At 66.4% G+C, this 57,671-nt stretch carries 53 protein-coding genes (2 of these 53 running past the window's edge); 11 read left to right on the top strand and 42 right to left on the bottom strand.

Annotated elements, in window-relative coordinates; genetic code table 11:
• The 4 genes in view from G6N68_RS04945 to G6N68_RS04930 are tightly spaced (at most 11 nt apart) and all read right to left on the bottom strand, a layout consistent with a single transcriptional unit that may run on beyond the window.
• Window positions 1–203 carry the 5' portion of a 3-keto-5-aminohexanoate cleavage protein gene (locus G6N68_RS04945; RefSeq protein WP_163708632.1) on the bottom strand. It extends 664 nt beyond the left edge of the window, so 203 of the gene's 867 nt are visible here — the first part of the coding sequence; it begins with the start codon at window positions 201–203; the stop codon falls past the left edge of the window.
• Between the two features lie 11 nt (window positions 204–214).
• Window positions 215–751, bottom strand: a complete 537-nt coding sequence (locus G6N68_RS04940) for a hypothetical protein (RefSeq protein WP_163708630.1) — start codon at window positions 749–751, stop codon at window positions 215–217.
• A 1-nt stretch (window position 752) separates the two neighbouring features.
• Complete coding sequence (locus tag G6N68_RS04935) at window positions 753–2,480, bottom strand: GMC oxidoreductase (protein WP_163708628.1); 1,728 nt, start codon at window positions 2,478–2,480, stop codon at window positions 753–755.
• A complete protein-coding gene (locus tag G6N68_RS04930) occupies window positions 2,477–3,970 on the bottom strand; it encodes a flavin-containing monooxygenase (RefSeq protein WP_163708625.1) in 1,494 nt (497 codons plus the stop codon). Before G6N68_RS04930 ends, G6N68_RS04935 begins: the two co-directional genes overlap by 4 nt.
• A gap of 195 nt (window positions 3,971–4,165) precedes the next feature.
• Here G6N68_RS04930 and G6N68_RS04925 point away from each other — a divergent pair, with 195 nt between their 5' ends.
• Window positions 4,166–4,972: an enoyl-CoA hydratase/isomerase family protein gene (locus tag G6N68_RS04925; protein WP_163708622.1), complete on the top strand. Its 807-nt coding sequence runs from the start codon at window positions 4,166–4,168 to the stop codon at window positions 4,970–4,972.
• A gap of 35 nt (window positions 4,973–5,007) precedes the next feature.
• Here G6N68_RS04925 and G6N68_RS04920 read toward each other — a convergent pair whose 3' ends face one another.
• The 6 genes from G6N68_RS04920 to G6N68_RS04895 all read right to left on the bottom strand — a co-directional run bounded on the left by G6N68_RS04920 (window position 5,008) and on the right by G6N68_RS04895 (window position 11,555).
• Window positions 5,008–6,081, bottom strand: coding sequence for an AraC family transcriptional regulator (locus tag G6N68_RS04920; protein ID WP_163708619.1), 1,074 nt, complete (start codon window positions 6,079–6,081; stop codon window positions 5,008–5,010).
• A gap of 71 nt (window positions 6,082–6,152) precedes the next feature.
• Window positions 6,153–7,442, bottom strand: coding sequence for a fatty acid desaturase family protein (locus G6N68_RS04915; RefSeq protein WP_163708616.1), 1,290 nt, complete (start codon window positions 7,440–7,442; stop codon window positions 6,153–6,155).
• Window positions 7,443–7,520: 78 nt separating this feature from the next.
• Window positions 7,521–8,681: a ferredoxin reductase gene (locus G6N68_RS04910; RefSeq protein ID WP_163708612.1), complete on the bottom strand. Its 1,161-nt coding sequence runs from the start codon at window positions 8,679–8,681 to the stop codon at window positions 7,521–7,523.
• A 101-nt stretch (window positions 8,682–8,782) separates the two neighbouring features.
• Window positions 8,783–9,283: a DUF6912 family protein gene (locus G6N68_RS04905; protein WP_163708609.1), complete on the bottom strand. Its 501-nt coding sequence runs from the start codon at window positions 9,281–9,283 to the stop codon at window positions 8,783–8,785.
• Window positions 9,280–10,128, bottom strand: coding sequence for a polyphosphate kinase 2 (gene ppk2 / locus G6N68_RS04900; protein WP_163708606.1), 849 nt, complete (start codon window positions 10,126–10,128; stop codon window positions 9,280–9,282). Before ppk2 ends, G6N68_RS04905 begins: the two co-directional genes overlap by 4 nt.
• A gap of 11 nt (window positions 10,129–10,139) precedes the next feature.
• Entirely contained in the window at window positions 10,140–11,555 is a 1,416-nt protein-coding gene (locus G6N68_RS04895; RefSeq protein WP_163708603.1) for a WS/DGAT/MGAT family O-acyltransferase, read from the bottom strand.
• A 219-nt stretch (window positions 11,556–11,774) separates the two neighbouring features.
• Between G6N68_RS04895 and G6N68_RS04890 the strand changes: the two genes are divergently transcribed.
• Window positions 11,775–12,341 carry an Rv3235 family protein gene (locus G6N68_RS04890; protein WP_163708600.1) on the top strand — a complete coding sequence of 189 codons (567 nt, stop codon included), beginning with the start codon at window positions 11,775–11,777 and terminating at the stop codon, window positions 12,339–12,341.
• A 50-nt stretch (window positions 12,342–12,391) separates the two neighbouring features.
• Here G6N68_RS04890 and G6N68_RS04885 read toward each other — a convergent pair whose 3' ends face one another.
• The 6 genes from G6N68_RS04885 to G6N68_RS04860 form a co-directional block, all read right to left on the bottom strand.
• The gene (locus G6N68_RS04885; protein WP_163708596.1) at window positions 12,392–14,494 is read right to left on the bottom strand and encodes a protein kinase domain-containing protein; all 2,103 of its coding nucleotides are present in this window, start codon (window positions 14,492–14,494) and stop codon (window positions 12,392–12,394) included.
• Window positions 14,409–14,930, bottom strand: a complete 522-nt coding sequence (locus G6N68_RS04880; protein ID WP_163708593.1) for a protein kinase family protein — start codon at window positions 14,928–14,930, stop codon at window positions 14,409–14,411. Before G6N68_RS04880 ends, G6N68_RS04885 begins: the two co-directional genes overlap by 86 nt.
• A 102-nt stretch (window positions 14,931–15,032) precedes the next feature.
• A complete protein-coding gene (locus G6N68_RS04875; protein ID WP_205351245.1) occupies window positions 15,033–15,530 on the bottom strand; it encodes an FHA domain-containing protein in 498 nt (165 codons plus the stop codon).
• The gene (locus G6N68_RS04870) at window positions 15,518–16,156 is read right to left on the bottom strand and encodes a 4Fe-4S single cluster domain-containing protein (protein ID WP_240355672.1); all 639 of its coding nucleotides are present in this window, start codon (window positions 16,154–16,156) and stop codon (window positions 15,518–15,520) included. Before G6N68_RS04870 ends, G6N68_RS04875 begins: the two co-directional genes overlap by 13 nt.
• Window positions 16,157–16,161: 5 nt before the next feature.
• Window positions 16,162–17,985 carry an AAA family ATPase gene (locus G6N68_RS04865; protein WP_205351244.1) on the bottom strand — a complete coding sequence of 608 codons (1,824 nt, stop codon included), beginning with the start codon at window positions 17,983–17,985 and terminating at the stop codon, window positions 16,162–16,164.
• A complete protein-coding gene (locus tag G6N68_RS04860) occupies window positions 17,982–19,145 on the bottom strand; it encodes a hypothetical protein (RefSeq protein WP_163708584.1) in 1,164 nt (387 codons plus the stop codon). Before G6N68_RS04860 ends, G6N68_RS04865 begins: the two co-directional genes overlap by 4 nt.
• A gap of 211 nt (window positions 19,146–19,356) precedes the next feature.
• Here G6N68_RS04860 and G6N68_RS04855 point away from each other — a divergent pair, with 211 nt between their 5' ends.
• A complete protein-coding gene (locus G6N68_RS04855; protein WP_163708582.1) occupies window positions 19,357–19,830 on the top strand; it encodes an SRPBCC family protein in 474 nt (157 codons plus the stop codon).
• Window positions 19,831–19,902: 72 nt separating this feature from the next.
• Here the strand turns inward: G6N68_RS04855 and mddA are convergent, their stop codons facing one another.
• From mddA to G6N68_RS04825, 6 genes are all read right to left on the bottom strand, one after another.
• Window positions 19,903–20,652, bottom strand: a complete 750-nt coding sequence (gene mddA, locus G6N68_RS04850; RefSeq protein WP_163708579.1) for a methanethiol S-methyltransferase — start codon at window positions 20,650–20,652, stop codon at window positions 19,903–19,905.
• A gap of 78 nt (window positions 20,653–20,730) precedes the next feature.
• A complete protein-coding gene (locus G6N68_RS04845; RefSeq protein WP_163708576.1) occupies window positions 20,731–22,293 on the bottom strand; it encodes an HD domain-containing phosphohydrolase in 1,563 nt (520 codons plus the stop codon).
• Window positions 22,294–22,327: 34 nt separating this feature from the next.
• Complete coding sequence (locus G6N68_RS04840) at window positions 22,328–23,074, bottom strand: hypothetical protein (protein ID WP_163708572.1); 747 nt, start codon at window positions 23,072–23,074, stop codon at window positions 22,328–22,330.
• 98 nt (window positions 23,075–23,172) lie between these two features.
• On the bottom strand, window positions 23,173–25,998 hold the full coding sequence (secA, locus tag G6N68_RS04835) for a preprotein translocase subunit SecA (RefSeq protein WP_163708569.1): 2,826 nt from the start codon (window positions 25,996–25,998) through the stop codon (window positions 23,173–23,175).
• Between the two features lie 539 nt (window positions 25,999–26,537).
• Window positions 26,538–27,236 (bottom strand): ribosome hibernation-promoting factor, HPF/YfiA family, encoded by a 699-nt coding sequence (gene hpf / locus G6N68_RS04830; protein WP_163708566.1) that lies wholly within the window; start codon window positions 27,234–27,236, stop codon window positions 26,538–26,540.
• A gap of 245 nt (window positions 27,237–27,481) precedes the next feature.
• Window positions 27,482–28,117: a ComF family protein gene (locus G6N68_RS04825; RefSeq protein WP_163708564.1), complete on the bottom strand. Its 636-nt coding sequence runs from the start codon at window positions 28,115–28,117 to the stop codon at window positions 27,482–27,484.
• A 172-nt stretch (window positions 28,118–28,289) separates the two neighbouring features.
• Between G6N68_RS04825 and G6N68_RS04820 the strand changes: the two genes are divergently transcribed.
• Window positions 28,290–29,162 carry a L,D-transpeptidase gene (locus G6N68_RS04820; protein ID WP_163708561.1) on the top strand — a complete coding sequence of 291 codons (873 nt, stop codon included), beginning with the start codon at window positions 28,290–28,292 and terminating at the stop codon, window positions 29,160–29,162.
• A gap of 41 nt (window positions 29,163–29,203) precedes the next feature.
• On the opposite strand, the gene G6N68_RS04815 is transcribed toward G6N68_RS04820, so the two are convergent.
• From G6N68_RS04815 to G6N68_RS04760, 12 genes are all read right to left on the bottom strand, one after another.
• A complete protein-coding gene (locus G6N68_RS04815) occupies window positions 29,204–29,713 on the bottom strand; it encodes a hypothetical protein (RefSeq protein ID WP_163706406.1) in 510 nt (169 codons plus the stop codon).
• A 566-nt stretch (window positions 29,714–30,279) separates the two neighbouring features.
• Window positions 30,280–31,104: a hypothetical protein gene (locus G6N68_RS04810; protein ID WP_163708558.1), complete on the bottom strand. Its 825-nt coding sequence runs from the start codon at window positions 31,102–31,104 to the stop codon at window positions 30,280–30,282.
• A 97-nt stretch (window positions 31,105–31,201) separates the two neighbouring features.
• Window positions 31,202–32,968 (bottom strand): MtrAB system accessory lipoprotein LpqB, encoded by a 1,767-nt coding sequence (gene lpqB / locus G6N68_RS04805; protein ID WP_371871537.1) that lies wholly within the window; start codon window positions 32,966–32,968, stop codon window positions 31,202–31,204.
• A complete protein-coding gene (gene mtrB / locus G6N68_RS04800) occupies window positions 32,968–34,680 on the bottom strand; it encodes an MtrAB system histidine kinase MtrB (RefSeq protein WP_163708552.1) in 1,713 nt (570 codons plus the stop codon). Before mtrB ends, lpqB begins: the two co-directional genes overlap by 1 nt.
• A 37-nt stretch (window positions 34,681–34,717) precedes the next feature.
• Window positions 34,718–35,404 carry a two-component system response regulator MtrA gene (mtrA, locus tag G6N68_RS04795; RefSeq protein WP_055576516.1) on the bottom strand — a complete coding sequence of 229 codons (687 nt, stop codon included), beginning with the start codon at window positions 35,402–35,404 and terminating at the stop codon, window positions 34,718–34,720.
• An 82-nt stretch (window positions 35,405–35,486) separates the two neighbouring features.
• Window positions 35,487–36,128, bottom strand: coding sequence for a dTMP kinase (locus tag G6N68_RS04790; RefSeq protein WP_163708549.1), 642 nt, complete (start codon window positions 36,126–36,128; stop codon window positions 35,487–35,489).
• 127 nt (window positions 36,129–36,255) lie between these two features.
• Window positions 36,256–37,734: an adenosylhomocysteinase gene (ahcY, locus tag G6N68_RS04785; RefSeq protein ID WP_163708546.1), complete on the bottom strand. Its 1,479-nt coding sequence runs from the start codon at window positions 37,732–37,734 to the stop codon at window positions 36,256–36,258.
• Window positions 37,735–37,869: 135 nt separating this feature from the next.
• Window positions 37,870–38,475: a TetR family transcriptional regulator AlkX gene (gene alkX, locus G6N68_RS04780; protein ID WP_371871536.1), complete on the bottom strand. Its 606-nt coding sequence runs from the start codon at window positions 38,473–38,475 to the stop codon at window positions 37,870–37,872.
• Between the two features lie 17 nt (window positions 38,476–38,492).
• Window positions 38,493–38,675: a rubredoxin gene (locus G6N68_RS04775; protein WP_163708539.1), complete on the bottom strand. Its 183-nt coding sequence runs from the start codon at window positions 38,673–38,675 to the stop codon at window positions 38,493–38,495.
• Entirely contained in the window at window positions 38,672–38,860 is a 189-nt protein-coding gene (locus tag G6N68_RS04770) for a rubredoxin (protein WP_163708537.1), read from the bottom strand. Before G6N68_RS04770 ends, G6N68_RS04775 begins: the two co-directional genes overlap by 4 nt.
• Window positions 38,857–40,116, bottom strand: a complete 1,260-nt coding sequence (locus G6N68_RS04765) for an alkane 1-monooxygenase (protein ID WP_163708535.1) — start codon at window positions 40,114–40,116, stop codon at window positions 38,857–38,859. Before G6N68_RS04765 ends, G6N68_RS04770 begins: the two co-directional genes overlap by 4 nt.
• A 120-nt stretch (window positions 40,117–40,236) precedes the next feature.
• Window positions 40,237–41,760, bottom strand: a complete 1,524-nt coding sequence (locus G6N68_RS04760) for an APC family permease (RefSeq protein WP_163708533.1) — start codon at window positions 41,758–41,760, stop codon at window positions 40,237–40,239.
• 99 nt (window positions 41,761–41,859) lie between these two features.
• Here G6N68_RS04760 and G6N68_RS04755 point away from each other — a divergent pair, with 99 nt between their 5' ends.
• Window positions 41,860–43,278 carry an NAD(P)/FAD-dependent oxidoreductase gene (locus G6N68_RS04755; RefSeq protein ID WP_240355670.1) on the top strand — a complete coding sequence of 473 codons (1,419 nt, stop codon included), beginning with the start codon at window positions 41,860–41,862 and terminating at the stop codon, window positions 43,276–43,278.
• Here the strand turns inward: G6N68_RS04755 and manA are convergent.
• The 4 genes from manA to G6N68_RS04735 all read right to left on the bottom strand — a co-directional run bounded on the left by manA (window position 43,256) and on the right by G6N68_RS04735 (window position 47,606).
• Window positions 43,256–44,482, bottom strand: a complete 1,227-nt coding sequence (manA, locus tag G6N68_RS04750; protein ID WP_163708531.1) for a mannose-6-phosphate isomerase, class I — start codon at window positions 44,480–44,482, stop codon at window positions 43,256–43,258. The genes G6N68_RS04755 and manA overlap by 23 nt on opposite strands.
• A 7-nt stretch (window positions 44,483–44,489) precedes the next feature.
• Entirely contained in the window at window positions 44,490–45,590 is a 1,101-nt protein-coding gene (locus tag G6N68_RS04745) for a TobH protein (protein WP_163708529.1), read from the bottom strand.
• A complete protein-coding gene (locus G6N68_RS04740) occupies window positions 45,587–47,020 on the bottom strand; it encodes a phosphomannomutase/phosphoglucomutase (protein WP_163708527.1) in 1,434 nt (477 codons plus the stop codon). Before G6N68_RS04740 ends, G6N68_RS04745 begins: the two co-directional genes overlap by 4 nt.
• An 85-nt stretch (window positions 47,021–47,105) precedes the next feature.
• Window positions 47,106–47,606, bottom strand: coding sequence for a DUF3499 domain-containing protein (locus tag G6N68_RS04735; RefSeq protein ID WP_205351242.1), 501 nt, complete (start codon window positions 47,604–47,606; stop codon window positions 47,106–47,108).
• Window positions 47,607–47,805: 199 nt separating this feature from the next.
• Here G6N68_RS04735 and G6N68_RS04730 point away from each other — a divergent pair, with 199 nt between their 5' ends.
• Window positions 47,806–48,228 carry a metallopeptidase family protein gene (locus tag G6N68_RS04730; RefSeq protein ID WP_163718179.1) on the top strand — a complete coding sequence of 141 codons (423 nt, stop codon included), beginning with the start codon at window positions 47,806–47,808 and terminating at the stop codon, window positions 48,226–48,228.
• 19 nt (window positions 48,229–48,247) lie between these two features.
• On the opposite strand, the gene G6N68_RS04725 is transcribed toward G6N68_RS04730, so the two are convergent.
• On the bottom strand, window positions 48,248–48,592 hold the full coding sequence (locus G6N68_RS04725) for a WhiB family transcriptional regulator (RefSeq protein ID WP_240355669.1): 345 nt from the start codon (window positions 48,590–48,592) through the stop codon (window positions 48,248–48,250).
• A gap of 380 nt (window positions 48,593–48,972) precedes the next feature.
• Between G6N68_RS04725 and cofD the strand changes: the two genes are divergently transcribed.
• From cofD to G6N68_RS04705, 4 genes are all read left to right on the top strand, one after another.
• Window positions 48,973–49,974: a 2-phospho-L-lactate transferase gene (cofD, locus tag G6N68_RS04720; protein ID WP_163708522.1), complete on the top strand. Its 1,002-nt coding sequence runs from the start codon at window positions 48,973–48,975 to the stop codon at window positions 49,972–49,974.
• The gene (locus G6N68_RS04715) at window positions 49,971–51,320 is read left to right on the top strand and encodes a coenzyme F420-0:L-glutamate ligase (RefSeq protein WP_163708519.1); all 1,350 of its coding nucleotides are present in this window, start codon (window positions 49,971–49,973) and stop codon (window positions 51,318–51,320) included. The genes cofD and G6N68_RS04715 overlap by 4 nt, the downstream gene beginning before the upstream one ends.
• Window positions 51,321–51,410: 90 nt before the next feature.
• Window positions 51,411–52,979: an Eco57I restriction-modification methylase domain-containing protein gene (locus G6N68_RS04710; RefSeq protein WP_371871535.1), complete on the top strand. Its 1,569-nt coding sequence runs from the start codon at window positions 51,411–51,413 to the stop codon at window positions 52,977–52,979.
• Complete coding sequence (locus G6N68_RS04705) at window positions 52,976–53,521, top strand: NUDIX hydrolase (RefSeq protein ID WP_163708514.1); 546 nt, start codon at window positions 52,976–52,978, stop codon at window positions 53,519–53,521. Before G6N68_RS04710 ends, G6N68_RS04705 begins: the two co-directional genes overlap by 4 nt.
• Window positions 53,522–53,619: 98 nt before the next feature.
• Here the strand turns inward: G6N68_RS04705 and manB are convergent, their stop codons facing one another.
• The 3 genes from manB to rfbD are packed head-to-tail and all read right to left on the bottom strand — an operon-like array spanning window position 53,620 to window position 56,582.
• The gene (manB, locus tag G6N68_RS04700; RefSeq protein ID WP_163718172.1) at window positions 53,620–54,699 is read right to left on the bottom strand and encodes a mannose-1-phosphate guanylyltransferase; all 1,080 of its coding nucleotides are present in this window, start codon (window positions 54,697–54,699) and stop codon (window positions 53,620–53,622) included.
• Window positions 54,700–54,712: 13 nt separating this feature from the next.
• Window positions 54,713–55,663: a glycosyltransferase family 2 protein gene (locus G6N68_RS04695; protein ID WP_163708511.1), complete on the bottom strand. Its 951-nt coding sequence runs from the start codon at window positions 55,661–55,663 to the stop codon at window positions 54,713–54,715.
• Complete coding sequence (gene rfbD / locus G6N68_RS04690; RefSeq protein ID WP_163708508.1) at window positions 55,656–56,582, bottom strand: dTDP-4-dehydrorhamnose reductase; 927 nt, start codon at window positions 56,580–56,582, stop codon at window positions 55,656–55,658. Before rfbD ends, G6N68_RS04695 begins: the two co-directional genes overlap by 8 nt.
• A gap of 67 nt (window positions 56,583–56,649) precedes the next feature.
• Here rfbD and G6N68_RS04685 point away from each other — a divergent pair, with 67 nt between their 5' ends.
• On the top strand, window positions 56,650–57,671 hold the 5' portion of the coding sequence (locus tag G6N68_RS04685; RefSeq protein ID WP_163708505.1) for an LCP family protein. It continues 445 nt past the right edge of the window; only the first 1,022 of its 1,467 coding nucleotides appear in the window; the start codon lies at window positions 56,650–56,652; its stop codon lies off the right edge, out of view.

Genomic DNA, 57,671 nt, shown 5'->3' with positions numbered 1-57,671 from the left:
GGCCGCCACCCCTCGAGGTAGCGTTCCGCGGCCTGCTCCACGGTCGCGCCGGGCAGGTCGATGTGATTGTGGATGATGGCCGCACCCGCCGCTATGCAGGCCAGCGCATCCGCGGTGATCTCCGAAGGTTCAACCGGCACATGGGGATTGGTCGCCTTCGAAGTCAATCCGTTGATGGCGCATTCGATGATTACCGGACGCATGCGGCGAGTGCTCAGAGCCAGCCGGTGCGGGCGGCGGCGACCGGCTCGGCGGGAACCGGAGCCAACTCGCCGTTCCACACGCCGTCCAGCATCCGTTTCACCGTGGCGACGATCTCCGGAGCCGCTGCGGCCAGCCCGGTCAGGTCGCCCTCGGCAACCTCGTCAACATCGATGCCGGACCGAGCCAGCACGGCGGCCGGATCGGCCAGCTCGTTGGCCAACCAGGACACCGGGTCCGCGGTCAGCTCGGGGACGAAATGTCGGCGGCCGGGCTCCCAACCGTCGAACCGGGGGTGGTGATGCGCGCGGTCCAGGGTCCCGGGTGGGCTTTCGGTTGATTCGAAGAGATCCACCCGCCACACCGGACGCCCGAAGCCGATGGGGATTCCCGCGTAGATCGACCCCTGGGGCTCGTCCCGGTCGACCAGGCGAAGTTCGAGTCTGACTCCCCGTTCCGGCGTTTCCTGGCCGGTGTTCGGCGAGGGGTCGACGAAGAACATGTCGCCGACGACCACACCGAGGGATTCGAAACCAAAAGCTGCGAGCACGTCATAGAGCGTAGTCCCGGTCGCCACGCAGTGCGCCGGGCGCGCTCGCCGGCACCGCGGGGTTGCGCGGGGACACGGCAGGGATGCGGACGTAACCGGCGCCAAGCGGCGGGCGCGGGTCCGGCTCGCCCTTGTTGGGCCACAGCGACGCGGCGCGCTCGGCCAGCGCGGTGATGGTGAGCGACGGGTTCACACCCAGATTCGCGGTGATGGTGGAACCGTCGATCACGTGCAGGCCCGGGTATCCGTGCATCCGGTGATACGGGTCGACCACGCCGTCGTTGGCGGTTTCACCGATCACACAGCCGCCGATGAAGTGACCCGTCATCGGAATGTCCGCCAGGTCGGCCCAGGCGCCACCGGCAATGCCGTCCAGGTGATCGGCCGCGAGCCGGGCGACCTTGTGGCCGACCGGAATCCACGTCGGGTTGGGTTCGCCCACGCCTTGGCGTGTCACCATGCGCCGGCCGAACAGCGAGCGGCGGGTGAACGTGGTGAGCGAGTTGTCGTGCGTTTGCATCACCAGCAGCGGGATGGTCTGCTCCGACCAGCGCTTGGGGTTCAACAGGCGGGGCAGGTCTCGTCGTTGTTGCACAAGCTCTTTCAGGCCGGTCCGCCATCGGCCGCGTCGTTTTCCGACGCCGTCCAGACCGTCGACCAGAACGGTCCCCAGCAACCCCATCAGGTTGGAGTCGTGACCGTATCGGCATGGCTCCACATGGGTATGGCTGTCCGGGTGGATCGAGGACGTGATGGCCACGCCCTCGGAATAGTCGACGTCGTCGCCGCGGGCCCGCACGGCGAGGATGGCCTCGGAGTTGGTCCGCGAAAGTTCGCCGAGTTTGGGTGAAATGTGCGGCAGGCTGCCCCGGTCGCGCAGCTTGTGCAGCAACCGCTGGGTGCCGAGCGCGGCGGCCGAGAACACCACCTGTTCGGCGGTGAAGGTGCGGCGGCGCCGACGGAACTTGCCCCCGGTACGACGCGTGACGACGTCGTACCCGCCGTTCGAACGCGGCCGGACGTCGACGACCGTGGTCAGCGGATGAACTTTCGCGCCGAGCCGCTCGGCGAGATAGAGGTAGTTCTTTACCAGCGTGTTCTTGGCGTTGTGCCGACACCCGGTCATGCACTCGCCGCAGTGCCTGCACGCGTTGCGGTCCGGTCCGGCTCCGCCGAAGTACGGATCGCCAACCGGGGCGCCCGGTTCGGCGAGGCGGCCGTCCGCATCGGTGAAGCACACGCCGACGCGGGTGGCGTGGAAGGAGTCAGCAACGCCGAGGTCGGTGGCGATCTGCAGCATCACCTTGTCCGAAGGCGTGGTGCGCGGATAGGTTTCGACGCCGAGCATTCGGGTGGCCTGGTCGTACCACCGCCCCAGTTCGTCCTTCCAATCGGTGATTCCGCTCCAGCGCGGGTCGGCGTAGAAGGAGTCGCCGGGTTCGTAGAGCGTGTTCGCGTAAACGAGCGAGCCGCCACCCACTCCCGCGCCACTGAGTACGACGGCGTCGGAGAGCAGGTCAATCCGCTGGATCCCGTAACAACCAAGGGAAGGCTTGAACAGGTAATCGCGGATGTGCCAATTGTTCTTGGCGAAGTCCTGATCGCGGAACCGGCGGCCCGCCTCGAGAACGCCTACCCGATAGTTTTTTTCGCTCAGGCGTAGCGCCGTTACGCTGCCGCCGAAGCCGGATCCGATGACCAGTACGTCGTAGTCGAACCCGGAGGTCACGCACCTACCTCTTCCGGCTGGAACTTCGGCAGCACTTCCAGGTAGTCGTCGAGCACCGCGGTCCGGGTGCGACGCTGATATTCGTGCACCAGCCCGGGCCAGTTGGTGGTTACGCGGCCCGAAGCGGTCCGATACCAGTTGTTGCACTGGCTCCAGACGCCCCTCTCTAGGCGGGACTGGATCTCGGCGTCGTACGTTTCCGCCACCGAGCGCCACACCTCGAATGCCCGGCCAGTGCCGCGGCGAGCCAGCTCCTCGACGATCTGGCGGATGTAACCGGCCTGCTGCTCCATCATCAAAATCACCGAGCTACTACCGAGATTTGTGTTCGGACCGTAGATCAGGAACATGTTCGGAAAGCCGGGCACGGCGATGCCGAGATGGGCGTGGGCACCATCGGCCCATTCGGACTGCAGGTCTCGTCCGTCGCGGCCGGTGATCGTCATCGGGGCGAGGAACTCGGTGGCCTTGAATCCGGTGCCGTAGATGATCACGTCCACTTCGTGCAGTCGGCCGTCGGCGGTGCGCACGCCGGTCTCCGTCACCTCGACGATGTGGTCGGTCTCGACGTTGACGTTGTCGCAGGCCAATGCCGGATACCACTCGCTGCTGAACAGCACGCGCTTGCAACCGATCGGGTAGTCGGGCGTCAGCTTGGCCCGCAGCACCGGATCCTTGATGTGGCGCTTGAGATTAGCCGCGGCAAGGCCCTTCAGCACCCGAGCCAGTGGGGCGGCTTTGAGCAGGGCAAAGCCCAGCAGTTCGGTGGTCTCCCAAATCGCGCCGCGCATGGCGGCAGCGAAGCCGGGCACATGCTGGAACGCGTCGTGGTGCGCCGGGGTGTACGCGCGGTCCAGCTTCGGGATCACATACGGCGCGGAGCGCTGGAAGACGGTCACGTGGCCGGCCGTCTCACGGATCCGGGGCACGAACTGGATCGCCGATGCCCCGGTGCCGATCACCGCGATGCGCTTGCCAGTGAGGTCGACGTCATGGCGCCACTGGGCGGAGTGAAAGGACGGCCCCGAGAACGAGTCGAGCCCCGGAATCCCCGGGAACGCCGGGCGTGACAGCTGACCCACTGCGGGGATCAGCACGTCGGCCTCGTAGGTGTCGCCGGCCGAGGTCGTCACCCGCCAGGTGACGGTGCTGTCGTCATACTCCGCGGAGGTGACCTCCACGCCGGTGCGGACCAGGCCGCGCAGGCCGAACCGGTCGGCCGTGTCGTGGATGTAGTCGAGGATGTCGGGTTGCTCGGCGTACCTGCGGTTCCAGTCGTTCTTCCGGGCGAACGAGTACGAGTACAGGTTCGACGGAACATCGCAGGCGGCACCGGGGTAGGTGTTGTCCCGCCACACGCCGCCGATGTCGTCGGCCTTTTCCAGCACGGTCACGTCGGCGAGGCCGTCTCTCGACAGTTCGTAGGCGGCGGCCAGCCCACCGAAGCCGGCGCCGATCACCAGTACGCGGGGACGAGTATTCGAGCTCATAAGCCCAAGTTATGAGCGGGTGAGTGGTCAGCGACAGCAAATTGCGGACGGCAAATCCATAATTTCGGCCACGGTGGCGGTTTGCCTCACTATCGCGGTCGAACTACCGTCCCGTCGGTCGGTGGTTGACTATGGCGGTCAGCCGAGAACAGCCGCAGCTGTATTGCCACGCCAGGAAGCGAGGGACCCGGACTCATGGGATTCGACGACTACCAGCAATTGCGGTTGGAGCGCCGCGACAACGGGGTGCTGTTGATCACGCTGGACCGCCCGGAGAAGTACAACGCGGCCGACGAGCAGATGCACAGCGAGCTGGCGCGGATCTGGGTTGATGTGGCGGCAGACCCCCAGACCCGCGTCGCCGTGATCACCGGCGCCGGCAAGGCGTTCTCGGCAGGCGGTGACCTGGCGATGGTTGAGCGCATGGCCGGTGACTACGAGCGGGTTTCGCACATGCTCCACGAGATGAGCGACCTGGTCTACAACATCATCAACTGTCCCAAGCCGATCGTGTCGGCGATCAACGGAGTCGCCGTCGGCGCCGGAACGGTTGCCGCCCTGCTGGCCGATGTTGCGATCGCCGCCGAAGACGCCAAGATCGGCGACGGACACGTGAAACTCGGTGTCGCCGCCGGGGACCACGCCGCGATCATTTGGCCGCTCCTGGCCGGCATGGCCAAGTCTCGCTACTACTTGCTCACCGGCGAAATGGTCAGCGGCGCCGAAGCCGAGCGCATCGGACTCGTCGCCAAGGCCCTCCCCCGTGAGCAGGTCCTCGACGAGGCGTTGCGGGTCGCTGACGTGTTGGCAACCGGGTCGCAACCGGCGATCCGCCTCACCAAGCGAGCCCTGAACAACTGGTTGCGCAGCGCCGGACCAACCTTTGACCAGTCCGCGGCCTACGAGATGCTGACGTTCCTCGGCCCGGACGTGGTGGAGGGCTACACCGCCCTCCGGGAAAAGCGCCAACCACAGTTCCCGTCGGCCCGAGACCAGGGCTGACCGTCACCTGACGGTTCCGCCGGGGCCGCGCGACGCTAAACGGCGAGCGAGCGGGCGCGCGGCGCCACCGAACGCTGATATCGAGCCGGGGTCGTGCCCGTCCACCGCTTGAAGGCGGTGATGAAGCTCGTCGCCTCGGCATACCCCAGCCGTAGCGCGACGTCCTCCACCGACAGCGCACCGGTGGCCAGCAGTTCCTCCGCGAGCACGCGATGCACCTCCTCGACCAGGTCGCGAAAGGTGGTGTTCTCCTCGGCCAGCCGACGCCGCAGGGTGCGTTCGCTCATGGCCAGTTGCCGGGCGACGCTGGTGATCGTGTGGGGTTTACCGTCGATCGACGCCAGCCGATCCCGGACGAGGCGGGCCACACCGGTGCGCTGCCGCCGACGCTCCAGCAGAGCCTGGCACTGCTGCTCGCAGATGGCCACACTCATCTCGCTGGCTTGAGGTAGCCGGTCGCCGAGCAGGGCGGCGGGCAATCCGGCCACGTTGGCGGGCGCGTCGTAACGCGGTGTCACGCCGAACATCTCGCGTGCCTCGTTGTCGCCGGAAACCGTTGCGGGACTTGCTAATTCGATATAGGCGAAGGTAAGGGGGTGGCCCACCAATTCCGCCATGACCTGTGCGATCGCCGCCATGTCCCGGCGCACCAGGAAATCGGCGACGGGACCGGTGAGGTCGGGCAGGTCCAGGCGCAGTGCCGCGACCGAGTCCTCCAAGGTGACCGTTGGCAGGCAGAAGCCGTAGCTCAGCTCGTAGAACCGGGCGGCGAATCGGACTGCGTCGCCCAAGGTGGAGCTGGTCAAGCAGGCGAAACCGAAGATGCCGAACGATCCGACGTGATAGCTGCGCCCCACCCGAACCCCTAGGTCGGCGGGACCGCACTGGTCACCGAGGAGGTTGACCAGGTTGGTCGCGACCGCTAGTTCCTGACGCCCGAAGATCATCCGGTCGGGGTCGTGCAGGTCGGATTCGGACAGGCCGGATCCCTCGAGCACGTCCGAAACGGCCAGACCGTGCTGGCGGCCGAATTCCGTCATCAGTGCGACGCTGCCGGTATTCCTGGGGAAGTCCCAGTGGGACACCTGCTGTCCGGCGAATACCTGCACGCGTCCCAGTATGCATCGCCGCGCGAACGTGTTCTCAGGGTTGAAAATTCGCGAAGGCGGCTGCGAAGGCCCTAGGCCGCCAAGTCGTCGTCTGAACCAGCCAGGCGCCGCTTTGCGGCCTTCCGGTCACGCCGCCAGCCCCGCACGGTGGCGATCGCCGTCTTGAGGCCACGCCGGCGACCGGTTGCCGGGTCAGGACCGGCGAAATCGGCTTCCAGTTCGGCGAACATCCGCTCGCTGCGGGTCTCCGGCGCATCGTCGGCGTTGTCGCGCAGGTACTTGTTGGGCAACGACAGTTTGGCCAGAGTGCGCCACGTCTTGGCGTACTGCACCAGGAAAGAGCCTGTGGTGTAAGGCAAGTCGTATTTGTCGCAGACCTGGCGGACCCGCACCGAGATCTCGTGCAGCCTGTTGCTCGGCAGGTCGGGGTACAGGTGGTGCTCGATCTGGTGGCACAGGTTACCACTCATGAACCGCAGCGCCGGCCCGGCTTCGAAGTTGGCACTGCCGAGCATCTGGCGCAGGTACCACTGCCCCTTGGTCTCACCGATCATGTCGGTCTTGGTGAATTTCTCTGCACCGTCCGGGAAATGACCGCAGAAGATGACGGCGTTGGACCATACGTTGCGGATCACGTTGGCCGTCGCGTTGGCCGTCAACGTGGACCGGTAGGTTGCGCCGGGCGACAACGAGGTCAACGCCGGGTACGCGACGTAGTCCTTCACCACCTGGCGTCCCGCCTTGGCCAAGAATTCGTCGATGCGTTGCCGGGCTTCTTCGTGGTCCATCCGCTTCTTGACGATCTTGCCGATCTCTACGTGCTGCAGGCCTACGCCCCACTCAAACAGCAAGGCCAACAACGTGTTGTAGACCAGATTGAAGAGGTTGAAGCGCTTCCAAGGCTGATCGCGGGTGACGCGCAGCAGGCCGTAGCCGACGTCGTCGTCCATGCCCAGGATGTTGGTGTACTTGTGGTGCACGAAGTTGTGCGTGTACCGCCAGTGCTTGGACGACCCGCTCATGTCCCATTCCCACGTCGAGGAATGGATCTCGGGGTCGTTCATCCAGTCCCACTGGCCGTGCATGACGTTGTGGCCGATCTCCATGTTCTCGACGATCTTGGCCACGCCCAGCGTTACCGTGCCCGCCCACCAGGCCGATCGCCGCGAACTGGCGGCCAGCAGCAGTCGGGCGGAAACCTCTAGCGCCCGCTGAGCGGCAATGGTGCGGCGGATGTAGCGGGCATCCCGCTCGCCGCGAGAGTCTTCGATGTCCTGGCGGATGGCGTCCAGCTCATAGGCCAGGCTTTCGATGTCGGCATCCGTCAAATGGGCGAATACGTCGACGTCTGTTATCGCCATCGTGTCCATCTCCCTGGTTGTCGTACGACGACCTACGCCATCGTAACCTACGTCTTCGTAAGTTACCTATCGGTAACTCTAGATGTCCACCACGCAGTCGCCGGAGGCGGCCGAAATGCAGGTCTGAATTCGGGTCCCTGGTTCGTGTTCCATGCCCGTCCGCAGGTCACGCACGTGACCCTCGACCAGACCAACGACACATGATTGACAGATACCCATCCGGCAACCGAAGGGCATCTGTACACCTGCGGACTCACCGGCGTCCATCACCGACGTCGCGGCGTCGGCGGTCACCGCCTTGCCGCTACGCGCGAACGTCACCGTCCCACCCACACCTGCGGGTGCGGCCTTGGCCACCGCGAACCGCTCCAGGTGCAGCCGGTCACCGATTCCGGCCGCGTTCCAAAGCTTTTCGGCCTGGTTGAGCATGCCTTCGGGCCCGCAGGCCCAGGTCTGACGTTCGCGCCAGTCGGGTACCTCGTCATCGAGGCGGGACAGGTCGAGTCGGCCCATCGTGCGCGTCTGGCGCACGGTCAAGCGGTAACCGGGGTGCTCCTCGGCCAGCTCGGCCAGTTCGGCACCGAACATCACGTCGGCTTGGGTCGGCGCCGAGTGCACATGCGCAATGTCGGTAATCTGCTTGCGGCGCACCAACGTCCGCAGCATCGACATCACCGGGGTGATCCCGGAACCGGCGGTCAGGAACAGGATCGAATCCGGCGCCGGGTCCGGCAACACGAAATTGCCCTGCGGCGCGGCCAATCGCACGATGGTGCCCGGCGCAACCCCGGCCACCAGGTGCGTGGACAGGAAACCCTCGGGCATGGCCTTCACCGTGATGGTCACCGTGCGCGGCCGACCACGCCGGGACGACCCCGGCGATTCCGCAGGACTTGAGGTCAGCGAATACGAGCGCCAGCGCCAGCGCCCGTCGACCAGCAGTCCGATGCCCATGTACTGCCCGGGTTGGTAGTCGAAACTGAAGCCCCAGCCGGGTTTGATGACCAGCGTGGCGGAGTCTTCTGTTTCCCGACGAACCGCGACGACCCGGCCACGCAATTCCCGCGCGGACCACAGCGGATTGGCCAGATGCAGATAGTCGTCGGGCAACAGTGGCGTAGTGATGCGCGCAGCAATTTTGCGCAGCGCGTGCCAGCCGGGGTGCTTGTCGGCCCCGGCGACGGTCGGACGCTTGGTTTCGACGACGTTGGCGGTAACCGAAGCAAACTTCTTACTCAATGGGGTAGCTCCTGCTCCGATGCAGCCGATCCAATCGAAGCTACGGTACCGTAAGTTACGGTTAGATCGCTAGGCTGGCCGGCAAGTTCGGCATACCCGCTTCAGAGCAGATCAAGCAGAAACGGCAACTCCTGGGTTGCGTACCAGGCCAAATCGTGGTCCTCGGCGTCACCGACAATCAACTCGGCGTCCTCGTCGCCAAGGTCGGCGTCATCGATCGCTTCTATGGCAGCGGTGACGGCCGGCTCGGCGGCGGCATTGTCAACGTACGCCGCGACCACCTGGTCCAAAGACACCGGCCCGGCGAGCCGGACGGCGGCGTCGTCCAGGTCCGGCCGGTGCTTGACCTCGTCGACCTCCGCGGCGAGCACGGCGCGCCGCGGGGGCAGCGTGTCGCCGGGTTCGACGGCAAGCAGGCGCAAGGACGCCAGCGCCGCCTCGCGCAGCGCGACCTCGGCGAGCTCGTCGTCGTCGCCCTCGGCGTAGGACTCGCGCAGGGTCGGTGTCACCGCGAAGGCGGTGCCGTTCACCGGCCGCAACGAACCGTCGGCGACGAGCTGTTGCAACATGGCCAGCGTGGCGGGGATGTAGACCTGCGTCATGCCTTCCGCTCAATCAACGTCGCCGCGTAGTCGTCGACATAGGTCGCCAACTCGCGGGGTGGTCGCCGGTACTCGGTGCTTCCGACGGGCCGATCGGGCAAGTGGACTTTCGGCTTTTCCACCTCGTGATAGTCGATGGTGGAAAGCAGATGGGCCATCATGTTCAGCCGCGCGTGTTTCTTGATATCGGATTCCACGATGTACCAAGGGCTGTTGGGCGTGTCGGTGTGCACCATCATTTCGTCCTTCGCACGTGAATATTCGTCCCACCGGTACACCGACTCGAGGTCCATCGGGCTGAGCTTCCATTGCCGGACGGGGTCGTTTTGCCGGGCTTTGAACCTACGCAGCTGCTCGGCCTCGGAGACCGAAAACCAATACTTGCGCAACAGGATTCCGTCATCGATCAGCATCTGCTCGAAAATCGGCGTCTGCCGCAGGAACAACACGTACTCCTGCGGGGTGCAGAACCCCATCACCTTTTCGATGCCGGCCCGGTTGTACCAAGACCGGTCGAACAGCACGATTTCGCCCCTGGCCGGCAGGTGTGCGATGTAGCGCTGGTAATACCACTGGCCCCGCTCCCGATCCGTCGGCACCGGCAATGCGGCGATGTGAGCGACCCGCGGGCTGAGGTATTCGGTGATTCGTTTGATTGCTCCGCCCTTGCCCGCCGCGTCGCGTCCTTCGAACAGGACGACCAGACGGGCGCCGGTGTGCCGCACCCACTCCTGCAGCTTCACGAATTCCGTTTGTAACCGGAACAATTCGGCTTCGTAGACATCGGCGGCAATCTTCTTCTTCTTGTTCGACTTCGCCGATGCGCCGTTGCCCGCGGTGCTCACACTCACGGATGTTACCGAGAAGCTTCCAAAAGCTCTTCCAACGCCTGGTTCAACAGGTCGGGCAACATGTCGACGTCGCTCATCGCATCGCGGTCGGCGTTGATGCCGTAATACAGCATGCCGTTGTAAGACGTCACGCTGATGGCCAGCGCCTGGTTGTGCAGGAGGGGTGGAACGGAGTAGGTCTCCAGCAGCTTGGTGCCGGCGATGTACATCTGCGACTGCGCGCCGGGGGCATTGGTGATCAGCAGGTTGAACAGACGCGCCGGAAAGGTCGTGGCAACGCGAATTCCCATGGCGTGCAAGGTGGGTGGCGCAAAGCCGGACAGCGTCACGATGGTTCTCGCGTCGACCAGGCTGGCCGCCGTCGGATTCGACTCGGTGGCGTGGGCGATCTGGGAAAGCCGCACCACCGCGTTACCCTCCCCCACCGGAAGGTCGACCAAGAACGGCGTCACCTGGCTGATCGGCTGGCCGGGGCCGGTCGAGTTGAGCGGGTCTTCGTACACCGACAGCGGCGCCATTGCCCGCACCGTCCTGGTCTGAGCCACCGTCTCGCCGCGAGACATCAGCCAGTTGCTCAGTGCGCCGGCGATCACCGCCAACACCACGTCGTTGACGTCGCAGTCGTAGCGGGCACGCACCGCTCGGTAGTCGTCGAGCTTTCCCCGCGCGACGGTGAACCGCCGATTGCGCGACACGGTGGCGTTGAGCGGGCTGCTCGGTGCGGTGCCGCGCGCGACCGTGCGGACCACGTCGAAGACGCGGCGGCCGGCGTCGACGAGTTCGCTGTAGCTGGTCGCCAGCCCGGCGAGCGCGGACCCGACGGACTGCACCTGGGCGCCCGGGCCGGCGATCCAGTCGCCAATGGCACCCAGGATCAGACGGGTGTTGCCCGGGTCGCGCTCCGGTATCCAGATGTCTTCGGGGAACGGTGGCGGCTTGCGGGTCCGGTCGGCGATGACGTGGCCGATCTCGAGCGCGCTCATGCCGTTGATCAGCGCCTGATGCGACTTTGTGTAGAGGGCGATGCGGTTCTTTGCCAGTCCCTCGACGAGGTACATCTCCCACAGCGGCCGCGACTTGTCCAACGGTCGTGCGGCCAGTCGGGCGATCAGTTCGTGCAATTGCTCGTCGCTACCCGGGGACGGCAGCGCCGACCGCCTGACGTGGTAGGTGATGTCGAATTCCGGGTCGTCTACCCACACCGGCCGTGCGAGTTGGATGGGGAAGCCAGAGACCTCGCGCACCTTCTGCCGGTACCGCGGAATCTGGGGTAGCCGCTGCTCGATGGTGGCCAGCAACGTCTCGTAGCTCAGGCCGGACCGCGGTCGACGCAGGATGGACAGAGATCCCACGTACATCGGGGTGGCGCTGTTTTCCAGGCGGTAGAAGGACGCATCAGCGTTGGACAGCCGGGTCACCATTACGGCGTTGTCCTCCTTGTCAATTCGCCCTCCCTACGTCCCCTGTGCCATCGCACAGCGGGGCGAGTACGCGCCAGCTTGGTTTGTGCGATGATGGCCGGCAGCTTGTCGTCTGCCCACTCTCCAGCAGGCTTCCGTCGTTCGTGTGACCCAGTTGGAGAGTGCCCATTGAGTTTGATTCCTATTGCCGGCCCACCCCGTCGTGCTGCCTTCGCGGTCATGCCCGTTGTCGACTACGAACCCCCTACGCGCGATGTCCCACGGTGCGGGCAATCATCGCATGCGTCGGTGCGCCCGACCACTCCGCATATCACTCACCGAACGGTCGGCGTCCAGGGCAGCCGGCCGCCGTCGTTTGCAGCGCCTATGCCGCCTGCGGCGGCGGCGCCCCTGTCGCCCGCGATGCGACAGGCGGCGGCCTTCTCCGACGCTGCCCTGCGCCGGGTGCTGGAAGTGTTGGACCGGCGCCGTCCGGTGTCTCAGTTGCGCCCGTTGCTGACGTCCGGCCTGGTCGACTCGGTGCTTTCGCTCAGCCGCGTGGTACCCGGTGCCACGGCGGGCCAGGAGGGTACGGCGGTGCTGCGCCGAATGCGGCTACAACCCGCGACGTGTGATGGTTGGGGCCGGCCGGACGGTCCGGAAAACGCCGCCGAGGTTTTCGGCACTTACAGCCGCGGCGACCGGGTCCACGCGATCGCCTGCCGGGTGGAACGGGTGGCTCCGACGGGCTCGGGTTCAGGCTCGGCCTCGGGACGGTGGTTGATGGTCGCCCTGCACATTGGCTGACGGCTGTGGTGCTGGCCGAGGGGCCCGTGGGTGGGCCACCTGGGTAAGACCTAGCGCAACTCGAATCCGTTCTGTCCGGCACCATCGAGAGTGAAATCGAGCACACGGCCGTTCGTCGTCGGCAGCTTGACGTTCGTGTTGGTGGGATCCATCCGGGCTCGACGGCCGGTCGTGTTGTCGTGCGGCGCGAACCTCGTCGACGAGGTCGCACGCTCGGGCTCAGTCCAGCCGGGGGTGTCGACGACGATTTCCCCGGTGAAGCTGTCGCCGTCGGGCAGGTTGTAGGCGCCGACGAACTGCCGACCGCGGTAGACGTCTGCGCGATCGCACCCCTGACCAGGGGTGTCTAAGGACTGCCCCAGGTACACCTGCCACAGTTCGGGGTCGTGTGCGCCGGTCTCGGCGTCGAACGTCCAACTCGCGCAGCTGTAGTGCTCTTGCTCGAAGGGAAACGGCGTCTCACGCAGCTTGGCGATCGTCTTGCCCTCGGCCTCATGCCATTTGGACACCGCTGTGGGCAGCAGAACCACCGGGGTCCCGATCAATAAGACGATTCCGCCGGCGACCGCCACACGCCGACCAGCCCAGGGCCGACGGGCGACCAAGAAGATCCCCAACAACAGCGCGATCGGGATCAGGCCGGCGAGGTAGAACGCGAGATGGTGATCGCGGACGCCGCGGGCGGACGCCTCGTAGACGTTGGAATCCGGCTTCAGGACGAACGTCTTGGTCATGACGAATTGCCCGATCAGGAGGGGCACCCGAACCGTCGCGGCCAGAACCACCGCCGCGATCGTCGCTTTGATGTCGTTCCAGCCGCGCCGTGAGGCGGCGGCGGTCAACGTCTCACCACGTGCCTCTTCGGCGTGGTCGTCGCGGTCGCGTTGCCCCTGCTCACGTGCGATGTCCGCAGTCGCGTCGATCAACAGGGCCAATGCCAGCGCGTCGTTGGACGGGCCTGCCACGCCAGCGGCATCGGAGCACAACCGGACGAACCAGTCCACCTCTCGGGCCGCAGCGAACTCCGCTGCGCTGACTCGCGCCATGACGTCGGCGGCATAGCGTTGCACGCTTGCGGAGTCGGCCATTGCGGTGATCGACAGCGCGACTTGGCGGACCTGTCGACGCACCTGCCGGGTGAACGGGACTCCTCGCCGGGATGCGGCGTCGCGCGACCTCGCGACTACGTCGTGCCAGTTCACGTCGATCATCCGGTAACCGGAGCGGGCCGCATCGTCGGCGATGCCACCCAGCAACCGGGCGTCGAACAGCGCGCCGACGACCTCGGTGTCGGCGCTTTGCGCCAACCGCACCAGGTCGCTGGGGGCCGTCACCGCGTAGCCCCGAAAGGTCAGCGGCGCCGTCGGAGCCAGGCGCGCGACGAGGTAGGCGACCTTCGCGTCTGGGCCCCAGTTGTGTTGGGCCAGTTCGGAATAGTCGTCGCCGGTGCACACCTCTTTGGTGAGCCAGGTAAGCAGCCGGTTGATGCCCTTGCCGCTGAGCATCCGGGCGGCCTCGTCGGGCCGTTCCGCCATCGCCGCCCCCAGCGCCGCCGGTGAGGTGAACTCTCCCACGTTCGCGAACGGGAATGGCTTCACGGGCCGCGAATGGCCGGACTCGGGCATGGGCCCGCCCTGCCCGTCCAGCGGACGATGCACTGCGGGACTCTGCCCCGCGAGCCAGGCTTCAACCTGCGCGGCCCCCCAGCGCAGGTCGAAGTCCCGCGTCAGCAGGCCGGCCAGCAACAGCTTCCAGCGCCACCGACGCTCGGCCGGCATCGCCAATTCATCGATCGCAGTCAGGGAGACATCACGCGCGAGCAAGTCAGTTTCGATCGCCCGCTGATTGAGCCAACGCCTGTCGTCGGCCTGGTAGTACCCGCGCCCGACCAGGACCGTGTACATCACCATGCCCAGGCTCCACCAGTCAGCGGGAGCACCTTTGACCCGCATGACCTCCGGGGCGTTGTAGGCGGTGGTGCCATGCCCGAAGTTGCTCAGATGGGAGCGCTGGTCGAGGTCGAAGGTCAACCCGAAATCGCTGAGCACGAGGTCAACGTCGGCTACGTTACGAACGAGAACATTGCGGGGTTTGAGGTCGCCGTGCACCACCTGCGCATCGGGCCCCTGTAAGCCCTTGAGGCAGTAGGCCAAACGGGCCAGTATCTTGAGTCGCGATCTGGTCGGAGTGGCCTTGGGCAGCGACGAACTCCTCGAGGGTTCCGTCCGCGCAGTACTCCATGACCTCGTAATGCATCTCGGTACCGGCCACTCGGTCGCTGCCGCGTTGCAACACCTCGACGGTCCACTCCCGGGAGAAATGTTGTCGATACTTACTCGAGTTCAATTCGAACTTGTAGTCCGGCGCCCGGAAGTACACCTTGACGGCCACCTGGACGCCGTCGCTGTTGGTGCACAACCAAACTCGCGCTTCCGCACCGACACCGAGTTCACGTATCGCGCGGTAGCCCTGGGCGGCCAATGAGGGTGGCAGTGGTTGGTACTCTGCCAGCCCGGCCTGGTCACCCTCGATGTGAGTCGCCGGGGCGCGCTGCGCGCTGCCACCCTCGATGAACGTCTCGTCAGCCACCGGTCTGGTCCCTGATCGCGCTCACCTAGACCACCGATCCGCTGTCCCGGTTGCCACCAGCCAATGCGCGATCGCCGAAGCCGACGGTGATCCGCACCCGTGTCACGATGGCCACCTGATCTCGACGTGGACGTTGGACCCCAGCCGCAACGTCTGCCCTGGCCGCAGTTCGTACTCGGTGTCAGCGGGCAACCTGTGATCGTTGACGAAAGTGCCGTTGCTGGAATTGGTATCGGTGATGTACAGCCGGCCGCCTTCATACCGCAGCAGAGCATGATGACGTGACACGTTCATGGCCGTCCGGAACACGCTCTCGGTTTCGAGGTCGTCGTCGCGGCCCAATTGCAGTGTGCGGCCTGGCTCGACGGTGAGCCGCCGACCGCAGACCAGCAGACCTATGCCCGGATGGGGTGGAACGTCCAGCACGGTGCCCGGGGCGGCCGCGCGCGCGGGAACCGGCGGATTCGGGCGGTCCGACTGCGGACCGATGAGGTTGGCGTCGTCCCACAGATTCCTTGTGCAATGGGCACATTGCGAATACAGCGCACGGTCCCAGTCGCTGCCGCACTTGCAGGTGACGGGGTCGGTCAACTCAGCCACGACGTTCTCCCCACGCCCACCCCGCGTGCCTCGAGCGAATCGCGAAGCCGGGCCAGATCCCCCGGCTTGGGAATTCCCACCATCCACACCGCGTGGTCATCGACGTTGATCGAGATCTGTTGTCGCTGAAGTGAATACCTCTGCTCGAAATCCTCCTCGGGGTAACGCCGCAGCGCCAGGTCGGTCAGGCGGTGGACCCGCTGGTTGGCCGAGCCCCGCAGCGCGACGTCGCCCGCCTGATCCTGCTCGAACGGATCGCTGATGAGGACGTCGACCAGACCGTCCCACAACCACGGAAAGTCAACCCGCAGGCGCTCATACGTACGCCCGGAGTACATCAGCACATCGGTGTCGATATCGCGACCCTTCAAGGCTTCCAACAGGGTTCGCAACGCTGTGGGTTGGTCGGTGGGTTCCCCACCGGAGATGGTGATCCCGTCCAGCGCGCCCAGCCCGTCCAGCCAAGCAAGGACGGCCTCGACGTCACAGCACCGGGACTCGTCGAACGCCCACGTGTCACGTGAGACGCAACCCCGGCAGTACAGGGTGCAGCCCTGGAACCAGATGCCCGCGCGCACACCGAACCCCAGGTTGCGCACCGGATGGTGCAGCCGAGACAACAACATGGCGGTCACGCCAGCACCGCGGTCCAGCCGTCACCGGAGCGCTTCAGCCGGGTCACCGTCGCCGCGGTCGTGCCGGCATCCAGTTCGAACAACGCTCGCGCCAACGGGTTCGTGAACGTCGACTCGACCGCGTTGCGCACACCGCGTCCGCCAAACTCAAGCTGCACCAACGCCTCATCGACCAGTGTGCGTCGTACGTCGTCGCTCACCGTCACGTCGATCCCGAGGTCGTCACGGATCCGATCGATCACGTTGCCGGTGAACATCGGGACCAGCTGTTCGGCGACGTCCGCGCAGATGAAGTCGAAGACGACGATGTTGTCACCGATCCGGTTGAGAATTTCGGGCCGACCGATCTCGGTCTTGAAGTGCTCCTGCACCGCCGTCCGGATCTTGCGTTCCACCTCTTCGTACGGGGCGCCCGGATCGACGACGGGTATCCGATTGCCAGCGTCGTCATGTCCGTAGACACCGAGATTGGAGGTGAACACGATCAGCGCCTCGCTGAAAAAGACTGTGGCGCCGGTGCCGTCGGTGAGTCGGCCGTCGTCGAGGATCTGCAAAAACTTGTCCAGTATGCGCGGATGCGCCTTCTCGATCTCGTCGAAAAGGATCAGCCGGAACGGTTGCTGCCGAATGGCATTGGTCAGCTCGCCGCCGCCACTGAACCCCTCGTAGCCCGGCGGGGCGCCGATGAGCCGGGCCTCGTTGTGATCGGCGCGGAATTCGCTCATGTCGAACCGGACGAAGGAATCCTTCTGGCCGAACACCAATTCGGCGATCGACTTGGCCAGCTCGGTCTTGCCGACGCCGGTCGGTCCGGCGAAGAACAGCACGCCCTGCGGGCGGGTGGTGGAGCTTCTCGACTCGGCGCCGGTCAGGCCCATGCAGGAGCGGATCAGGATGTCGACGGCCTTGCGGATCGCCGCCGGTTGACCGAGCACCTTCGTTCCCAACGATGTCGCGCCGTCACGGATCCGTCGCCGCAAATCAGCGGACTGCCACGGGTTGTCAGGCACGCCGTGCCGGAAGGTGCGGACCGCATCGCCGATGTCGTCGGCCGCGATCTGACAATCCTGCGCGAGACGGCTGATCTCCGTCATCGAGCGCAACGTCAGGCCGTCGGTCCGGGCGGCGAAGCGGTCGACGATGTCCGCCAGTTCGGGGGTGTTCGGCTCGGGCGGTTGCGGTAGCGAGAGCACCAGCGAGCGTGCCAGCGCGACCCGGTGCTCCATCGTGGGCTGCGGAACCGAGATCACCCGGGCCAGCTCCGAGGACGCCAGCCAGTACGGCAGATCACCCTCTCGGTCGAGCAACCAGATCACCGTGTTGTACAGCGGGGCGCGATGCCGGCCGGGCACCGGATGCGCCTGCGCGGTCAGCATCAACTTCTCGGCGGTGGCAAGCAGGCCATGTATCCCGTCACCGGAGAAGTTGCCCGCCGGCGCCAGCCGGGAAGCATTGGCAAGGATCAGCACGCACGGCCGCTCGGAAGTCACCACCGCGCGCATCAGCGCGGCCAACAACTCCGGGCCCGTTGCACCGTCGGCCTGACCCCGTGCGACGGTGGCGATCAGCCCAGACGCCACCTCGCCGTCGTCTCGCGCCGCGTCCGCGCCGTCGACCGGGTCGTAGACGATGACGTTGCGGTGTCCGGCCGCTTCGAGTTCCAGCAGGATCGCGTCGACCACCGAGGCCTGCCGGGGTGCCGCGGTACCCCCGCGGGGAATCAAGACGATGTCGCGCAGGTTGCCGGTCACCAGGACCTGCGGGTTCGCCGGCAAGGCGATGTCGAGTTCGCGCAACCAGGTTGGGTGTTCGAGGATCAACGCGCGCCTCTCTTGTGCGTCGTGTGCTGCTGGTCCAGCCGGGAGGATGATTGAGTCGCCTTCTTGCGCAAGCTGATCGCCTCCGGAGCGGACAACCCGGGCAGCTTTTGCTCCCTGATGCCCGTCGACAGCCCGCGACGTGACATCGCGCTGAGAAAGCCAGGCACCCTGCGGCAGAACTCTTCCTCGGCGTCACGGTCCGCTACCGCATCCGCCGGACCGAATCGCACCGCGCGCAGACCGATCTCACCATCGCCGATGTCGGCCCGCACGCCGTGGGTGCCGCTTTGCCGGACCACCAGGGTCTGCGGGGTTTGCACCGCCACGTCCAGGACGTCATAGCCCAACTCCGTCAGCGATTCGACCACCGCGTGCCGGACGAAATCTCGATTCGCCTGCGCGGCAACGCTGTCCAGTTGGTAGGTGATTGCGCTGCGCGCCTGCGCCAGCAGCGTGTGCACGTCCTCGCCCCGGTCGGCGCTGACGGCCGCCTGGTCGAGCAGCACGCTTACCGGATCCGGGTCGGGGAGATCGCTGAGATGGGCACGCAGCTCGGCGATTTCGGTGCGCTGGGCCTCGGTCCGCTCGGCACATCGGTTGGCTTCCTCGACGCGATCCGCCAAGTCGGCGTAGAGCAGCCGGGCACGCGCCTGATCGCCAGTGGCCACTACTTCGCGGGCGGCTCGTTCCAGCTCAGCGGATGGGACCTTCAGCGACGCCAGTTTTGCCGCCACCTTGTCGGCGTAGTCGACCCGAGGGGTGGCTTGTTCGACTGGCGCGGTCGGGTGCGCTGCTCGCCGGGCCGCTGCCGCCTCGGTGGCCGCGCGCTCGCGCCGCTGCACGTCAGCCAGGATGTCCCGCATGGTGGCCATCACCTGTTGGGTGCGTTGGGCGAGCTGACGCCGTTCCAGTTCACCGGCCGCCCGGGCGAGTGCCTGCTCCAGCTTGTCGCATTGGGTCTTCATCGCCTCGGATCCGCCGGTCGGCTCGGCCAGCCCGGTAACGGCGACCACGTCGACCACGCAGTCGAGATGACCCGTCGACGCGCAGCGGCGCTCCAATGCCGAGGCCCAGCCGCAAAGCGAGCGCCAGCGCCGTCGCGCCGCCTCGACGCGCTCGCGCTCTAATGCCCGGTAGTCGATGACCTTGGGCCCGCTCACTTCACCTGCACTTTCCAGGGGACTACCCAGCCATCAAAGGGTCGTATTCGGCGGCGAGGCCGACGAGGCCGGCGACCGCTCATCGAGTTTGCCAGGTTCGTCGGACGTAGAACAGCCCGTCTCGAGGGACACAGGCGACCTGTCCACCTGGTCTGCCGGCCGACTGAGCTTCACCAACCGACGGCATGCGAGCCGGGGCTAGTGTTGATTCATGGAAGGCAAAACGGTAAGCGTTGAGCGAGTCATCAAGGCGCCCCCGGACAAAATCTTTGCGTTGTTGGCGGACGCGGGAAAGCACTCCACTTTCGACGGTTCGGAGTCGGTGAACCACTCCACCGCCGAATCGGTGCCGCTGTCCATGGGGTCGAAGTTCGGCATGGCGATGCGAGGTCGCATCGAAACGCTGTTCATTCCGTACCGCACCACCAACACGGTGGTCGAGTTCGAACCGAACCGGCGCATCGCCTGGAAGACGACCGGGGCCGGAGGTCTGATCGGCGGCCGCATCTGGCGCTACGAGCTGAGTCCGGTTGGCGACGGCCAGGAGGGCACCCTGGTCCGCGAGACCTGGGACGTGTCGGAGGACAAACAGCCATGGTTGATCACGCGCGGTTCGATGCCGAAGCAAACCGCGGACGGCATGCGCGCGACGCTGGAGCGAATCGCCGAGCTGGTCGAGAGCTAGGTCCTAGGCCGAACAGACGCAAAAGCTCCCGAAACCGCATGTGTTTCGGGGCTTTTGCGCCTGCTCGGCGGGTTAGGTGACTTTGGCGTGGTGTCGGCGGTGCGGCACCGGAACCAGCTTCGGCACATCGCGGCGGTAATCGCGGTACTGATCACCCAACGCCGCTTCCAGATCATGTTCTTCTAGCGTCAAAGCGATCAGGATGTATCCGGTGGTGGCGACCGCGAACAGCAGGTGCCCCGCGGTCATCGTCGGCGCCGCCCAGAACGCGATGATGAATCCGAGCATCAGCGGATGGCGCACCAGCCGGTAAAGCAGCACCGTGCGAAAACCAAGTTCGGCGTAAGGCTTTCCGCGCCAGACCTGATACACCTGCCGTAGGCCGAACAGCTCGAAATGGTTGATCATGAAGGTCGCGCTGAACACCATGGCCCAGCCCAGCCAGAACATGGTCCAAACCACCAGGCGCGCAACCGGCTGGCGCACGTCCCAGATGACCGCGGGCATCGTTCGCCACTGCCAGTAGAGCAACAGCAGCACTGCGCTGGCAATCCAGACATAGGTGCTGCGCTCGATGGATGGAGGGACGAACCGGGTCCACCACCGTTTGAACCCGGGGCGGGCCATAACACTGTGCTGAACGGCAAAGGCGCCCAGCAGCAACACATTAACCGCGACAGCTTCGCCGATCGAGGCGGTGACCCCGTGGTCCACATCGCGCGGCACCAGGATGCCGCCGACGAATCCGATCGCATAGAGGAAAGCAACCAGGAAGACCGCGTAGCTGATTGCGCCGTATCCAATTGTCAAATAACGCTTCATGAGCTCAGTGTTCGCTGTGGACCCGCCGAGCACATGAGGCGTTTGCCTCAAGGTTTGGGGCCGTTTCTGGCGGGTCAGTCAGGCGTTGGCCAGGCCGTGTCGCAGCGCATACATGCTGGCGCCGATGCGATTCGACACCCCGATCTTGGCGTAAGTCCGCTCCACGTGGTTGCGGGCCGTCTTCTCGCTGATCACCAATTCCGCCGCGATCTCTTTGTTGGACGCGCCGCGCGCGACCAGGCACAGCACCTCGACCTCTCGCGGGGTGAGCCCGTCCGGACGGACCTGCGGGCGCTGCGCGCGGTGTCCGGCCGCGTGCAGCACCGCCTCGACGGCCGCCGGATCCAGCTCGCCGGTCTGCACCCGGCCTTTAAGCCGGCGGGCGGCCGACTCGGGTGTCATCTCTTTCCGGTATGGCCTTGGTTCACAAGCGGATTGATAACTGACAGCGGCCGCCAGGATCCGGTCCGGCAGGCCCAGCGCCGTCCCGTCCAGGCCGCGCGGGTAGCCCGAGCCGTCCACGCATTCGTGATGATTGCCGGCCACGTCGGCCAGCTGCCGAAGCCCGGGCACCTGCTTGAGAATTCGCACCGTCAAATACGGGTGCAGCCGAACACGCTCGAACTCGGCAGCGGTCAGAGAGCCTGACTTGGACCAGACTTGATTCGATACCCCGATGCGGCCCAGATCGTGAACATGACCGGCACGCCTCGTCAGCGCCACCGCATCGGCATCCAGGCCGGCGACCGTCGCCGCCTGAGCCGCGAGCCGGGCGACCGCCCGCGAGTGCCCCAGAGTGAAGGGGCACTTGAGATCTACGAAGTCGCCAAGCGCAACGAGCAGCGTGTCCAACATCTGATCATCAAGGCGCTCATGACGATCCGGCGCCTCCTGCAACGCCGCCGCCCACACGTCGCCGACAGGAGGGACGGACAGCAACTCTTCGGCGTTGTCGACGAATGTGTCGGCGACGTGCGGATCGAACTGTCCGCCTCGCCGGGCTTGCACCATCGCCTTCGCGCCCTCGATGCCGTACATGCGGTGGTGCACCTCGGCCAGTTCGGCGACTTGAGCGACGTGCATTTGGATCGGGATCGCATCACCACTCGCCCGGGTGGGCAGCCCGTCGCCGTCATAACGCTCGAATGCGAACCTCAGCGCCGTTCGCACGCCCGGGCCCAGACCGAGTCGGTCGGCCAGCAGTCCCGCAGATGTGCAGTGCGAGTGGATCATTCGAGCTAGCTGACCACGCGCATTGGTCATCACCGTCGCCATGAGGCTGAGCCGTTGCAGCCACGACTGACCACGACCCATGTTGCTCAACAGGAACCACATATGAGGCAGCCCCGCGGTGTCGACCATGTAGGAGTCGTGACGCACGGAAATATCGTCGCCGAACCACTGCGAAAGCTCGTGTGAGTCGGCATGACAGCCAATCCACATGATCAGCGTGGTGTAGTACGCGTCGCCTCGCTGCTCCTTGCTCAGCCCGAGTCGATCGGCGAGCCTGGTCGCGATCATGGCGGCGCGCAGCATGTGTTCGGCCGGTTGACCAAGACCAAGGTCGATCGCTACGGACAGGGCGGCGAGCACCTCGGCTCGCGTCGGTAACTCGGCGGCAGTCTCCTCGCGGGAGGGCATGCAAATATTGTGCACAGTCATGGCGGATTTTCACTCACTCAATCGTGATCGTGCGCCCGACGGCATCGTGGCGGTCAGCATCGAAGTTCTCGAAATGCCCTGACCCCACCACGAACAAACCGCGTTGCGGCGGCCTGAAACTGGCGAGTTTGGCTTGGTTGGGCAGCGGACCCACCGGTCCGAGGTCCTGGCCGCCCAGAATTGCGCGGGAGTGGGCCACCTCCCACAACTGCCGGGGGGCGATCATGAACCGCTGACCATTCGGCGCGGTGCCGGCGAGCCGCAGCTGCCCGGCATTCAACGCCAGGCCAGCCGCGCCGCTCAACACGCCGAGGGCCATGCGATTGGTCCAGGTTCCGGCGGGCAACCGGCTGCCCACGGCCGTCATCAAGCGCGTCGACAAGGTCGACCGGATATCGATCTGCCAGTCGAGCAGCCCCTCGATCCTGACGAAGACCAACCACGGACTAACCCACTCGACCTCGATGTCGCACTGGACCGCGTCCTGCGGCGTCGCCGAACTGAAGTAGCGCGCACAGCTTTGCGCCCCCGGCGTCGTGGCGTAGAACGTCCAGATGCCGTCGGGACTGCGGTGCCAGACCGACTTGTAAGCCGGCGCGAAGGTGGCCTTCGGAAAATGCCGCAGGGCAAGGTAGTGCCCGTTGGCAAACGGCAAGCCCATGACGCCGTAGCCGACGAACCGCTCGTCATCACCCGCGGGCAGGGCGGGGTTTTGCAGGACAGCCGTGACGGCCTCAAGGGGAGTTACCGGTGTGTTCATGGGGGAATGGTGCTTGCGGCAGGCCACCAGCCGCATGAGGCGACTGCCTCATTTCCCCGGCGCTCCGTGTAAAGGAGGCGCTCCTGAATGCGGGGCTCCTAGCGCTTCTTCACCGACTTCGGCGGCTTCGGGCCACGCCCTTGTTGCCGCGCCGCCGCCCGCCGCTCGCGGCGACTGCCTCCGCCCGGCGCACCGGCCGGTGTCTTGGCGGCCCCGCCGTTGCGCTGCACCTGCGCCGACCCGTCCTCGGACGGGCCGGAATATGTCAGAGGAGGCGCGTCACTGTCGTCAATTCCCTTGGCGCGCAACGTCGGCGCCTCTTCGCGCGGCGGCGTCGCCTGCTTGGGGGCACCCTCGCCGGCCAGTTCTGCAAGGCCTTCGGGAGTCTCGACGGGAGCGACGTCCACCTGCGGGGGCGGGACGGCCTCGACCGTGACGTTGAACAGGAAGCCGACGGATTCCTCCTTCATCCCGTCGAGCATCGCCATGAACATGTCGTAGCCCTCGCGCTGGTACTCGACCAACGGGTCGCGCTGCGCCATCGCCCGCAGCCCGATGCCCTCCTTGAGGTAGTCCATCTCGTAGAGGTGCTCACGCCACTTGCGGTCGATCACGTTGAGCAGCACGTTGCGCTCCAGTTGGCGCATCGCGCCCTCGCCGGCGATCTCCTCGAGTTCGGCTTCGCGGGCGGCGTATGCGCGTTCGGCGTCTTTGATCAGCGCCTCGAGCAACTCGTCCCGGGTGAGGTCGTCGCGATCGGAGTCGGCGTCGCGGTGCGTCAGCTCTTCGTGCGAAATCCCGACCGGATACAGCGTCTTGAGCGCCGTCCACAGCGCCTCGAGATCCCAGTCCTCGGCATAGCCCTCGGCCGTCGCCCCGTCGACGTACGCCGTGATGACGTCGCGGACCATGTCCAGCGCCTGTTCTTTGAGGTTCTCGCCTTCGAGGATTCGGCGGCGCTCGGCGTAGACGACCTTGCGCTGCTGGTTCATCACCTCGTCGTACTTGAGGACGTTCTTTCTGACCTCGAAGTTCTGCTGCTCGACCTGGGTCTGGGCGCTCTTGATCGCCCGGGTGACCATCTTGGCCTCGATCGGCACGTCGTCGGGCAGGTTCAACCGGGTCAGCAGCGCCTCCAGCGCGGCGCCGTTGAAGCGTCGCATGAGCTCGTCACCCAGCGACAGGTAGAACCGCGACTCGCCCGGGTCGCCTTGCCGGCCAGAACGACCGCGCAACTGGTTGTCGATACGCCGCGACTCATGCCGCTCGGTACCCAGCACGTACAGGCCGCCGGCCTCGATGACCTCCTCGGCCTCTTTGCTGGCTTCCTCTTTGACCTTCGGCAACTCCTCGTGCCAGGCCTGTTCGTATTCTTCGGGCGTCTCCACCGGATCCAGACCGCGCTCGCGCAGCCGCTTGTCGGTGAGGAAGTCGACGTTGCCGCCCAGCACGATGTCGGTGCCGCGGCCGGCCATGTTGGTGGCCACGGTGACGCCGCCGCGGCGGCCGGCCACGGCGATGATGCCGGCTTCTTGTTCGTGGTACTTGGCGTTCAGCACGTTGTGCGGGATGCGGCGCTTGGTGAACTGGCGCGACAGGTACTCCGAGCGGTCGACGCTGGTGGTGCCGATCAGGACCGGCTGCCCCTTCTCGTAGCGCTCGGCGACGTCGTCGACCACCGCGATGTACTTGGCTTCCTCGGTCTTGTAGATCAGGTCGGAGTGGTCGACGCGGATCATCGGCTTGTTGGTCGGGATGCTGACCACGCCCAGCTTGTAGATCTCGTGCAGCTCGGCGGCCTCGGTCTGGGCCGTACCGGTCATGCCGGCCAGCTTGTCGTAGAGGCGGAAGTAGTTCTGCAGCGTGATGGTCGCCAGCGTCTGGTTCTCGGCCTTGATCTCGACGTGCTCTTTGGCCTCGATGGCCTGGTGCATGCCCTCGTTATAGCGGCGGCCGATCAGCACACGACCGGTGAACTCGTCGACGATGAGGACCTCACCATCGCGGACGATGTAGTCCTTGTCGCGGTGGAACAGCTCCTTGGCCTTCAGCGCGTTGTTGAGGTAGCTGACCAGCGGCGAGTTGGCCGCCTCGTAGAGGTTGTCGATGCCGAGCTGGTCCTCGACGAACTCCACGCCCTTCTCGTGCACGCCGACGGTGCGTTTGCGCAGGTCGACCTCGTAGTGGACGTCCTTCTCCATCAGCGGCGCGATCCGGGCGAACTCGGTGTACCAGTTGGAGGCGCCGTCGGCGGGGCCGGAGATGATCAGCGGGGTCCGCGCCTCGTCGATCAGGATGGAGTCGACCTCGTCGACGATCGCGTAGTTGTGCCCGCGCTGCACCAGGTCCTCGAGAGAATGCGCCATGTTGTCGCGCAGGTAGTCGAAGCCGAACTCGTTGTTGGTGCCGTAGGTGATGTCGGCGTTGTAGGCGACGCGACGCTGGTCAGGCGTCATCTGGGCCAGGATGACGCCCACTTCCAGGCCGAGGAAGCGGTGCACACGGCCCATCCACTCGCTGTCACGTTTGGCCAGGTAGTCGTTGACCGTGACGACGTGCACGCCCTTGCCGGCCAGCGCATTGAGGTAAGCGGGCAGCACACAGGTCAGCGTCTTACCCTCACCGGTCTTCATCTCGGCGACGTTGCCCAGGTGCAACGCCGCCGCACCCATCACCTGCACGTCGAAAGGCCGCTGGTCAAGCACCCGCCAGGCGGCTTCGCGGGCGACCGCGAACGCCTCCGGCAGCAGGTCTTCGAGCTCCTCGCCGTCGGCCAGGCGCTTCTTGAACTCGTCGGTCTTGGCCCTCAGCTCGGCGTCGGTGAGCTTTTCGACATCGTCAGACAACGTGTTGACGTAGTCGGCCACCTTCCTGAGGCGCTTGACCATGCGACCTTCACCAAGGCGCAGCAACTTCGACAGCACAGCTAAATCCCTTATGGGTAGGAGTCTTCTTCTTTAGTGAGCGACCCCCATCGTAGGCGCGATCGCCAGCGCGGCGAAGCCGGGCGCAGCGGGTCGCGCCCTCTGTCGTAGGCGCGATCGCCAGCGCGGCGAAGCCGGGCGCAGCGGGTCGCGCCCTCTGTCGTAGGCGCGATCGCCAGCGCGGCGAAGCCGGGCGCAGCGGGTCGCGCCCTCTGTCGTAGGCGCGATCGCCAGCGCGGCGAAGCCGGGCGCAGCGGGTCGCGCCCTCTGTCGTAGGCGCGATCGCCAGCGCGGCGAAGCCGGGCGCAGCGGGTCGCGCCCGCTGTCGTAGGCGCGATCGCCGCCGCGGCGAAGCCTGGCGCAGCGGGTCGCGCCCTCTGTCGTAGGCGCGATCGCCAGCGCGGCGAAGCCTGGCGCAGCGGGTCGCGCCCTCTGTCGTAGGCGCGATCGCCAGCGCGGCGAAGCCGGGCGCAGCGGGTCGCGCCCTCTGCCGCAGGCGACGAAGAGGTGCAAGCCCCTGATCGTCAGGCCGGAGCGGATCAGGCCAGTCGAATTAAGCCATAGTCGTAGCCGCGTCGCCGGTACACCACGGACGGCTTGTCGGTCTCCTTGTCCAAGAACAGGAAGAAGTCGTGGCCAACCAGCTCCATTTCGTACAGCGCGTCGTCGACCGACATCGGCTTGGCGGGGTGTTCCTTGATCCGAACGATCCGACCGGGCTCGTGGTCCTCGACAAATTCCTCGACGGCGGGAGCGTGCTCGTGTGTCTCGGTGACTGTGCCGTTGAAGGCCTTCTCCACGACCTCCGGCGCGGGTATCGAGGCGGTGGCCTCGGCCACCGATACCGGGGTCTTGTCGCCGTAGTGCACCTTGCGGCGGTCCTTGCCGCGGCGCAGTCGATTCTCTAGTTTGTCGACCGCGGCCTCGAGGGCGGCGTAGAAGCTGTCGGCGCAGGCCTCACCCCGGACGACGGGCCCACGGCCGCGAGCGGTGATCTCCACACGCTGGCAAGCCTTGCGTTGGCGACGGTTGCGTTCGTGGTCGAGCTCGACGTCGAACAAGTAGATGGTCTTGTCGAATCGCTCGCACCGCGCGAGCTTTTGCGAAACGTAGATGCGGAAGTGGTCGGGGATCTCGACGTTGCGGCCCTTGAAGACGATCTCGGCCTGCGACGACGGTTGAGCCTGTTCGTCAGCCGTGTCGAGAACCTCAGTGGAGTCCGCGGTAGATCTTGACATACGTGACAACTCGTTTCTTTTTCTCGTAACGCACGCGCCCTGCGTGCGGGGCAATTCGTTAAGCGCTCCGACGAGGGTGTAGCGGATTGAGAAATGGCCACCGCCGCAGGCTGCCCGCCGGAGCAAGATGTCGAATTCTCACCTCCTGCTGCGGGTGCCGCTTTTCCACGACGTTAGCCCTAGTTTGCCCAACCGTGCCACCAAATTCTGCTACCTGTTTCTGGTTCTTCACGTACTCATGTCTTTCACGCCGCAGCGATCGTCAGCACCGCCGCGACGCGCACGCCGGCGTGCAGCAGAACCCGAACCGACTCGCGCGCGGTGGCGCCGGTGGTGACGATGTCGTCGACGAGTACGACCTCGTCGCGCGGTCGGTGTTTGGTGCGGAAGACGACCCGGTTGGCGATGTTGCGTTCGCGGTCCGAGGTGCCGAGCCCGACCGAGTCGCGGGCGAAGGCCTTCATCCGCAGTGCGCGCACCACACTGATGTCCGGCCTGCCGGCCACCGCGGCCTCGGCCATTCTGGTGACGGGATCGCCCCCGCGCCGCCGGGCCGCCGATCGCCGGGTGGGTGCCGGAACCATCGTGAGCGGCGCCTCGACCATGCCCCAACACAGCAGTCGGTGGACGCCAACGGCTAGCGCACGCGCCATGGGCGCCACCAAGTCGCTGCGCCCGTGCTCTTTCATCGCCAGCAATGCCTGACGCCGGGCGCCCACATAGCGGCCGAGCGCGAACACCGGGACCTGCGGGTCTGCGCGCGGGCTCACCAGGTGCGGTTGGTCGGGTCTCACGACCAGTTCAGCGGCACAGGCCGCACACCATCGCGTTCCCGGTAAGCCGCAGCCGCCGCACTCCAAAGGCAGTATCAGATCGAGCACATAGCCATTGTGGTGTGCCGGGCTGACACCGAACCGCAATCAACAGCGACCGACTCGTGACCAAAACTTGACCGACATGCCAAGGCGCGCTTGGACATTCATTCGTGATACCGCCCGTACGCTCAACCATCGATGCGGTCAATCCAGAAACGGAAAGGGTGTTGAGGGAGTCATGCGGGCGGCGATTCGATCTCTGGTAGTCGTGATCGGCGTCGCCTCAGCACTTATCGCAGACCGCGCCGACGTCGTGCTCACGGCGTCTCGTACAGCGACTGACTACCCGCCCATCGCCGCAATTGCACCGGCGCGCGGCTCGGTGGTGGGTGTCGCGCATCCGGTCATCGTGACCTTCGCCGGCTCCGTCGCCAATCGCCAGGCGGCCGAGCGCTCACTGGCCATCCACTCGGTCCCGGCGATGACCGGCAGCTACGAGTGGCTTGACAACAACGTCGTGCAGTGGGTGCCCAACCGCTACTGGCCGGCGCACCGCGCGGTGGCGCTGTCGGTCGGCGGGATGCGCACCGACTTCAAGACGGGCCCGAAAGTCGTTGGCGTCGCTGACATCTCAAATCACACGTTCACCGTCACTATCGACGGAGACGACTCTCAACCACCTCCTCCCCTGCCCGCACCACACCATCGCCCGCACTTCGGCGAGTCCGGCGTGATGCCGGCGTCCATGGGTAGGCCGGAATTCCCGACGCCGGTGGGCACGTACCGAGTGCTGGCCAAGGACCGCTCAGTGGTCATGGATTCAAGCACCGTCGGCATTCCCGTCAACGACCCTGACGGTTATCGCATCACGGTGGACTATGCGGTCCGTTTCAGCAATAGCGGGCTCTACGTGCACTCGGCTCCTTGGGCAGTCCCATCACTGGGTTTGGAGAACGTCAGCCACGGCTGCATCAGCCTGGGCATCGCCGATGCCGAGTGGTACTTCGACACCGCCAACATCGGCGACCCCATCATCGTCAAGGAAGGAGTTCCCATCGATCAGCAGATCAAGGAAGCGGACCCAGTCAAGAAGGCTGACCCCGTTGCCTAGTGTCCTGCTGCTTAGTGCCCTGCTGCTTAGTGCCCTGCTGCTTAGTGCGGTGCCAGTGGCGCCGGGGCGCCGACGCAACCCGGCATCGCCCCCGAAGCTCCCGCCAAGACGGCCGGAATGGGCGGCGTCGGCTCGGGTGCCGGGCCTGGTAGCACGACCGGATCGCTGGCCAGTGACGGCCCACTAGTCGGCGCACCCTTGCCACTACCACCCGCAGCCGTTATCGGCACGCCAGCTGGGCCGGCTCCGCCGGCAGCGCCAGCGCCGGCGCCAGCCGGTACGACCGGAACAACGGGAACCGGCGGCACGACCGGCACAGGCGGTACGGGCGCGACGGGCACCACCGGCACCGGCCCGGGCAGCACCACCGGTGCTGCGGCGGCGCCGATTGGCCCCGCAGCGCCCATAGCCGGGCCGACGGCGCCGTAAGCACACGTCGGACCACCGGTGGGCAGCGGAGCGGCTGCCGCTAACGGAGCGCACGCCATCACAGCGCCGCACAACCCAGTGCCAACCATCATCCCAATGCTGCGTCGATCCGAGATCTTCAACGCCCGCTCCTTCATTCACTCGCCTACGCGATTCACTCGACAATCGGAACGGTATCTCTGCACCCGAATCCCTTTCTAGACCAGCGGAAATTGGTTGCCGAACCGATACTGTGTGCCAGCCACGTCGTGACTGCAGGGTTGTCGAACGGTGACTTGACGGGGTTTTAGGCCACTTTTCACGGGGTTGACACTGCCCCACCCCCGCGACCGTTGACACTGCGCTGAGGGCGGGGGTTACTCGCACTTCCTCGCCCAGGACGCAGAGTCAACACCAAAGCCCCACGCGCGGGTGTTGAGACTGCGCTGAGTGCGGGGGTTACTCGCACTTCCTCGCCCAGGACGCAGAGTCAACGCATGGCGGCGGCGGGCGGGGTGGCAGCGGGTGTTGAGACTGCGCTGAGGGCGGGAGTTACTCGCACTTCCTCGCCCAGGACGCAGAGTCAACACATGGCGGCGGCGGGCGGGGTGGCAGCGGGTGTTGAGACTGCGCTGAGGGCGGGGGTTACTCGCACTTCCTCGCCCAGGACGCAAAGTCAACGCCAAAGCCCCCCGCCCAGGACGCAGAGTCAACCCCAGAGCGACGACGGCCAGGTGAAACTGAGCGCGCCTTGGCTCAACCGGGTGATCAGGTTCTCCAAGTGTTTGAGCGGAAACTCGGTTCGCCACTCCGGCAGGACGGCGGATACCTGCAAGGTGTCCGCCCCAAGGCTGACGTCGGTGATCAGCAAGCCGTGCGGCAGTTCAGGCAGCGGCACCTGGTAGGCCGGTAACCGGGCCGGCAACGTCCAGCGCCGCTTCCCGACGACCACCGCCAGCGGCCGCAACCACAAGTTGCTCCCCACCACGTCGACGTCGACTTCCACGCCGCCCCAACGGGGTTGACGAGCCCAGCGCAGGCGGGCGGTCCCATCCTCGCGCAACTCCCCCCGCAGTCGCGGCGCCGCCAACCGCAGCGCTTCATCGAAGGTGTTGGCGGGCACCGCCGACGACAGTTGAACCGGCGCCGCGACCACCATCGGCGGCATGCCCGGTCGAATGTGGACATTTTGCAGGACCGCGACGGCACGCTGCAGGTGGTGGTTATCCCATCTGATGTTGCACGCCGCCACCCGCACCTCACCGAGCTGACCGATGGCCAAGCCTTGTGGTTCCAGCTCCGATGCCAACTCCGTCACCGTCAGCTGCACGTCGCGGTCGCCCATCCGGACCGTGACTTCCGTGCCGATGAGCAACTGCTGCAACGTCACGAACAACGTGCGGTAGGGCACCTTGGCCGCCTGAGCTGCGCCGTCGCTCACCGACTGCAAACCGCTCGACGACCACAACGACCCAAGGAAATCCAATGCGCGCAACGGGTCATCCCACCGCAACCGGGGAACTTTCGGCGACATGCCAAGCGCCTCCTCAAATGCGAGAGTAGCCCGACGCGCCAGGCTCACACTAGGAAAGTTCGGCTGCACCGACGATGACGGTGCTGTGTCAGCCGCGTTATCCCGGCAACACCGGCGCGGCCCCGGGCACCATCAGCCCGGGTACCTCCAACCAGCCCTGCTGGCCCTCGGCCGCCGACGCCGAATACATCAGCACCCCTTGGGGTCCCGCGACGTACACGGTCGACGGGTTGGCCGCGATCGCGAACAGCGGAATCTGCAAGTTGTGCGACGGAGCATCGGAATTGACCCCGTCGAGGTTGACGTAGGACACCGGATGGGTGGCGTCGTTACGGGTCACCACGATGTCGTCACCAGTACGCCAGTACAACGACACCACCGATGTGCCCAACCCGAATCCCAGCCGGCGCGGATAGGTCAACGCGAACTGGCCGGCCTGAGTCTGTTCCACCCCCGCGAGAATCACCTGGCCCTCGATGACCATCGCGGCCCGCGTCCCGTCACGGGACAGCTGCAGCTCGCTGATCGCCCCCGGGAAACGGGCAGTCACCGCGGTGGAATCCACCGGAATCCGCGCGGGTTGTCCCGACGCGGGTTCCTGTATCGCGCGCAGGACGTTGTTCGTGTCCACCACGACCCACACCGCGTCGTCCAGCGACCAACTGGGCCGCGACAGATTGTGCCCGTCCGCGGATTGCGCCGCCTCGCCGCCAAGATCGCCGATCCACAACGACGCGGCCATGTCCGGGGCACCGCGTCGCAGCGTCACCACCGACGCCACCTGCCGCCCATTGCGTGACAACGCGGCGGCGGTCTGGTCGCCCATGTGCCCGAACGCTCCAGGCACGGGGGCGATGTGCTGCCCGTCCAGCCCGACCAGCGACCCGCCGACCAGCGCGTGCAGCCCGGCACCCGCGCCGTCGGCCACGCCGGGGTCGGTTGCGGCGACGTCCGAGGTGTTCCATCCCTGCGCGAACCTGTCGTCAAGCGGGGCGCCGTCGGCGTTGATGACGTACGGTCCTCTGATATCGGCCCGGGCCAACGTCCAAATGATCTGTGCGGCAAGGAGTTGTCTGCTGTGCGGGTCGGTGGTGGTCAGCTTTTCGAGTTCGATGCGCGCGCCGCCGTACCCCTTGCCGATGCCGTTCTTGCCGCCGTCGGCCCGAGTCACCGGACCCCGCAGCCGCAGCGGCGGCGAAAGCAGATTGCGTACCGTGTGCGCCATCTCGGGACGTTGACCGGCCAGCAACTTGGAGACGAGTTCGGTCGCCAGCTGGTCGTGATCGGACACCGCGACGTAGCGCGGATCGGGCACCACGGTCTTACCGGTGGGATCGGCGAAGTACAGCGTGTTGCGTTTGTAGGTGGCCTGGAACTGCTGCCAGTCCAGGAAGACACCGTTGGGCAGGCGGTCGATGCGCCAGCCGCCCGAGGTCTTGATCAACTCGATCGGTCCCGGGTCCGGCAGTTGGCCTTCGGCGGTCTCGAACACCCCCATGTCGGACAGCGAGCCGAGGATGTCCGCCCGCATGTTCGCCGTAACCTTTTCCGCGCCACGGGTTTCCACGAACACGACGTGGTCGATCAGCAGCGCGCTACCGCCGTCGTCCCAGGAATTAGAGGCCTTCTGGGTGAGGAACTGACGTGCCGCGAGGTGGCGGTTGGCCGGGTCGGCGGTGGCTTTGAGGAACTCGCGCAGCAGCACGTCGGGATCCATGCCGGGGGTCGGCTTGGGCAGGTTCGACGGCGCGGGCCGCTCCACGGTGCCAATGGCTTGCGGGGCCGACGAGCTGGGCACGCTGGCACACCCGGCGAGCAATAGCACCGTGGACATCAGCGCCAAGATGGCCCTTAGCCGCTTCATCATCCTCTCCAGTCGGCGTGCTCGCGCTGGCGTTGCCGCTCCGCGTGGTCCTGCGCACTGGGTTGCGACGACGGCGAGACCACCGGCTGGGGACCCGATTGCGGCGGTGCTGGGACCGGTTTCATGGGCAACGGGCTGGTGGTCACCTTGTGGCCGCGCACCAACGGCAGCGTGAGCCGGAAGCAGGCGCCCTCGCCGGGCTCGCCCCAGGCTTCCAGCCGGCCCTGGTGCAACCGCGCGTCCTCGACACTGATCGCCAAACCCAGTCCGGTGCCGCCGGAGCGACGCACCCGCGACGGGTCTGACCGCCAGAATCGGCTGAACACCAACTTCTCCTCGCCCGGCCGCAGCCCGACACCGAAGTCGCGCACGGTGACCGCGACGGTGTCCTCGTCGTAAGCCATCCGGATCTGCACCGGCTTGTGCTCGGCGTGGTCGATGGCGTTGGCGATCAGGTTGCGCAGGATGCGCTCGACCCGCCGCGGGTCGACCTCTGCGATCACCTCTTCCTCCGGCATGAAGACCTGCAACTCGATCTTGGCGTCCTCTGCCAGGTGGCCGACGTTACCCAGCGCGCTCTTGACCGTGGCGCGCAAATCGACTGCCTCGACGGACAATTCGGCCACACCGGCATCGTGCCGGGAAATCTCGAGCAGGTCGTTGAGCAGCGTCTCAAAGCGATCGAGCTCGTTCACCATCAGCTCGGTGGAGCGGCGCAGCGCCGGGTCCAGGTCGGCGCTGTGGTCGTAGATCAGGTCGGCAGCCATGCGCACGGTGGTCAACGGCGTGCGCAGTTCGTGGCTGACGTCGGAGGTGAAGCGGCGTTGCAGGTTGCCGAACTCCTCGAGCTGGGTGATCTGCCGCGACAGGCTCTCGGCCATGTCGTTGAACGACACCGCGAGTCGGGCCATGTCGTCTTCACCGCGCACCGGCATGCGTTCGGACAGATGCCCCTCGGCGAACCGCTCGGCGATCCGCGACGCCGACCGCACCGGGTTCACCACCTGACGCGACACCAGCAGCGCGATCCCGGCCAGCAGGACCAGCAGCACCAGACCGCCGGTGGCCATGGTGCCGCGCACCAGCGTGATGGTGGCCTGTTCGTTGGCCAGCGGGAAGATCAGGTACAGCTCCAGGTTGGCCACCTGCGACGACGTCGGGCTGCCGACGATCAGCGCGGGACCGTCGAAGCCCTCGGTTCGCACCGTCGCGTACTGGTAGGCGGCCTGCCCGGCCTTGACGAACCCGCGCAGTGCATTGGGAACCTGGTCGACGGGCCCGGCGCTGGACGCCGCGCGGGGACCGTCACCCGGCACCATCAGCACCGCGTCGAAGGCACCGGCCAGGCCGGCGCCGGAGGCGGGATCTGTTTTCGACGTCAGCGTATTGCGCGCGAGCTGCAGGCTGCTGTCCAGCGAGCGGGTCTCTTCACCGTTGACGATGCCGCTCACGGTGTTGCGCGCCCGCTCGATCTGGTCGATCGCGGCCCGCACTTTGACGTCGAGGACCCGGTTGGTGACCTGGCTGGTCAGCACGAAGCCGAGGGCGAGGATGACCGCCAACGACATCCCAAGGGTTAGCGCGACGACTCGCAATTGCAGCGAGCGGCGCCAAGCAACACTAACGATGCGACTTAACGCACCCAGACCCCGCGTCATGGGCCCGGAACGCCCCCAACGACTGCGTGTTCGTCGCCGCGAGCCCCAGATCACCGGCGCCTTTCTGCACTAACGCCGGAAACCCCGGATATCACGGAGGTCCGGCCTTGTATCCCACTCCTCGAACGGTCAGAACCACAGTCGGGTTCTCGGGGTCTTTTTCGACCTTGGCCCGCAGACGCTGGACGTGCACGTTCACCAGGCGGGTGTCCGCCGGGTGCCGGTATCCCCACACCTGTTCGAGCAGCACATCACGAGTAAACACCTGGCGCGGTTTGCGCGCCAACGCGACGAGCAGGTCGAACTCCAACGGCGTCAGCGAGATCTGCTCGCCGTTGCGGGTGACCTTGTGCGCCGGCACGTCAATGTCGACATCGGCGATCGACAGCATCTCGGCCGGTTCGTCGTCGTTCCGGCGCAGCCGGGCACGCACCCGCGCGACCAGCTCCTTCGGCTTGAACGGCTTCATGATGTAGTCGTCGGCGCCCGACTCCAGGCCCAGCACCACATCCACGGTGTCGGTCTTGGCGGTCAGCATCACGATCGGAACACCGGAATCGGCGCGCAAGACTCGGCACACGTCGATGCCGTTCATGCCGGGCAACATCAGGTCCAACAGCACCAGATCGGGGCGCAGCTCGCGCACCGCGGTCAGGGCCTGGGTACCGTCACCGATGACCGCAGTGTCGAAACCCTCCCCACGAAGCACGATGGTGAGCATCTCGGCGAGCGAAGCGTCGTCATCGACGACCAAAATCCTTTGCCTCATGCTGTCCATGGTGTCATCAGTTCGGGACAAATCTGGGCTATCCCACGGGCGTTTCTTGGTTGATAAGGCCAAATCCATAACAAATCGGCATCTAACTGCCCGAAACGCCCGCCAATCGGGCCGCCAGACCCTTCGGATCGACGTCCGCGTCGACCACCAGCCAACGTCCGCCCCACCCGGCGTCGGCCAGTTCTCGGTACACCTCACCGGTGCGCAGCTGCAGTCCGTCGTCGCGCTCGTAGCTGTCGCGCGCACGACCCGGGTCGCTTTCGGCGCGGCTACGCGCCCGTTGCTTGGCCAACTCGACCGGGACGGCCAGCAGCACCTGCCAGTCCGGCGCGGGCAGACCCAGACGCTGGTATTCCATCTGCTGCACCCACGACACCGCCTCCCCCGTCATGTTCTGATGCAGACGGGCGGCGCTGTAGGCGGCGTTGGAGGCAACGTAGCGGTCCAGGATCACCACGTCGTAGTCGCGCTGCAACCGCACGATCTCCTCGACCGCGCCGGCCCGGTCCAGCGCGAACAGCATGGCCATCGCATACACCGACGTGGCGAGGTCACCGTGCTGGCCATGCAGCGCCTCCGCGGCGACGTCAGCCGTCACGGATCTGCCGTAGCGCGGGAACGCGAGCGTCGTGACGGACTTGCCGGCCGCCTCGAAGGCGGCCTTCAACCCCTCGGTCAACGTCCGCTTACCCGAACCGTCGACCCCTTCGATGGCGATCAGCACCGGGCGAGCCTATCGAGGGGTTCGAACGTCACGCTGACGTGACACTCGGCGCCCAGCGCCACGCTGACGTGACGCTCGGCGGCGAGGCTGAATCAGCCGGCGAGGCTGGATCAGTAGCGAGGCTGGATCAGTAGCGGTAGTGGTCGGGCTTGTAGGGGCCCTCGACGTCGACACCGAGGTATTCGGCCTGGTCCTTGGTCAGCTTGGTCAGCTTGCCGCCGAGCGCCTCGACGTGGATGCGGGCCACCTTCTCGTCGAGGTGCTTGGGCAGCCGGTACACCTCGTTGTCGTACTCGTCGTTCTTCGTCCACAACTCGATCTGGGCGATCGTCTGGTTGGCGAAGCTGTTGCTCATCACGAACGACGGGTGCCCGGTGGCGTTGCCCAGGTTCAGCAGCCGGCCCTCGGACAGCACGATGATCGAGCGACCGGTGTCGTTGAAGGTCCACAGGTCGACCTGCGGCTTGATGTTGGTGCGGGTGGCCCCGGAACGCTCCAGCGCGGCGATGTCGATCTCGTTGTCGAAGTGGCCGATGTTGCCCAGGATGGCGTGGTCCTTCATCGCCTTCATGTGCTCCAGCGTGATGATGTCCTTGTTACCGGTGGCGGTCACGACGATGTCCGCATCGGCGATGGCCTCCTCGACCGTCACCACGTCGAAGCCCTCCATCAGGGCCTGCAACGCGTTGATCGGGTCGATCTCGGTGACGCTCACGCGCGCGCCCTGGCCCTTCGCGGCCTCCGCGCAGCCCTTGCCGACGTCACCGTAACCGCAGATCAGGACGTTCTTGCCGCCGATCAGCGCGTCGGTGCCCCGGTTGATGCCGTCGATCAGCGAGTGCCGGGTGCCGTACTTGTTGTCGAACTTGGACTTGGTGACCGAGTCGTTGACGTTGATCGCCGGGAAAGCCAGGTCGCCCGCAGCGGCGAACTGGTACAAGCGCAGCACGCCGGTGGTGGTCTCCTCGGTGACGCCCTTGACGGACCCGGCGATCTTGGTCCACTTGCCCTTGTCGGTCTCGAAGCGCTTGCGCAGCAGGTTCAGGAAGACCTTCCACTCGGCCGGGTCGTCGTCCTCGGCGGGCGGCACCACGCCTGCCTTCTCGTACTGCATGCCGCGCAGCACCAGCATGGTGGCGTCACCGCCGTCGTCCAGGATCATGTTGGCCGGCTTGTCCGGGTCCGGCCAGGTGAGCATCTGCTCGGCGCACCACCAGTACTCCTCGAGCGTCTCACCCTTCCATGCGAACACCGGGACGCCCTTGGGCTCCTCGGGGGTGCCGTACGGCCCGACCACGACGGCGGCCGCCGCGTGGTCCTGGGTGGAGAAGATGTTGCAGGACGCCCAGCGCACCTCGGCGCCGAGCGCGACGAGGGTCTCGATCAGCACCGCGGTCTGCACGGTCATGTGCAGCGAACCCGAGATCCGGGCACCCTTCAGCGGTTGCACGTCGGCGTACTCACGCCGCAGCGACATCAGTCCGGGCATCTCGTGCTCGGCGATCCGCAGTTCCTTACGACCGAATTCCGCCAACGACAGATCGGCAATCTTGAAGTCGATGCCATTCCGAACATCTGCGGTTAGCGAATTTTCGAGCGTGGTCATAGCGTGTTTTCCTTACTCAAGGGGGCTAACTCCGGGCTCGTGAAAGAGCCGGGCGGCTACTTTAGCCGAGGTCTCGTCCTCCGCCCACTGTAGCCGCCCGGCCCTAGGCCCCCTGGTCAGGGGACTGTCTGATTTCTACGGAACGATGTTCACCCCGTGCCGCTCGGCAAACGGGGTCAGCAGCCGGGCCAGGTCCGCCGCCACGTCGTGGTCGGCTTCCGGTGGCATCGACACATAGCTCAGGCAGATCCGAACGATCGCCCGCGACAACACGTTGGCGTCATCATCGCTGGTGGCAACCCAGGTTTGGGTGAATGCCGTAGCCAGTCGCTCCGAAGCACGGTTGATGATCGGCGCGCTGTCGGTGGTGATCAGTTGCAGCAGATCGGGCTTGGCGACGCCGGTCAGCAACGAGACCACCAGTGGGTCCGCGGCCGTCTCTGTGAAGAAGGTGCGGAAACCCTGCAGGAACGATTGGTAGATGTTCCCGACGTTGGCCTCCAGCGACGCGTGGACCGCGTCGACCAAGCGGTCGGCCAGTCGCAAGGCGTAGCCCTGCGCCAGACCCTGGCGGGAGCCGAACTCGTTGTAGATGGTCTGCCGGCTGATGCCCGCGGCACGGGCGACGTCAGACAGGGTGATCGCAGACCAGTCCCGGGTCAGCAGCAGATCCCGCATCGCATCCAGGACCGAGTCACGGAGCAGGGCACGTGACGCTTCGGCGTAGGGAATGCGCTTCACAGGCGCGACAATAGTGCTCAACTCCGTGCCACCTCCACCATCGCGAAGTCGCCTTTTCCCGCGCCGCAGTCCGGGCAGCTCCAATCCTCGGGGATGTCGGCCCAGCGGGTCCCGGGAGGTATGCCGTCTTCAGGCCAGCCCAGCGCCTCGTCGTACTCAAAGCCGCACTGGACGCATTGGAAGAGTTTGTAGTCGCTCACTTGTTTCCTCCTATCCTTTCGAAATCTGGCTTTTCGCGGACGGCGCAGTCCGGACAGGTCCAGTCTTCGGGAATCTCATCCCAGCCCGTGCCGGCTGGAAAGCCTTCTCTCGGATCGCCTTTGGCCTCGTCGTAGACGTAGTCGCAGACCGGGCACTGATAGGCGTTGCTCGTCTTCTGGGTCACGCGGCAACCTCCTGGCCGCCTTCCTGGGCGCCGTACTTGGCGAGCAGCTTCTTGCGCAACCGGGGGTGCACATTGACCTTGGTGATGTCGCCGTCGTAGTGCTCGAGCACCCGGTGGTCCATCACCTTGCGCCACAGTGGCGGGAAGTAGGTCAGCGAGATCATCGATGCGTACCCACTGGGCAGGTTGGGCGCGCCCTCCATGCTGCGCAGCGTCTGGTAGCGCCGGGTGGGGTTGGCGTGGTGGTCGCTGTGCCGCTGCAGGTGGTACAGGAACAGGTTGGTGACGATGTGGTCGGAGTTCCAGCTGTGCACCGGGGCGCAGCGCTCGTAGCGGCCGTTAGCGTTCTGCTGCCGCAGCAGTCCGTAGTGCTCGAGGTAGTTGACCGCTTCCAGCAGGCAGAACCCGAAAACCGCCTGGATGATGATGAACGGGATCAGGCCGACGCCGAACACGGCGATCAGCGCACCCCACAGCACCACTGACATGGCGAAGGCGTTGAGCACGTCGTTGCCCAGGTAGGTGCGGGGGTCCCACGGGCTGCGGCCCGTCCGACGGATGCGCTGCGCTTCGAGGTGGAACGCAGAGCGCGCGCTGCCGATCACGGTGCGGGGCAGAAACTCCCAGAAGGTCTCGCCGAAGCGGGCCGACGCGGGGTCCTCGGGCGTGGAGACGCGCACGTGGTGGCCGCGGTTGTGCTCGACGTAGAAGTGGCCGTAGCAGGTCTGCGCCAGGGTGATCTTGGACAGCCAGCGCTCCAGCGACTCCTTCTTGTGGCCCATCTCGTGGGCGGTGTTGATGCCGACGCCACCGAGCACGCCGACCGAGAGCGCCAGACCGATCTTGCCCAGCCAGCCCAGACCGCCCTCAAAGCCCAGCCAGCTGAGGTTCGGCGCGGTGAACAGATACGCGCCCAGGATCACGCTGGCGTACTGGAACGGGATGTAGATGTAGGTGCAGTAGCGGTAGTACTTGTCGTTCTCCAGCCGCTCCATCACCTCGTCGGGCGGGTTCTGCCCGTCGGGACCGAACCGCAGGTCAAGCAACGGCAACAGGATGTAGACCAGGAACGGCCCGATCCACAGCGGCACCTGCGCCGCGGTGTGCCACCCGAGCTGATTGATGCCCCAGACGACGGGCAGCATCACGAACAGCGCCGTGGGCGCGACCAGGCCCATCAGCCACAGGTGGCGCTTCTTGTCGCGCCACTCTGCCGCCGGTACCTCCGGCGAGTCGGATCTGAATTGTGTGGTCATATGCCAAACCTCCTTGTGAGTCACACCACTCTCGGAAGTTGACAATATCGACTATCCCGTCTCCTGTCTAGACACAGAGAGGTATTTTGTACACGAAGTGGCCAAATTTTCTTCTGGTGTCTACGAAGTGTCCTCCGAGTCCACTTTTGTCGAGGTCGTCGAACGGGTGCCGGCAACGCGGCGCCCCAGCACCGAGTGGCGATGCCCGTAGCCGGCGTAGATCGCGGTGCCCAGCAGCAGCCAGACGGCGAACCGGACCCAGGTCAGAGCGGTCAGGTTGAGCATCAGCCATAGGCAGGCGGCCACCGAGGCGATGGGCAGCAGCGGCACCCCCGGCGCTTTGAACCCGCGTTCCAGGTCCGGCCGGGTCCGACGCAGCACGATCACGCCGGCCGACACCAGCACGAAAGCGAACAGCGTGCCGACGTTGACCATCTCCTCGAGCTTGTCGATGGGGAACACCGACGCCGTCGCCGCGATCACCACCGCAACCAGCACGGTGATGCGCACCGGCGTGCCCCGCCGGCCGGTCTTGGCCAGCCATCTCGGCAGCAAGCCGTCGCGGGACATGGCGAACAGCACCCGGCACTGACCCAGCATCAGCACCATCACCACGGTGGTCAGGCCGGCCAGCGCGCCGATCGAGATGATGTCGCTGGCCCAGTCGATGCCGTTCGCCTTGAACGCGGTGGCCAGGTTGGCCGAATGACCGTCGACGGTCTTGAGTTCGGTGTAGGACACCATCCCGGACAGCACGATCGACACCGCCACGTAAAGCACGGTGACCACGCCGAGCGAGGCGAGGATTCCGCGCGGGACATTGCGCTGCGGTTCCTTGGTCTCCTCCGCCATGGTGGCCACGATGTCGAAACCGATGAACGCGAAGAACACGATCGACGCGCCGGCCAGCACGCCGTACCAGCCGTAGTGGCTGCTTCCGGCGCCGGTCAGCATCGACAACACCGACTGGTCGAGGCCACCGCCCTCGCTGCCGCCGATCTCGGGTTCGGGAATGAACGGCCGGTAGTTCGACGCCTTGACGTAGAACGCGCCCACGACCACGACCAGGATGACCACCGACACCTTGATCGTGGTGACCACCGCGGAGAACCGCGACGACAACTTGGTGCCCAACGCCAACAACACCGCAACCAGGGTGATGATCAGCAGCGCACCCCAGTCGAGGTTCCATGCGAAGTCGAAGGACCTGAAATGTGCGGTGGCTCCGGCAAATCCGAATACCGTGCCCAGGTAGCTCGACCACCCCTTGGCGACGACGGCGGCGCCGATGGCCAGCTCCAGGACCAGATTCCAGCCGATGACCCAGGCCAGGAATTCGCCGAAGGTGGCGTAGGAGAAGGTGTAGGCGCTGCCCGCCACCGGCAGCGTTGAGGCGAATTCGGCATAGCAAAGCGCAGCGAGCGCACACGTCGCCGCCGCGATGAGGAACGAGACCCAGATCGCCGGGCCGGTGATATCCCCGGTGGTCGATGCCGTCACGGTGAAGATGCCCGCCCCGATCACCACCGAGACACCGAAAACCACCAGGTCCCGCCAGGTGAGGTCTTTGCGCAGGCGAGTGCCCGGTTCGTCGGTGTCGGCGATCGATTGCTCGACTGACTTCATGCGCCAACGACCGGCCATGTCACCCACCCCTATTCGTCTGTGTCGCGCTGTGATCCGGAGGTTACTGGGTACCCTGCGGAAATGGAGGGGGACTTGCAGGACAAACATGAACATGCCGTGGTCATCGGCGCCAGCATCGCGGGATTGTCCGCGGCACGGGTGCTGTCGGATTTCTACGCCCGGGTGACGGTATTCGAGCGGGATGACCTGCCCGGCGAACCGGCCAGCCGCTCCGCGGTGCCGCAGGACCGGCATCTGCACATGCTGATGGCCCGCGGGGCAACCGAGTTCGAGGGCCTCTTCCCTGGGCTGCTCGACGACATGGTCGCCGCGGGTGTGGTCAAGTTGGAGAACCGGCCGGACTGCATCTACCTCGGCGCCGCGGGCCACGTGCTGGGCACCGGGCACACCCTGCGCGACGAATTCACCGCGTACGTGCCGAGCCGGCCGCATCTCGAGTGGCAATTGCGGCGGCGCGTCCGCGACATCAAAAACGTCGAGATCCTGCAGCGCTCGGTACTCGAGCCACGGTACGAGCCGGCCCGGGAGCGGGTGACCGGCGTGCTGCTCGATCCGCCCGAACCCGATGCGGACCCCGAGTTCGTCGCCGCCGATCTGGTGGTCGACGCGGCGGGGCGCGGCACCCGATTGCCGGTCTGGCTCAAGCAGTGGGGATACCAGCCCGCCCAGGAAGCGACGGTGGGCATCGGCGTCAAATACGCCTCCCACGCGTTCCGCATGCCCGACGGGTTGATCCAAGAGAAGGTCGTGGTCAACGGCGCCTCCCATGATCAATCTCTGGGGTTAGGCATGCTGTTCTACGAGGACCGCACGTGGGTGCTGACCACCTTCGGCGTGGCGAATATCAAACCGCCGCAGACGTTTTCAGAGATGCTGACACTCGTCGACGAGCTGTTGCCGGACTACTTCGGCAAGGCGCTCGCCCAGGCCGAACCGATTGGCAAACCCGCATTCCACGCGTTCCCGGCCAGTAAGTGGCGTCGCTATCACAAGCTGGAGCGCTTCCCCGCCGGGATCATTCCGTTCGGTGACGCGGTCGTGAGCTTCAATCCCACCTTCGGTCAGGGCATGACGATGACGTCGCTGCAAGCGGGCCACCTGCGCCGGGCGTTGGAATCCGCCGTGGGCGCGAGTTCGGATGCTCAGCTGGCCCGCGAATTCAACCGGGCCACCGCCAAGACGACCTTTCCGGTGTGGATGATGAACGCCATTGGCGACGTCACCTTCCACCACGCCAAGGCCGACCCGGAGCCGCGCTGGTGGCGGTCGGCGGGCAACCTGTTCGATCAGTTCCTCGGCGCCGCCGAAACGGATCCCGTTCTCGCCGAATGGTTTCTGCGCCGATTCAGCCTGCTCGACAGCCTGTACATGCTGCCGCCCGCGCGGATATTCGGACGCACGGTGGTGCACAACATGCGACTATGGCTAAACGAGCAGCGCGCGCAGCGCAGGGGCGGCGGAGCAGCCAGGCGCGGCGGAACTGTCAGGGACGTCAGAGCCCTACAGTTGCCCTGAACAACTTGGTCGGTTCGTGCGCGGTCAACCGGATCGGGCCGTCATCGGCCGCCACCCACGCCGCCGCACCGCGTTCCAGCGTGAGCGAACCGGACTTCGCGTGCACGACCGTGGAACCCTCGGCGCACAACAGGATCTGCGGCCCTTCGTGCCGTGTCGACGCGTCAACCTCGTGGCCGAGGGAATCGCCGTCGAGTTCCAGCAGGGCGGCCGCGAACTCGTCGGTCGGGGTCTCGTAGATCAGCGCCAGACCCTCGCGGTGAACCTGTGCCCGCAGCGCCGACTCGGGGGTAGGGGTGAAATCCAGCACCCGCAACAACTCCGGCACATCGACGTGCTTGGGGGTGAGACCACCACGTAAAACGTTGTCGGAGTTGGCCATAACTTCCAGTGCGAACCCGCGCAAATAGGTGTGCAGATTGCCGGCCGGCAAGAAGATCGCCTCACCGGGGGCCAGGGTGATGCGGTTGAGCAGCAGGGCAGCAAGCACGCCGGCGTCACCCGGGTACCGCTCACCGAGCTCCAGCACCGTCTTGGCCTCTGCCGCGAATTCGGTTGCGCCAGAAGTGACATACTGAATCGCACCGTCTAACACGGCCGGAATCAGCACGTCGATGTCCGGCTGGGGGGCAGTGATCCAGGTGGTGAACAGCGCACGCAGTCCGTCGGCGTCGGACCCGTCGGTGAGCAAGTCGATGAACGGGTCGAGATCGGAAACGGCCAGCGCCTGCAACAGCTCGCGGGTGCGCGCGGCCTGACGGAAACCGGCCAACGCTTCGAACGGCTCCAGCGCCACCAACAGCTCCGGTTTGTGGCTGGTGTCGCGGTAGTTGCGCACCGGCGAGTTCACCGGGATACCCAGACGTTCCTCGCGCAGGTAGCCCTCGACCGCTTGTTCGGCGCTCGGATGGGCCTGCAGCGACAACGGTTCGTCGGCGGCGAGCACCTTCACCAGAAAAGGAAGTACATCGCCGAAGCGGGTCCGGGCTGCAGTGCCGAGTTGGCCCTCCGGGTCGGCGACGAGCGCGTCCAGGAGCGAAGTTTCGCCGTCGGGCGTCTCCAGCCAGGCTGGGTCACCCGGGTGCGCGCCGAACCAGAGTTCAGCTTCGGGGTGAATGGCCGGTACGGGCCGCCCGGTGAATTCGGCGATAGCGGTACGCGATCCCCAGGCATACGTACGTAGCGCGCCGCGTAGTAGTTCCACTGTCTATCTATCCCCGAACCAATCGCAAGTAAACCGCCGCCATCTCCAACCGAACGGCCAATACTGCCAGTTGCTGCTCGGCTCCCGCGGCACCACCCTGCGCCGGGAACCCGGTCGATCCCGTCAGACCGCCCGGCGTATCGGGAACCTCCGGCACGTCTTCCGCCGTGATCAGATCTACGGCATCGAGACCGGCAACCCGCGCTGCCACCACCGTGCGCTCGCCGGCCAGCGTCAGCACCAGAACGCGCAGCCGCTCCGGCAACGGGCCGTCGAGCTCCTCGTCGTGGAACAGGGCCTGCTCGGCGGAAAGACCCGACGAACCGGTACGTAGCGCGACCACCGCATCCGCCAGCCCGGCCGCGGCGACCACCTCGTTGCCGATCCGCAGCATCGTTGAACTGCCGTGGCGGGCCAACGCCACCGTCGCGGCGCTGTCCCCGGCCAGCGCGACCCGGAAGTCGGACACCCGCGCCGCCAGGCTCTTGGCCGGGTTGGTGAACACGTCGCGGGCGGCGCTGTTGCGCAGCGTCTCGGCATCGAGTTCGTCGGCGAGCGCGGCGAGATCGGTGCGCAGCTTGGGGTCCACGGCCTGCAAAACGGCCACACCCGCGGCCAGGTATCGGCACAAGCCGAACTCGTCGGGAACCAGCAAACGCGGCGGCAGCACCGCGGCACGTCCGGCCGTGGAGTCGCGTAGCGGGCCTTCGTATGGCGCGACCACAACCACCCGCGCTCCCCGGCGCACGCCGACCGCGGCCGCCCCGACCAGCGCGGGGTCACCGGGGTCGTCACCGGCGACTACCAACACGTCGAGCGGTCCGATCCAGGGCGGCGCCTCGGTGGCCACGACGATCGGTTGGGCCGCAACGGCGCCGAGCGTGGAAGACAACATGACGCCGGCGGTCGCGGCGGTGCCCCGCCCGGCCACCCAGATCACGCTGCGCACAACCGAGTCCCGCAGCGCATCCAGTTCGCCCTCGTTGGCCGCGGCGGCGACAGCTCGCACCTGCGCACCCGCCATCGACGCCCCGCGCAGCAATGCGTCGCGGTCGGCGGCCAGCAATCCCTCGGTGTCTTCGAGATCGACCACTTGGGTGGTGCTCATGTTGTCGACTCTGCCTTCTCCCCCGCCTTCTCCGCTGTCACGGTAGCGATCAGCGCCCTGACCTCACCAACCACCGCTTCGACGTCCTCGACGCTGCGCCCCTCCACGTTGAGCCGCAGCAGCGGTTCGGTGTTGGAGCTACGGAGGTTGAACCAGCTGTCGTCACCCAGATCCACCGTCACCCCGTCCAGGTGGTCGATGGACTGGATCCGGCTCGCGAAGGACTTCAGCACGGCGTCCACCGCGGCGTCCGCATCGGCCACGGTGAAGTTGATCTCGCCGGACGACTCGTAACGCTGGTAATCGGAGGCCAGCTCGGACAGCGGCCTGTTGTCCTGCTCGCCCAGGGCGGCCAGCACGTACAAGGCGGCCAGCATCCCCGAATCGGCGCCGAAGAAGTCACGGAAGTAATAGTGCGCCGAATGCTCTCCGCCGAAGATCGCGCCGGTCTCGGCCATCATCCCCTTGATGTAGGAGTGGCCCACACGCGACCGCAATGGTGTTCCGCCGCGCTCGAGCACCAGCTCGGGCACCGCGCGCGAGGTGATCACGTTGTGGATCACCGTGGCGCCGATTTCGCGGCTGAGTTCACGCGCGGCCACCAGGGCGGTCACCGCCGACGGCGATACGGGCAGGCCACGTTCGTCGACCACGAAGCAGCGGTCGGCGTCTCCGTCGAAGGCCAGACCGATATCGGCGCCGGTTTCGCGGACGAACGCCTGCAGATCCCGCAGGTTCGCCGGGTCGAGCGGATTGGCCTCGTGGTTGGGGAATGAGCCGTCGAGCTCAAAGTACAAGGGCAGCAAGGTAATCGAATCGATCGGGCCGAGCACCGCGGGCGCGGTGTGACCGGCCATGCCGTTGCCGGCGTCCACCGCCACGCGCAGCGGCCGCAGCTCGGCGGTGTCGACCAGTGACCGCAGGAACGCCCCGTAGTCGCTCAGCACGTCGCGGTCGGAGATGGTGCCGGGGGGCCCGTCGTAGGCGTGTGAGCCGGCCGAGTCGGTCGGGTCGCCGATCAGGTCGTTGCGAATGGCATTCAGGCCGGTGTCCGCGCCGACCGGCAGGGCGGCCGCCCGGCACAGCTTGATGCCGTTGTAGGCCGCCGGGTTGTGGCTCGCGGTGAACATGGCGCCCGGGCAATTCAACAAGCCCGAGGCGAAATACAGCTGATCGGTCGACGCCAGGCCGATGCGCACCACGTCGAGTCCCTGCCCGGTGACTCCGGTCGCGAAGGCAGCGGCCAGCGACGGAGAACTGTCGCGCATGTCGTGACCGATCACGACCTGCGCGGCTCCCTCGGCGCGCATCAACCGCGCGAATGCGGCGCCGACGTCGGCGACGAATTCGTCGGTGATCTCTTCGCCGACCAACCCACGCACGTCATACGCCTTGATGACACGGTGGACAGCCTCGGCGGGCCACGGCATGCGAGCTCTCCTGACGACCTAGACGTTGTTCGCTTCTTGGCCGCCAGCCTATCGACCTTTCGCCGGCCGTTGAGCGTTAGTGCGACTAGTCCGAAGGATCGGGCAGCACTCGCAGGTGTCCGCGCCGACGGCCGGACCGGTGCTCGGGTGGCGCGATCACGCTGCCATTGGGCGCGGTCGCCTGGGTTCCGGCCGGACGGAGGTCGCCAGGTGGGGCATTGGTCCGGGGCGTAAAGCCATTTAGCGGCATACCGTTCGCGCCGCCATGCGCGGCCGAGAACCCGGAGTAAGGGGTTTCGGCCGAGCGCCCAGATGGGCCGCCCTCACGCACGGCGTCGGCGAGGGCGACGAGGTCGTCCTCTTCCGGATGCGGATAGGTCGGCAGTGGGCCGGCATGGCGCATGAGTTCCCACCCACGTGGAGCGGTAATTCGACCGGCATGGCCGACACACAGATCCCAGGAGTGCGGTTCCCGCGCGGTAGCGAGCGGACCGACGACCGCCGTCGAGTCCGAGTACACGAACGTCAACGTTGCCACCGCATAGTGCGGACACCCGGGCCGGCAGCAGCGACGGGGTACGTTCACGCTCGAAAGGCTATCGTGCGGAAAGGTCGTGCAAGCGCCGGACACGCGCAACCGTTCCGGGGGCGATTCGCAACCGTTACCATTGCCGTTACCATCGGCGCTTGTGGGCCATTTCGGCGGCGAATTCCGCAGCTACCCGGGAAAGGGTCAGCCATCCCGGCGATCGAGCTCTCGCCGGGCCACACGCCGCGGCCGCGATCTGCGCGGTCCACTCCTGCCGCCGACGGTGCCGGGCTGGCGCAGCCGCGCCGAACGATTCGACATGGCGGTACTCGAGGCTTACGAACCCATCGAGCGGCGGTGGCGGGACCGGGTGTCCGAGCTCGATGTCGCCGTCGACGAGATACCCCGCATCGCCGCCAAGGATCCCGACAGCGTGCAGTGGCCACCGGAAGTCATCGCCGACGGGCCGATCGCCCTGGCGCGCCTGATTCCGGCCGGTGTCGACGTCCGCGGCAACGCCACGCGGGCGCGAATTGTACTGTTTCGCAAGCCAATTGAGCGACGCGCCAAAGACACCGTCGAGCTTGCGGAATTACTGCATGAAATCTTGGTGGCCCAGGTGGCCATCTACTTGGACGTGGAACCCTCGGTCATCGACCCGACGATCGACGACGACTGAGGCGGGGAGTGAGGCGGGGTCAGACGATGCCGCGCTTGAGGCGGCGACGCTCCCGCTCGGACAAGCCACCCCAGATGCCGAAGCGCTCGTCGTGAGCCAACGCGTATTCCAAGCACTCGTGGCGAACCTCGCACCCGAGGCAGATCTTCTTCGCCTCGCGCGTGGAGCCGCCCTTCTCCGGAAAGAACGCCTCCGGGTCCGTTTGGGCGCACAGAGCGCGGTCCTGCCACTGGTCGGCGACGGCCGGCAACGGCTCCGGCTCAAGCGCGGCGGGCGGCTCCGAGACGACAGGTACCAAACTCAAATGCGGTCGGGCAGTTACCGTCTGCGCCAGACCGGTGTTTATGTGCGCGGCGCTTCCCATTACTCCCCGAAGGTGTTCATAGGACATGCCTCCGCCTCCTCGCTTGTTGTCGAGAGTGATTCTTGACCACTTTTTTGGTGTAGCAATACTTCGAACAAGTGATCGAATCTCGGTCTGCGACACCGCAACCGGCCGGCCAACCGGGAAATGACACTGATGTGATTAGACACGGGATGGTCTTTCCGGTCAAGCGCTACGCCGCATTTCCATATCAGCTCGTGACCAAATTTCTGCTTATCTGTCACGCTTGGTCGGCGGCGTGTCGAGTGCAACTAGTCACACTTGTGGTCAAATGTCCGTCCCCCCCGTCACATTGGCCACTTCAGTCACTCACCATAGCCTGTCGTGCCCGTAGTTGTCGCGCGGTACTGTCGTGCGCTGTGAAGGTCACCGTTTTGGTGGGCGGGGTCGGCGGCGCCCGATTTCTGCTTGGCGTGCAGCAGTTGCTCGGCCTCGGGCAGTTTGCCGCACCGGGAGCAAAAGGCGACCACCAGCTAACCGCAGTGGTCAACATCGGCGACGACGCCTGGATCCACGGCCTGCGGGTCTGTCCGGACCTGGACACCTGCATGTACACCTTGGGTGGAGGTGTAGACCCGCAGCGCGGCTGGGGTCACCGTGACGAAACGTGGCATGCCATGGAGGAACTGGCACGCTACGGCGTGCAACCCGACTGGTTCGAACTCGGCGACCGGGACATTGCCACCCATCTGGTGCGCACCCAGATGCTGCACGCGGGCTATCCCCTGTCCCAGATCACGACGGCGTTGTGCGACCGTTGGCAGCCGGGCGCCCGGTTGGTGCCCACCACCGACGACCGCTGTGAAACCCACGTGGTGATCACCGATCCCACAGACAACACCCAGCGCGCGATCCATTTCCAGGAGTGGTGGGTGCGCTACCGCGCCAAGGTGCCGACGCACAGCTTCGCCTTCATTGGCGCCGAAAAGGCAGCCGCCGCAACCGAAGCGGTCGAGGCCATCGCCGACGCTGACGTCGTCATGCTGGCGCCCTCCAACCCGGTGGTCAGCATCGGTGCCATCCTCGCCGTGCCGGGCATTCGCGCGGCGCTGCGCTCGACCACGGCGCCGATCGTCGGCTACTCCCCGATCATCGGCGGAAAGCCGTTGCGCGGCATGGCCGATGCCTGCCTTACCGTGATCGGGGTGGATTCCACCGCGGAGGCCGTCGGCCGACACTACGGTGCGCGCAGTGGCACCGGGATACTGGACTGCTGGCTGGTGCACGAGGGCGACTTGGCCGGATTCGCCGCGGATATCGACGGTGTCGCCGTGCGGGAAATCCCGCTGTTGATGACCGATCCCAGCGCGACCGCGGAGATGGTCCGCGCGGGGCTGGAATTGGCGGGCGTGACCGCGTGACCGAACACGGCACCGCCGCGGCTATCGAAATCCTGCCCGTCCCCGGCCTTCCCGAATTCCGCCCCGGCGACGACCTCAGCGCCGCGGTGGCCGCGGCCGCGCCGTGGCTGCGCGACGGCGACGTCGTGGTGGTCACCAGCAAGGTGGTTTCCAAGTGCGAGGGACGACTGGTGCCGGCACCCTCCGACGAGGAGGAACGAGATCAGCTGCGCCGCAAGCTGGTCGAGGAGGAGGCGGTGCGGGTGCTGGCGCGCAAGGGCCGGACCTTGATCACCGAGAATCGACTCGGCCTGATTCAGGCCGCCGCCGGAGTGGACGGTTCCAACGTCGACCGAGGCGAAATCGCACTGTTGCCAATCGATCCTGACACCAGCGCTGCCGCGTTGCGAAATGGGTTGCGGGAACGGCTGGGCGTCACCGTCGCCGTGATCATCACCGACACGATGGGCCGCGCCTGGCGCACCGGCCAAACCGACGCTGCCATCGGATCCGCCGGAATCTCGGTGCTGCACAACTACTCTGGCGCTGTCGACGCGCACGGCAACGAATTGATCGTCACCGAGATCGCGGTTGCCGACGAGGTTGCCGCCGCGGCGGATCTGGTCAAGGGCAAGCTGACCGCGATGCCGGTGGCGGTGGTACGGGGGCTTTCGGAGAGTGTGGTCACCGATGACGGCTCGACGGCACGGCAATTGCTGCGGCCCGGAGAGGAAGACCTGTTCTGGCTCGGCACCGCCGAAGCCGTCGAACTCGGCCGACAGCAGGCCCAACTGTTGCGTCGGTCGGTGCGTCGGTTCAGCGCCGACCCGGTACCGGCAGAGCTCGTCGAGGCCGCCGTCGCCGAGGCGCTCACCGCGCCCGCGCCCCATCACACCCGTCCGGTGCGGTTTGTGTGGCTGCAAACCCCCGCCACCCGCATCCGACTGCTGGACCGGATGAAGGACAAATGGCGTTCCGACCTCGTCGGTGACGGGCGGCCCGCCGATTCGGTGGAACGACGGGTGGCGCGCGGTCAAATCCTTTATGACGCACCGGAAGTCGTCATCCCCTTTATGGTTCCCGACGGCGCGCACAGCTACCCCGACGCCGCCCGCACCGACGCCGAACACACCATGTTCACCGTCGCGGTGGGGGCGGCCGTACAGGCACTGCTGGTCGCCTTGGCAGTTCGTGGGCTGGGCAGTTGTTGGATCGGGTCGACGATCTTCGCCGCCGACCTCGTCCGCGCCGAACTGGAGTTACCCGGTGACTGGGAGCCGTTGGGCGCCATCGCTATTGGCTACGCCGCCGAGCCCACTGGGCCGCGCGACCCCGTGACCGTCGGAGACCTGCTCATTCGCAGATGAGCAGGTGCCACGCGGCGGCATCCGAACTTGCCAGCATCGGCGCGGCCCCGGTTACCGAGTTTCCTCGGAGTTCGGTCAATACTTGTCCACGTGTTCTCCGGCAAGGCACCGGCATCGGCCGACAAGGTGCGCGGAGGCTATTACACCCCGCCTTCCGTCGCCCGATTTCTAGCCCGGTGGATCCGCGAGGCGGGCACGAGGCTGCTGGAGCCCTCCTGCGGTGACGGCCGGATCCTGCGCGAACTAGCCCTGCTCACCGGCCAGGCCCAGGGCGTGGAGTTCATTGCCGAGGAGGCGGACAAGTCGCGCCACTTCGCGCCCGTCGCCGCCGACAGCCTCTTCAGCTGGCTGGACAAGGCCGGAGTCGGCGCATGGGACGGGGTGGCCGGCAATCCCCCGTACATCCGCTTCGGCAACTGGGCGCCGGCGCAGCGCGAACCGGCCTTGGCGCTCATGCGGCGCGAAGGCTTGAAACCCACGAAGCTCACCAACGCGTGGGTACCGTTCGTCGTGGCAAGCACGACGCTGGTCCGCGACGGCGGGCGCGTCGGCCTGGTGCTGCCCGCCGAGTTGCTCCAGGTCACCTACGCCGCGCAACTGCGGGAGTATCTCGTCAGCCGGTACCGCGAGATCACGCTCATCACGTTCGAGCGCTTGGTATTCGACGGCGTCCTGCAGGAAGTCGTGTTGTTCTGCGGCGTCGTCGGCGCGGGTCCGGCACAGATCCGCACGGTGCGTCTCACCGATGCCGACGCGCTGGCGGCCGCCGATCTCCGCGTGGGGTCCGCGCCCGCGCTGCTGCACGACAAAGAGAAGTGGACGAAATATTTCCTGGAGCCCGGGCAGATCGAACTGCTGCGATCGCTCAAGCGGTCGAGCAGCATGACCCGGCTGGGTTGCCTGGCCGCCGTGGACGTCGGCATCGTGACGGGCCGCAACAGCTTCTTCACTTTCACCGATGCGCAAGCCCGCGAACTCGGACTGGCCGCGCACTGCGTCCCGCTGGTCTCCCGCAGCGCGCAACTGTCCGGCCTGGTCTACGACACTGACTGCCGCGCAAGCGATCTCGCTTCCGGACACCGCACCTGGCTGCTTAATGCCCGCGACCCGGTCGACCCGGCCGTCGTAGCGCACATCCAAGCCGGCGAACGGGCTGGCGTCCACACCGGTTACAAATGCTCGATCCGCAAGCCGTGGTGGACTACCCCGTCGCTGTGGGTCCCGGACTTGTTCATGCTGCGCCAGATCCACCTGGCGCCAAGGCTTGCGGTCAACGCCGCCGCGGCGACGAGCACAGACACCGTGCACCGGGTCCGACTCGCGCCGCAGGTCGACGCGGCCGCGCTGGCCGCGGTGTTCCACAACAGCGTGACGTTCGCCTTCGCCGAGATCATGGGCCGCAGTTACGGTGGTGGGATCTTGGAGCTGGAACCCCGCGAGGCCGAGGAGTTGCCCATTCCGGCACCGGCATATGCCGACGCCGAACTCGCGCGCGACGTCGATCTGCTGCTCAAGGCCCATGAGATCGAGAAGGCGCTCGACGTGGTGGACCGCCGGGTCCTGATCGACGGGCTCGGCCTGGCGCCCGAAGTCGTGTCTAAATGCCGGGACGCGTGGAGCACGTTGCGCGACCGGAGGATTAGGCGGCGATCGCGGTGAGCGTCCGACAGTCGGTGATCACGACCTTGACCCGGTGGCAGGCCCCAGACCCGGACCAGGACTCGCTGCGGCACGCGGTGCTCAGCTTCGTGCACGCCCGCGAGGACTCCTGCCAGCGCGAGTGCGTACCCGGTCACGTCACCGCCTCGACGATCGTGCTCGATCACACCGGCGGTCAGGTGCTGCTCACCCTGCATCCACGGGTGGGCCGCTGGGTCCAGCTCGGCGGGCACTGCGACGACGAGGACACCGACATCGTCGCCGCCGCGCTGCGCGAGGCCTTCGAGGAATCCGGCATCGATGGGTTACGCATCGACCCCGAACTGGCCGCCGTGCACGTCCACCCGGTCACCTGCTCGTTGGGCGTACCGACCCGCCACCTCGACCTGCAGTTCGTCGCGCACGCGCCGGCGGGCGCACAGATCGCGATCAGCGACGAGTCTGATGACCTGCAGTGGTGGCCGGCGGACGGCCTGCCCGACGGTGCCGATCACGCGCTGAGGAGTCTGGTCGCCCGGGCCACCCGTCGAGCGTCACGCTAACGCGACGGCCGGCGTCGAGCGTCGCGCCAGCGTGACGTTCGGCGAACAGGGGGTGGGCCACCCGGCAAACGGGGGTGGGCCACCCGGCGAGCGGGGGGTCACACGTCGGACGAGTAGCGGATGCCGCCGTCGGGAATCGACACACCCGGCCACACCCGCGCGCCACGCAACAGCTCGCAGCGCGCGCCGATGTCCGCACCGTCGCCGATCACCCCGTCGCGGATCAGCGCCCGCGGGCCGATGCGGGCACCGAAACCGATGATCGAGCGCTCGATCACGCTGCCCGCCTCGACCTTCACACCGTCGAAGATGACCGCTCCGTCGAGTCGGACGCCGGGGCCGATCTCGGCTCCCCGCCCCACCACCGTGCCGCCGATCAGCACCGCGCCGGGGGCCACCGCCGCCCCGTCATGCACCAACTTCTCGCCACGCTGGCCCTGCAGAGCCGGCGACGGGGCGATCCCGCGCACCAGGTCCGACGATCCGCGCACGAAGTCTTCGGGTGTGCCCATGTCGCGCCAATAGGTGGCGTCGACGTAGCCGCACACCTTGACCTCGGGGTCGGACAGCAGGGCCGGGAACACCTCGCGCTCCACCGAAACCTCGCGGCCCCGCGGTATCCGGTCGATGATCTTGCGCTCGAAGACGTAGCAGCCCGCGTTGATCTGGTCGGTAGGCGGATCCTGCGTCTTTTCCAGGAAGGCGACGACGCGGCCCTCCTCGTCGGTGGGCACACAACCGAACGCGCGCGGATCGCTGACTCGCACCAGGTGCAGCGTGACGTCGGCCTCGTTCGTCTTGTGGAACTGCAGCAACTGGCCCAGGTCGGCTCCGGAAAGCACGTCGCCGTTGAACACCAGCACGGTGTCGTGACGCAGCTTGCCCGCCACATTCGCGATGCCGCCACCGGTGCCCAGCGGGTTCTCTTCGGTCTCATAGTCGATCTGCAGGCCCAGTTTGGAGCCGTCGCCGAACTCGGCCTCGAACACCGCGGCGCGATATGAGGTGCCCAGGATCACGTGCTCGATGCCCGCCGCGGCGATCCTCGACAGCAGATGGGTGAGGAAGGGCAGCCCGGCGGTGGGCAGCATCGGCTTGGGAGCCGACAGGGTCAGCGGACGCAGCCTGGTGCCTTTGCCGCCGACCAGGATCACCGCATCGACTTGAGAGGGATCCAACGAGTCAGCCACCTCAGCGCCGCCCTTCCGCCAGTTTCAGTTCCCTTCGCGAATCCCGCTTCAGTGCCCGGCGCGCGCTGTGCACCATCAGGCGAGAACGCGCGGCGAGCGTACCGCGCAGTGTCCAGCGCAATGGGGCGCGCCACCAACCCGGATGCCGGTCGGCAAGGAAGAGGTAGGTGCTCTTGTGATGCGCGGCCAGATGGGTGGCCGGGTCGCGGCCCGTCGAGTGGCCCTTGTGGTGCAGGACTTCGGCCGACGGCACGTAGACACTGAGCCAGCCGGCCTTACCCAGCCGGTCACCGAGGTCGACGTCCTCCATGTACATGAAGTACCGCTCGTCGAATCCGCCGATTTCGGCGAACGCCGACCGCCGCACCAACAGGCACGACCCGGACAGCCAGCCCACCGGCCGTTCACTGGGTTCGAGCCGTTCCTGGCGGTAGGCCACGGTCCAGGGATTGCGCGGCCAGAACGGCCCGAGCACCGCGTGCATGCTGCCGCGGACCAGGCTCGGCAGGTGACGCGCCGACGGGTACACCGACCCGTCGGGATCACGGACCAGCGGCCCCAGCGCGCCGGCGCGCGGCCAGCGGGCGGCCGCCTCCAGCAGGGCGTCGATGCTGCCCGGGCCCCACTGCACGTCGGGGTTGGCCACGATCACAAAGTCGTCGACCCAGGACTCTCCCTCCGATGGCAGGCCGGTCCCAGTCGGTGTGAGCTCGGAGAGTTGGGCGATCGTGCGGTTCACCGCGGTCCCGTATCCGAGGTTGGCCCCGGTCCGCAGCAGCCGCACGTTGGGGTAGCGCTCCACCGCGGCCTCCGGAGTCCCGTCGGTGGAGCCGTTGTCGGCCAAGATCACGCTGACCGGACGCTCGGTGGCAAGCGACAACGACGCCAGGAACCGCTCCAGATGCGGACCCGGCGAATAGGTCACCGCTACGACCGGCAGGACGTCAGTCACGCGTCGAGGGTATCGCTCGTTCCACCGAAGCCCCGTTGCTAGCCGTCTTCAACGCCGCGACAAGCGCACTGCGCCATGGCCGTAACGGCGTCAGGCCAGCAGCAACCCAGGAGCGGCTCGACAGCGCGGAGTAGCTCGGTCGCACCGCCGGGCGTGGAAATTCGGCGGTGCTGCACGGGTTCACCCGCTGCGGATCCGCGCCGGATTCTTCGAACACCGCGCGGGCCTGCTCGAACCGGGACACCACGCCCTCGTTGGCCGCGTGCAGGATGCGCCCGCGAATGTCTTTCTCTTGCCAGGAGTCGGCCAGCTCCAACAAACCGGCGGCCAGGTCGGCGACGTAGGTCGGTGTACCGGTCTGGTCGTCGACCACCTTGATCGGGCCGTCACCGGCGGCCAGCCGTCGCATCACGGCGATGAAGTCCTTGCCGGACCCGCCGGTGTAGACCCAGGCGGTGCGCACCACGATGGCGTCCGGCAACGCCTGCAACACGGCCCGTTCACCGGCGAGTTTGCTTGCGGCATAAACGCCCTGCGGTCCGGTTGGGTCGTCCGGCTCGTAGGGGCGTGGCTCGCCGCCACCGAAGTCGCCGTTGAACACGTAGTCGGTGGAGACGTGGATCAACTGGGCGCCGACGCGGGCACAGGCCCGCGCGAGCAGTTCGGGACCCGTCGCGTTGACCGCGTATGCGCCCGCCTCGTCGCTTTCGGCGCCGTCGACGTCGGTGTATGCCGCGCAATTGACCACTACATCGCCAGCTTGAATGTTGCGCGCGGCCGCGTCCGGGTCGGTGATGTCCCACTCCGCGGAGGTGAAGGCCGTGTAGGCGCGGCCGGCGCGGGCGGCCAGCGCCGCCAAATGGCTACCCAGCTGCCCACCAGCCCCGGTGATCACCAGCCTTGTTGACCCGCCTGTCATGGGGTCGAGTCTGGCACGCCGGGCTCAGCTAACCGGAATCTGGCTGTGACACAAGTAGCCTACAGTGATGCCTGTGCAACGTGTGGCTCGTGCGATCGGGACCGCGCTGGCCGTCGCAATCGTCCTTGGCACCGGGGTCGCCTGGACCAGCGTCCGGTCCTTTGAGGACGGCATCTTTCACATGTCTTCGCCGTCACTGGGGCGCGGCGCCCAGGACGGCGCCATCGACATATTGCTGGTGGGCCTGGACAGCCGAACGGACGCGCACGGTAATCCGTTGACCGCGGAGGAACTTGCGACGCTGCGGGCCGGCGACGAGGAAGCCACCAACACCGACACCATCATCCTGGTCCGGATACCGAACAACGGCAGGTCGGCGACCGCGATCTCGATACCGCGCGACTCCTACGTCCAGGCCCCGGGCCTGGGAAAGACCAAGATCAACGGCGTCTACGGGGAGACCCGAGAGACCAAGCGGGTCAAACTCGTACAGGCCGGCGCATCGCCCGACGAAGCCGCGGCCGCCGGGACCGAAGCCGGGCGCGAGGCCCTGATCAAGACGGTGGCCGCGCTCACCGGAGTCACCGTCGACCACTACGCCGAGATCGGACTGCTCGGCTTTGCGTTGATCACCGACGCCCTCGGCGGCGTCGACGTCTGCCTCAAGGAGCCGGTGTTCGAGCCGCTATCCGGGGCAGACTTCCCCGCCGGCCGGCAGCGACTCGACGGGCCGCAGGCACTGAGCTTCGTCCGCCAGCGCCACGATCTGCCGCGCGGCGACCTGGATCGGGTGGTTCGTCAGCAGGTGGTGATGGCGTCCTTGGCGCATCGGGTCATCTCCGGCAAGACACTGTCCAGCCCCGCCACTTTGAAACGGCTCGAGCAGGCGGTGCAGCGCTCGGTGGTGCTGTCCTCGGGTTGGGACGTGATGGACTTCATGGGCCAGTTGCAGAAGCTGGCCGGCGGAAACGTCGCCTTCGCCACCATCCCCGTCGTCGACGGCGCGGGCTGGAGCGACGACGGCATGCACAGCGTGGTGCGGGTGGATCCCCGTCAGGTCCAGGAATGGGTCGGCGGGCTGCTGCACGA

It is taken from the genome of Mycobacterium bourgelatii (genome assembly GCF_010723575.1).
GTDB classification, from domain to species: Bacteria; Actinomycetota; Actinomycetes; order Mycobacteriales; family Mycobacteriaceae; genus Mycobacterium; species Mycobacterium bourgelatii.
This window is presented reverse-complemented; position numbering and strand designations above follow the sequence as displayed.

Coding starts and splice junctions, on each gene's coding strand:
- G6N68_RS04725 (WP_240355669.1), bottom strand. CDS start 48,592: ATGGGAAGCGCCGCGCACATAAACACCGGTCTGGCGCAGACGGTAACT.
- G6N68_RS04870 (WP_240355672.1), bottom strand. CDS start 16,156: ATGTTGTTGTCTCGGCTGCACCATCCGGTGCGCAACCTGGGGTTCGGT.
- G6N68_RS04895 (WP_163708603.1), bottom strand. CDS start 11,555: ATGGTGACCCGGCTGTCCAACGCTGATGCGTCCTTCTACCGCCTGGAA.
- hpf (WP_163708566.1), bottom strand. CDS start 27,236: ATGTCAAGATCTACCGCGGACTCCACTGAGGTTCTCGACACGGCTGAC.
- G6N68_RS04745 (WP_163708529.1), bottom strand. CDS start 45,590: ATGAGCACCACCCAAGTGGTCGATCTCGAAGACACCGAGGGATTGCTG.
- G6N68_RS04925 (WP_163708622.1), top strand. CDS start 4,166: ATGGGATTCGACGACTACCAGCAATTGCGGTTGGAGCGCCGCGACAAC.
- G6N68_RS04740 (WP_163708527.1), bottom strand. CDS start 47,020: ATGCCGTGGCCCGCCGAGGCTGTCCACCGTGTCATCAAGGCGTATGAC.
- G6N68_RS04905 (WP_163708609.1), bottom strand. CDS start 9,283: ATGACGCAGGTCTACATCCCCGCCACGCTGGCCATGTTGCAACAGCTC.
- mtrA (WP_055576516.1), bottom strand. CDS start 35,404: ATGGACAGCATGAGGCAAAGGATTTTGGTCGTCGATGACGACGCTTCG.
- G6N68_RS04890 (WP_163708600.1), top strand. CDS start 11,775: ATGCCCGTTGTCGACTACGAACCCCCTACGCGCGATGTCCCACGGTGC.
- mddA (WP_163708579.1), bottom strand. CDS start 20,652: ATGAAGCGTTATTTGACAATTGGATACGGCGCAATCAGCTACGCGGTC.
- G6N68_RS04930 (WP_163708625.1), bottom strand. CDS start 3,970: ATGAGCTCGAATACTCGTCCCCGCGTACTGGTGATCGGCGCCGGCTTC.
- lpqB (WP_371871537.1), bottom strand. CDS start 32,968: ATGAAGCGGCTAAGGGCCATCTTGGCGCTGATGTCCACGGTGCTATTG.
- G6N68_RS04760 (WP_163708533.1), bottom strand. CDS start 41,760: ATGGCCGGTCGTTGGCGCATGAAGTCAGTCGAGCAATCGATCGCCGAC.
- G6N68_RS04855 (WP_163708582.1), top strand. CDS start 19,357: ATGGAAGGCAAAACGGTAAGCGTTGAGCGAGTCATCAAGGCGCCCCCG.
- ahcY (WP_163708546.1), bottom strand. CDS start 37,734: ATGACCACGCTCGAAAATTCGCTAACCGCAGATGTTCGGAATGGCATC.
- G6N68_RS04840 (WP_163708572.1), bottom strand. CDS start 23,074: ATGAACACACCGGTAACTCCCCTTGAGGCCGTCACGGCTGTCCTGCAA.
- G6N68_RS04845 (WP_163708576.1), bottom strand. CDS start 22,293: ATGCCCTCCCGCGAGGAGACTGCCGCCGAGTTACCGACGCGAGCCGAG.
- G6N68_RS04915 (WP_163708616.1), bottom strand. CDS start 7,442: ATGGCGATAACAGACGTCGACGTATTCGCCCATTTGACGGATGCCGAC.
- G6N68_RS04810 (WP_163708558.1), bottom strand. CDS start 31,104: ATGTCGCCGAAAGTTCCCCGGTTGCGGTGGGATGACCCGTTGCGCGCA.
- rfbD (WP_163708508.1), bottom strand. CDS start 56,582: ATGACAGGCGGGTCAACAAGGCTGGTGATCACCGGGGCTGGTGGGCAG.
- G6N68_RS04765 (WP_163708535.1), bottom strand. CDS start 40,116: ATGACCACACAATTCAGATCCGACTCGCCGGAGGTACCGGCGGCAGAG.
- G6N68_RS04820 (WP_163708561.1), top strand. CDS start 28,290: ATGCGGGCGGCGATTCGATCTCTGGTAGTCGTGATCGGCGTCGCCTCA.